Below are 57,671 nucleotides of genomic sequence, written 5' to 3'. Positions count from 1 at the left end.
TTTGATATTTTAAAAGATATCCCAAAATGGAAGATAATTTTTTGGCTTTTATTAGCTATCACTCTTACACCTATTACTGAATTAATTATATATCGCCTCATTACGAGTGTAATCGAGAGTTCACTTACTCTAACCGAACTCGGTAAAGAATTCATTCGAATTTTTGGTTATGAAAAGTATAAAGGGATTAAAGAATCTTTATGGATGATGATTGTTTCTTATTTATTTTTATTTTCTATTTTTTCATCCTATCTATATATTTTTTATCGTCACGAGAGAAAGCTTTACTATGAAACTTGTATTAAAAAAATGATAGAAGAGATTCGTTATATTGCAAATGGAAATTTCAATCATAAAGTTTCCATCGTAAATCATAATTATTTAGAAGAGTTAGCGACTGGGGTCAATCAAATTGTTGAACAATTAAAAGAGTCAATTGACGAAGAAAGACAGGCAGAACAAGCAAAAAGCGAACTAATTACAAATGTATCACATGATTTACGTACTCCCCTTACATCAATAGTTGGATACGTGAATTTAATCCATCATGATAATTATAGAGATGAAGTGGAATTACGTCATTACATACAAGTCATTTATGGTAAAGTAACACGTCTAAATGCATTAATGAATGACTTGTTTGAATACACCCGTGTTCAAAATAAAGAGTTAAGTTTATATTCTGCTCCCATTGATATTGTAGAGCTACTTGGACAATTAACTGTTCAATTCCGAATACAAGTGCAAGAAGCAAATATTGAATGCCGCCCTTCTTTCCCCTCTCAAAAACTCATGGTATTAGCTGATGGAGACAAATTAGTGCGTGTATTTGAAAATCTTATTATAAACGCTATCGCTTATGGAAACGAAGGTGGTTATATTGACCTTACCGCTTATGAAAGCAATAATATGATTACAATTGATATAACAAATTACGGACAACCTATTCCTAGTACAGATTTACCTCATATTTTTGAACGTTTTTATCGTGTTGAAAAATCACGTTCAACAAACACTGGTGGATCAGGACTCGGATTAGCAATTGCAAAAAGTATTGTCGAACTGCATAAAGGAACGATTGAAGTATATAGTGATGACAAGAAAACAACTTTCACTGTAAAACTACTACCATATAAAAATTAATACACCATAATTTTAGGTTCAATTTCTAATATGATAAGAAATTGAACCTTTTATTTTCCATCAATATCCAAATTTTAATAATCTTTTATAATTCTTTAGAAATTCTTTACCTTTTCTTTCTTCCTAATTAAGCATTCCTTTTTACAATATTATTATTGATGTCATAGTAGGAGGATCGCTTATGCAATTCTTGAAAAAATTCACAATTTTATTATTATCTTTTATTATTACTGCACTTATCGTTTTATATTTTTATCTTTATGTAAATGGTCCAATTATTCAAGCTAAATCAGCTATTTTAATAGATGCTAATTCAGGTGAAGTTATTTATAAAAAAAATGAAGAAACCCCTATACAATCAGCTACTTTGTCTAAATTAATGACAGAGTATATCGTATTGGAACAACTGAATGACGGCAAAATACAGTTAGATGAATCCGTAAAAATAAGTAACGAATTATTCCAAGCGGAAACGACTCCTATGCAAGTAACAGCAAAGGATAAAACGACGGTTCGTGATTTACTTCATGCATTGCTTTTAACAGGAAATAATCGTTCTGCACTCGCACTGGCAGAACACATTGGTGGCAATGAAGATAACTTTACAACGTTAATGAATGAAAAAGCAAAACAGCTACAGTTATCACAGCCATCTCCTTTTCTAAACTCTACTGGAGCTAATCAAGATACAAATAAACAATCGAATACAACAGCGAAAGATGCAGCTAAACTAGCAACGCATTTAGTAAAAGATTTCCCTAATGTACTGAATATGACGAAACTAACCTCTTACCAATTTACCTTCAAAAATTTTCAAGTTTTCAACACAAATAAAATGATTTATTCCCTCAATGAAAACATTAAACTCCAAGGTGTTGATGGCTTGCAAACTAGTTTTTCAACTAACGGTAATAATAGTTTTGTCGGTACTGCAAAACTAGGAGATACTAGGCTTATTTCAGTAATATTAGAATCCGATGAAGAAAACACTACTTTTATTGAAACAAAAAAATTACTTCAGTACGGTTTTGAACCTTCCTCGTACTCTGCACTCCAAGCTTTTAAAGATACTCTTACATCTTGGGCAATATTGCTACAGTTTAAAAATTTAATCATACAAACGATGATGATCTTTTTCATTATTACAATTTTAATGTTTTTACATTTACGTCAAAGAAAATCCGAGGATTTCAACTAAGAAATCTTCTTACATATAAAAACCGACTTGCGTTTACAGTACAAGTCGGTTTTTACGTCTATAATCCTCTTCCAATTAAATTCGCTGAAACGGGCTGAAGATTTAACTCTCTTGCCCATATTGATAGCTGACCTATATGATGAATTTCATGTACGATAACATGTCGTAACACTTCACCATACTTGTACTCTTTATCCGTCCATGAAACTTTTAATATTTTATTCTCTAAGTCTTCTGTCCACGATTGTAAAAATCCCTCTAAATCCTTATTATACAAATGAGATAATGCTTTCACTTTTTGAATAGATTGATTATCCTTAAATTGCGGCTCATCTACTTCTTTTCCTTTCAAATCACAAATCCAGCTATACTCAACATCTACAATATGAAATAATGTTTCTAATATACTTCCAACACCACCAACACGTTTGCGAAGTAATTCTTCCACTGTAAGTTGTTCACACCACTTAAACCAATCTTCTCTTACTTGCCAGTTATATTGAAATACAGTGTACACATTTATCTCTCCCCTACCCCAAGTATCCACTTAACAGCACCTATAATATAATGTGGCTCATCCTTTTGAATATAGTGACCGCTATGTTCTGCAATTATAAATTTATTTTTACTGGATAATTGTAATAATTCTCTTTGTAATTGTAACCATTTCAGTTGTGCAGCTTGCGAATAAAAAGCTTTTTTACCAGCAGCTAGCACGACAAGGGGAATATCGCTCATTGATTTACAATGTCTATCTGCTTCACCTAGACTAAACATAAACTCTTCATATGAACTTTCATATGCAAATTGTTTATAGTAAGCTTCTTGAAATTCTGGAGACATGATTGGCAAAAATACTTCTTTATAATTTTCTGGTGTCGAATCAACCAAAACTGTTCCCAACATATCCTCGGGATAAAAAACCGTAAATAACCGTGCATTTATACCACCAAAAGAATGCCCTACAAAAATATAAGGTGGCTTCAGTTGTAAAAGATTTAAACATGTTCTTAAATCTTTTACCATTTCAGAACTAATACGTTGCTTGGAACTCTTCCCACTTTTCCCTAATCCAGCTCGATCATATGTAAGTATCGTCCCAAATTCCGTCAGTCTTTCAGCAATATAATCCCATGCCTTTGAATAATCCCCGTAGCCTGATTCCATTATAATAACAGGCTGCCACTTCTTTCCTTGGAATACTTTCGTATACATTTTAAAATCATCAACTTGTACATATTCCTCTATACATTTAACCATCGACAATCACTTCTCTTCGGTCAAGTTCCTCAACAACATGATTAATTATTTCACTTACAGAAAAAGATCCATCCAATACGATATCTGAATTCGGTTTAACAGTATGAATTGCCTCTAAATAAGCTTTTCTCGCATGTGCCATGTAATGTTTTAAATCATTATGTATTTCACTCATAGTATCTTCTTTAAAATCTCGTAAAATTCTTCTAGCCATTGCAATATCTAAAGGTGTGTCAATAAATATAGTTACATCAATGAACTGCCCCATTTCTCTATTTAAGTATGCAAAAGGATAATCTACAATAATATAGTCTAATTTACTATCTCGTATAAGATGCTGAATATCATGAATTAATGGTGTAAGTATCCACTCGTCATAATTCGCTCCATCATCAATCCATTTACAAATATCAGCAGGACAGTTATCAAAGTTATAACTATCAAAAAATAGCGCTTTTGAATTTGTTAACTCATGAGTTAAACTTTCTGTAATAGTAGTTTTACCTCCCCCTGAAACAGCTGCAATTGTGATTACTATAGTCTTTCTATTCATAATTTCCCACCAATCCCTTTTAATTAACATAATAAAATTATAAGAAACTATTATTTTTTATTATTCCATTCATATTCTAGCATACTCATTTCCCATAAATTCCAATACGTTTCTCCTACTTTTTTTGAATCTCTTAATAAACCTTCTTTTACAAATCCTATTTTTTCATAACAAGAAATGGCCGACGTATTAAAATCATACACGCCAAGAGTTACTCTATGTAGTTTTAATTCTTCAAACGCAATATGAAGTACTGCTTTCATCATATGTTTTCCTATTGAACGCCCTCTCATTTTCGTATTACCAACTAACACTTTTCCAATTCTCGCAGACTTATTTATATCGTCTATTTGGCCAAGTGAAATATGACCAAGTACTTCTTCAGTCTTTTCATCTATTACTTTGAAAGCGAGTGTATTTGCACTTTCTATATATTTCTCTAATTGCTGTTCGTTTAAAGGATATGTAAATGCATTTCCTGACCACTGTATTAAAAATTGTTCGGAATGAATCCAATTTATTAATTGTTTGAAATCAGATCTTTTAAAGGGCACTAATTTAATCACTCTCATTCTCCTTTCGTACATCACTCTTTATAGCCTCAAACTTATTTCTATATAAAGAATATATTCTCCTTTTATACGAAATTAAAATAAAGCCATTCATCAGAATGGCTTTACAAACAAAGCATAATTATGCTTTATTTGCTACGTCAACACCATTAAAATCAAACTCTACAGTAACCGTTGTAACAGGAGGGAAAATTGCTTCAATTTTGCAAATGGAGATAATTACTGCAACAGATCCAGGAATAGCTGCAAGCTTAACTACATCACAACTTACAGACGAAACAGTACCTACATAAGTACGTCCCTCTGTATTAATTTGAACTGTGCGATTAATTAATTTCTTAAGCTCATCTCTAATTCCTTGCACACAAGAATTATCACATTTCTCATGCTTTTCTTTGTTACACTCTTCGAATATCTCCCAACAATCATCCTGTTTACATGTACACTTCTTTTTACAATTATTAAATCGAGAACCCAAAACCTCACCCCCTAATCCTTTCTATTAGTAAAGTATGTCCACTAGCTTAAAAGTGTACGAGGCAAACACATAGAAAGAAAAAAACAAACAATTGTACTAAACATTTTTTTCTTTATTAATTATAAAAACAATTCTTTAACAGTTAGCGGCTTGTTTAATGAGGGGACTTGGATTTAATTCTGCTGAATTTAAAGTTTAGATAACCTCTTTATCAAATGAATCTTTTTTTCTTTTAATAAGCCAGCTCCTTTAAGAGTTAGCTGTTTTTCCTATTACTTTACATATACATAGGCTTTGTTTGAAGTAATATAATATATTTTTTCTCTGCTGTTTTAAAATATACATTCAGAAAAACGTACTCCAAAATTAGATATTATTTATAATCAGAATGTTTTCTTCAACATGTGTTTATTGATAAATGTCATAACCAGTAATTCTCTCCACTATCTCTTGGGAATTAGCATAGTTTTTATGAATTCTATATGTAGTAGAAAGCACTCTATCATATAAAGATAAAATAATAGGTTTATAAACAAGCCATTTCTTCACTAAAACATAGAATGATAGTAATCCTATTTGAAGGGAGGTATAAAAAAATGTCCTGGAATAATGATTGCTGGAGTTCTAAGAAACAGCATTGTTGTGATGACTGGTGGAAATCTAAAGAAAAGCATTGTAATGATGATTGGTGGAAGTCTAAAGAAAAGCATCATTGTGATGATGATTGGAGTTCTAAGGAAAAGCATTGTAATGATGATTGGTGGAAGTCTAAAGAAAAGCATCATTGTGATGATGATTGGAGTTCTAAACGAAATAAGTGTCGTTGTAAATGTTTCTTTATTTGTTGTCATTGTAAAAGAAAACATTGGTAAGATTTTAATGTCAACTTAACAGAAAGAATATGTCTTTTGGGATCGATAAATACTAGAATATAATATACAAAAAGCTGACTGAATATAGTCAGCTTTTTGTATATTAACACGTAGAGATTTAGACTGGCATCTATAGTTACAAGTTGAGTGGAGTGTCGAAATATAAGCTGACTCTTATAAATCGACTTTGTAATTATTTCACATACACTTTATTTACAGTAGTAAGTTTTCCTTTTTGCTATGGTGCATTAAGTCCTGTAACACTTAATTTTGCATCAATAACAAACCCTCAACATACTCACTTAATCACTGCGACAACATAGGATTTATCATTTCACGTTTACTATGAGTTACCCATATCTTATATTTTGTGTAACTAGCCCAAACGCTAAATCCCTTGTTATTCCTAGCATCATAACATTTTATCTTTCTAGTTACACAATGCATTAACAATGAGCAACTAGAAATTAGCATCCGTGTCATTCTTCTCTGTCTATCGCATGAGCTCTTCCATGTAACTAAAAAATACACCTTAAATGAGTGGTCTTTTATGTAAGTGAATAAAAAGATTACATTATCCCTCCAAATGTAATTGTTCCTAGTAAGCCTAATAAAACAAATCCTGTCAAACAAACAAAATCAGCAAGACAAATGGAAGACTGTGATAACGGAACAAATGACCTACTTGTATTAGATCCATAATGTTTTATTTTCTCATAATTTATTTCTAACATTACGTGTAGACATGATACACATTCTTCAGTTGTTTGAATAGATTCATCTTCTAATCGCTCCAATAACCTACTATTAAGAGCAAACGGAAGAGAATACTGCTTGTCTAATTTCATATTTTGGTACATTAATTGTAAACGAGAAAACATATTATTTTTCTTTTTGTCAGACTTCACTTTACTTTTCATATTATTAAATTCATTTAATAACATCGTCAACTCATCTCTGCTGCCATATAAATCTTTAGCTATTCTTCTTTTTAGTTTGTACGAATAAATCATAGATTTAATCTCAATCATTGTATTACACTTCCTAATTAAATTTTATTTAACCCAATATGTTAAAAACAGCACTTTCAAATCCTATTAAAAATACACTTAAGTATCTTGATTTACTATCGATTAATATTACATTAACCTTACACAGTTGTAATAATTTCTTTAACACCCCTCCCGAACAAACATACGTTTCTTTCCGGTCAATTTTAATTCAGAAGTTAATTGCGTCATTTATAAAAATAACCCTGATCTATTTTGTTAATAAAAAATAAAAAAGTGGCTACCAAACTACAGAGTAATATAACAACTCCCTTTTTAGTTTGATGTCCACGGATTCTTCCAGTAGGACTAAATTTATAATTAGTATTATAGCCTTTTCTCATATTTTAGTATATTTCTCATTAGAAAAAGATTATTTTATATAGATTACTATAAGCATCCATAAAGCCAAGGCGCCAATGATAGCGAGCGCTATACGTGTAGATAGTATCCTTAATTCAAAATCAGTTTTCTTGGAGGGTTCAGGATATGCAATTATGTAAATTCCCTTTAATAATGCAAGCCATGCAATAACCGTTAGGAACCCCTGCCAGTTGAATGCCCATACATTATGTAGGATTACAGTGCCTAGCCCTAGGAAAATCGATAAAAAACCGTACATAATACCAAACCCTCTGTCTTCAACCACTAGTTTTTTCAATTCACGTAATACCGATGGGCGTACGAAAAGTATTCCCGATACGATAACCGTGATCCATCCCCAAAACAATCCTAAAAAAGTGCTAGTTTCCATTTTTAGTTCACTCCCCTCAATTATTTATATTTCAGATATTCCTACCTCTAGAACAATTTCAACACCTATATATTGGCTATATTCTGCTCTTTATTCATACAAATATGGCATATTCAATACCTATCCTTAATCATCTCATTCTTCGTCATTATCTATCCGAATCAACCGAAGTCGCTTTGTACTATTCCCGCACACTTTTTCATAACTTGGAGCTATCATGCACTGGAGCCATTATAATGATTTATTTGCCTTTTCACTAACCTCTACAATTGTCCCCTCTGTAATAAAATGATCACCTTGATACAATGTATACTCGCTTATCCCATGGAATCATCATTATTCCCTTCCGTATTAAAATAGCGTTTTTATTTCAAATAATACTCCTATTAATTTAAACGGATTTTTCAATGTTTTTACCCAAAAATTCGTGATATCGTTAATTAGTCGAGTACTTCATTACTTGATGATTATCCTTAGGAGCCTCGCAGACAATCGGTGTTTCTTTTATGTAAATAAGGATTTTGTTTAAACTTTACGATATGCAACTATATTAAAATATCTTCTAAAATTCTCATTAAACATTTATAATACTTTTAAACGGTTTAAATTCTACAATCAGTAATGGAGGCATTTTAATGGGAAACATCCCAAAAGTATCATCACACCAATCAAATCCTAATATACCCTCACAGCAAGTGAACCCTAATACACAACAAGGTAATAGAAAAAAAACAAGACGCCGTATTATAACTACTTTGGCTATTATGGTACCTATAATTTTTGTCCTTCAATATTCTCTGAATAACCAACAAGAAATGATTAAAGAAAAACAAATCACGCTGAATACGGAACAACAAAAATTATCTTCTGTAAAGAAGGATGGTCATTCCCTTAAGAATGATGTTAAAGCTTTAACAAGTAGTGAAGAAGAAATTTTAAAATTCGCAAGGAAATTGTATGGATTTTCTAAACCGAATGAAACTATATTTCAAATAACTGAATAAAATTACACTGCATTACCCAAAAGGCGATTTGAAGATAATCGCCTTTTTATATTTAATTTCTAAAGGAATCATACTACTCTCTCTTTCTATCAAATAACTATTTTGCTTAATTTGTTAAAATACAACCGCTTGTCCATTTCACTTTGCTCTGTCAGTACATTTACTATTAGTAATACAATTTTTAGAGGTGAAAAATAATGGACGAGTTTTTATCTTTTGTTGCACTTAATCCGGGTTCTATTGGACCTACACTTCCACCTGTTCAACCCTTTCAATTCCCTACTGGTCCCACAGGTTCTACAGGAGCTACTGGTTCAACTGGGCCAACTGGACCAACTGGGCCAACCGGATCAACCGGACCAACTGGGCCAACTGGACCAACTGGACCAACTGGACCAACTGGGCCAACTGGACCAACTGGACCAACTGGACCAACTGGATTTAATCTTCCCGCTGGGCCTGCATCTATTACCTTGACTTCTAACGAAACCACAGCATGTGTATCCACTCAAGGAAATAATACTTTATTTTTTTCGGGGCAAGTATTAGTAAACGGTAGTCCTACTCCAGGAGTAGTGGTCAGTTTTTCATTTAGTAACCCTTCTCTTGCTTTCATGGTTCCTCTTGCTGTCATTACCAATGCTTCAGGTAACTTTACCGCTGTATTTCTAGCCGCTAATGGGCCTGGAACAGTAACCGTTACTGCTTCACTTCTTGATTCTCCTGGAACAATGGCTAGCGTCACTATTACCATTGTGAATTGTCCGTAATGGTTTTGTTTTTAAGGACTAAGCAGTTTCTGATAAGATGAGCACTGATTTACAGTGCTCTTTTTTATCATTGGGATGTTCCTTTTAAATGAAATTTCGTAACACCCTACTAAAATAACGCTTTTATTAATCACTAATGATCTTTATATTTCTTCAGCTTGTCATCACAGGTAATTTTTATAAGTAGTTAACTTCTCAATGTAGTTTGTGTATATAATTCCATTCAAAGATGCATAATACCCACGTAACTATTTAAAAACACTTCGTTTTTATATCAAAGTTCAAAAAGGAGCTACATAACATGGATAAAAAAGATTTATTAAGTCAACAACTTGATCATGTATCATCTGATGCGCTGAATACTCCTAGTAAAGCCCAAGAGCAAATGCAAGAAACATCTCAGAAGGCACATAATTCAAATAAAAAGGGCAATACTCAATCTTTACATGTTGAAGATTTACCAAATTAAGACGTATATAGAATAACGAACAAATACTAAATTTTAAGGGGAAAAATTCTTAAGAACGAGTGAACTTAATTTTTTCCCTTTTCCTATTTACATAACACTTTAATAGGAAATACGTACACATTTTTGACACATTCCCTATCACAATCTCCTGAAAATTCGTGATAATATTAATTTGTCGAATACGCCAAATTTCGACATTGCACGACAATACTATCTCCCTTAGTGAATCCCTGTCCCCCAGGGATTTCTCCTTTTATTCATTACTTTTCGCTTCACTAAATTTTCATCCTTAACACAATTCAATCACTCCAATGAATAGACATTCCACAATCCTATTTTGATAAAAACTATAAAACAAACATACGTCGTAATAATACAAGTAGAATTTTACTACTTCAAATTTACTTCTTCTCTTTTTATAAACATGAAAAATGAGCTCCATTTACATAGAGCTCATTCCTACATTTATAATTTACTAGACTGTAGACCCTGAATATGTGGAACTACTTCTGGATTTACAAGTGATGATAAATCTCCTAATTCTTTTCCTAAGTAAGCCGCTTTGATGACGCGTCGCATTACTTTAGAATTACGTGTTTTTGGCAAATCCTCTACAACGTGGATATCCTTTGGACATAATGCTTTTCCGATATGAGAATTTACTAAACTCATTAATTCTTTCTTTAATTCTGCTGTAAATATTACACCATCTCGTAATACTACAAAGCAATGACAAACCTCACCTTTTACATCGTCAGGTACACCAATGGAAGCTGCTTCTATTACATTAATATGTTTCACAAGAATAGACTCATATTCAGCAGGCCCCATACGTTTACCAGCAATATTTAGCGTATCATCTGAACGCCCTGTAATGATATATTGTTCACCATCATAAATAACCCAGTCACCATGAACCCATTTATTTTCAAATCGTGACCAATATGTGTTCACATAACGCTCATCGTCTTCCCAGAAACTTTTCGTCATTCCAACCCAAGGTTTCTCTAAACATAATTCTCCAACTTCATCACGGATTGGTTTACCTTGATCATCAAGTACAACCGCAGCCATACCTGGTAACGATGCGTTAAAACTAATTGGTGCGATTGGTTTAATCAGAACATTACCGAAAATCCCACCAGAAATTTCAGTTCCGCCTGAATAGTTACAGATTGGCACTTTTCCTTTTCCAACTGTTTCAAACAGCCACATCCATGGATCAGGATTCCAAGGTTCTCCTGTTGATGCGAATACTTCTAAACTCTTTAAAGAATGTTTATTCACATACTCATCACCTTTTGCCATTAATGCACGGATTAACGTTGGCGAAATACCGAGATGAGTAATTTCATATTTATCAACCGTCTCCCATAAGCGATCTGCTTCTGGAAAGTCTGGAACACCTTCGTACATAACCATCGTTGCACCATTTATGAGTGAACCGAATAATAAAAATGGCCCCATCATCCAGCCCATATCAGTTACCCATAATACACGATCACCTTGTTTAATATTCATTCCAAATCCTGCATCAAAAGCTGCTTTCAAAGGAAATCCTGCATGCGTGTGTACCGTTCCTTTCGGCTTACCAGTCGTTCCTGATGTATATATGAGCATTAAAGGATCATCACTATGCATTTCTTCGGCATGTATGAATGGTTTTTCTTTTTCTAGCGTACTCCATGAAAAGTCATAATGATGCGGTGTAAAATCATTTCCTGCATGACGAACGATTACCACCTTTTCAACAGTCGGGCAATGTTCACAAGCTTTATCTACTTCATCCTTTAAAGAAACAATTTTCCCGCGGCGTGAAAATCCATCTGCGGTAATAATCATTTTTGAACCAGCTGCTTGTACGCGTGTCATAACTGCATCCGAAGCAAATCCCGAAAATATTGGTGAAATAATTGCTCCGATTTTCATTACAGCTAGCATCGCAACAACTGTTTCCGGAATCATCGGCATATAAATTGTTACACGATCGCCCTTCTCAATACCCGCTTGTTTCAAACCATTGGCAACACGGCTTACCCAATTGTCAAGCTCTTCATATGTAAATGATTTTGAAGTTCCATTTTCCCCTTCGTACTGAAGTGCTGGCTGTTTTCTTGTCACTTCATCCGCAATCCAGCGGGATAAAGCTGATTCTACAACGTTACATGTTCCACCATTATACCACTGTGCAAATGGCGTACCATTTTCTAAATCTAACACTTCTGTATAAGGTTTCATCCATTGATAGCCAACTGCTTTTTCTGCCTCTCCCCAAAACCAAGCTGTTTCCTCAATAGATTTATTATAAAAAGTTTCATAGTCTTCATATCCCAATGATTTCATCCAACCATATAAACGTGTTTTTTCCTTATACTCTTCTGTTGGAAACCAAACTGCTTGTTTCAATGTTTTCCCCTCCTTGACTTTTTGAGCAAGAAAGCCCTAAATAGGGCTTTTAAACTGGATATACAGGATGTTTACGATCCGTGAATACTTGATATTTACTCATATACATTTCGAAACGCCCTTTTAACTCTTCACGTAAATTGTTTGGATGAACAATACCATCAATCACCATCTCTGATGCTAAATGATAAATATCAATATCTTTCTTATACTCTTCACGTTTTTCAGCAATGAAGCTTGCACGCTCTTCTTCTGGTAAAGCCGCAATTTTATTTGCATATACAGCATTGACCGCTGCTTCTGGACCCATTACAGCAATAGAAGCTGTCGGTAATGCTAAGCAGCAATCTGGTTCAAATGCCGGACCTGCCATTGCATATAAACCAGCTCCATATGCTTTTCGAACAATGATAGAAATTTTCGGTACAGTTGCTTCACTCATTGCAGAAATCATTTTTGCACCGTGACGAATAATACCAGCGCGCTCTACTTTCGTACCAATCATAAATCCTGGTACATCTGCAAGGAATAATAATGGAATATGGTATGCATCGCATAAATTAATAAACTTCGCTGCTTTATCAGCTGAATCGTGGAATAAAACGCCACCTTTCATACGCGGCTGATTTGCAATAATACCTATTGGCTTACCATCAATGCGTGCTAAACCTGTAATGAGCTCTTGAGCAAATAATTTTTTCACTTCAAAGAATGAGCCGTCATCTATAATTCTGTTAATCAGATCTTTCATATTGAAAGGAGCATTTTGATTTTCTGGAATGATTTGTTCTAACGTTTTATCGAACTGTTTCGGTTCTTGAGGTGTCATCAATGGAGTCTTTTCTAAGTAGTTGCTTGGAAAATATGAAATGTATTGTCTAGCCTGTGTAATTGCATCTTCTTCTGTCTTACATAAAACGTCTCCGCATCCTGATACTGAGCAATGCATACGAGCCCCGCCCATTTCTTCTAAAGTTACCTTCTCACCGATAACCATTTCAGCCATACGTGGAGATCCTAAATACATAGATGCATTACCTTCCACCATCATAACAACGTCACAAAAAGCTGGAATATATGCACCACCAGCAGCAGAAGGACCAAATAATAAACAAATTTGCGGAACTTTACCTGATAATTTCACTTGGTTATAAAAGATTCTTCCCGCACCGCGGCGCCCTGGGAACATTTCTACTTGATCTGTAATACGCGCTCCAGCAGAGTCAACTAAATAAAATAATGGAACACGTAACTTTTCAGCCGTTTCTTGAATACGTAAAATCTTTTCAACTGTACGAGCTCCCCATGATCCGGCTTTCACAGTTGAATCATTTGCCATTACGCACGCAGTACGCCCATGTATTTTACCAGTTGCAGTTACAACACCATCAGCCGGTAACCCTGTTTGCTCACAATTTGCAAATAATGCATCTTCTACATATTCGCCATTATCAAATAGAAGAGCTAAACGATCTCGAACAAATAGTTTTCCTTTTGCTTTGTTTTGTTCATGATATTTCGGTGCTCCACCTTGTTTAATCGTTTCAACTCGTTCTTCAAAATTATTTGATTGTTGTTTTTGATCTAACACATTTACTCCCCCTTATACATCGGTTTGCGTTTTTCCTTAAATGCCTGTAATCCTTCTAATCTATCTTCCGTATGGATTACACCCTCGTACGCCTGTTTTTCCATTTGTAATCCGGTATGTAAATCTACTTGAACACCATTAGAAATTGCTTCTTTTGCTAATCGAACTGCAATAGGACCATTACTAGCAATTTGATTTGCAATTTCAATCGCTTTCTCTTCTAGTAAATCAGCTGGTACGACGAATTCTACTAAACCATATTCTTTCGCTTCTTGCGCCGAAATACGTCTTCCTGTATAAATTAATTCTTTCGCTCTACCAACACCAATTAATCTCGGTAAACGCTGCGTACCACCTGCTCCAGGTATAATTGCAAGGGTAGTCTCAGTCAGACCAAGGCTTGCATTTTCAGAAGCGATTCTAAAGTCACAGGCTAAACTCAATTCCGTACCACCACCAAGAGCAATTCCATTAATAGCTGCAATAACTGGTTGTGGTAATTGTTCCACCATTTCCATAGTAGTACGAATCATACCAACCGCATGGCGAACTTGCTCTTCATTCATACCAGCTCGTTCTTTTAAATCTGCGCCAGCACAAAACGCTTTTTCACCAGCCCCTGTTAAAATAACTACACGTGTATTTGACTCTTCACTTATTTCCGTTAATATTGTTTGCAATTCTTCTAATAACGCTAAAGATAAAGAATTTGCTTGTCTTTCACGATATAACGAAATCTTTACAACATGCGGTGTTACATAGTCAACTGAAATATTTTGTAATTGTAGCATCTTCTCACCTACTTATCGTTTTATGTTGAAGCGCTCTATACACATGACTCGGTAATTGGATATTTAACTTACTTTGAATAAATTGACTAGCTCTCCATAACTTTTCTTCGTCTATATTTGTTTGGACACCTAATTTATGGAGCATATGCACTAAATCATCAGTTGCAACATTTCCTGATGCTCCCGGTGCATATGGACATCCCCCGAGTCCACCACAAGAACTATCAAACGTTGTAATACCGTGTTCTAAAGACTTCACTACATTTGCAAGTGCCATCCCATACGTATTATGAAAATGCATTGCAAACTGCGAAGCATCATATTTCTTTAATAGATGTTCTAATACTTGTTCTACTTGTAATGGATTCGCTACACCAATCGTGTCACCGAGAGAAACTTCATAAATGCCGTATGAAAATAGTTGATTACATATTTCATCAACTGCTGTGGCACTTATATCTCCCTCATACGGACATCCAAATACAGTAGAAACATAACCTCTAACCTTTTTCCCTTCGAATATTGCCTGTTTTGTTATATCTTCAATAACAGTTAATGCTTCTTTAATTGATTTATTAATATTACTTTTATTATGTGATTCACTCGCTGATAAAAAAACATTCACCTCATCTACATTTTGCAAAAAAGCTCGTTCCAAACCATTTTGATTTGGAACAAGCGCAGCATATGTAACATTGGGATCCCTTTTTAGCTCAGAAAAGACATCATTTGCATCCGCTAAGGCAGGAACCCATTTTGGATGAACGAATGAGGAAACTTCAACGTACGACAATCCGGCTTCTGTAAGTAGTTGAATCCATTTTACTTTATCTTTTGTGCCAACAATCTTTTTTTCATTCTGTAAGCCATCACGTGGCCCTACTTCTTTAATGACAGCAAAATTAGGTAGTTTCAATTCGCTTCCCCCTCTATCTCCCTATTCAATTTCTAGTAATACATCTCCTTCATTTACAAAATCGCCTTCTTGCACATTAATTTTCATAACTGTGCCAGCTTCTTCTGAAATGATTGGAATTTCCATTTTCATAGATTCCAAAATGACGACATCCTGCTCTTCCTCTACTGTATCTCCTACTCCTACAACTATCTTCCAAACATTTCCTGCCATCGATGCATATACTTTCGTCATCATTTTTTCCCCCTTAATATTCATAAATCTTATTTTTTAACAAGCTGTTTCGTTACGAAACCCGTTGTATAAATACCACTTTTGAACACATCGTCTCCGAGCACTTGCAGTAGCATCGGTGTATTTGTTTTAATACCTTCAATTTTCAACTCTTCTAGAGCATTTTCTAATTTTGAAATTGCCTCTTCACGAGTTTCACCATGAGCAATGACTTTCGCAATCATTGGATCATAAAACGGTGTAATTGTTACATGATTCTCTAAAAAGTGATCCATACGTATATTTGATGGTAATGTTAAATCTGTAATTTTCCCAGGTGACGGGAAGAATGTTTTCGGATCTTCTGCATAAATACGTGCTTCAATGGCATGACCACTACGTTTTACATCATCCTGAGTAAATGATAGTTTCTCTCCACTTGCGATAAGAAATTGTTGTTCTACAAGATCTAACCCCGTAATTTCTTCTGTAACGGGATGCTCTACTTGTAATCTCGTATTCATTTCTAAGAAATAGAAATTTTTCTGATCATCTACAAGAAACTCAACTGTACCTGCATTTGTATACCCAAGAGCTTTAGCAGCTTGTACAGCCACTTCTCCCATTGCTTTTCGTGTACCTTCATCTAAAAAAGGTGAAGGTGCTTCTTCGATTACTTTTTGATTTCGGCGCTGTACGGAACATTCACGTTCCCATAAGTACACTGTGTTACCATGTGTATCTGCTAAAAGCTGAATTTCAATATGATGCGCGTCTGCAATATAACGCTCTAAATACATTTCTCCATTACCGAAGAAATTTTGTGCCCTTGTTTTGTTACTTTCAAATGCTTTGGTGAGCGTTTGCTCAGTTTCCATCAACTGCATTCCAATGCCTCCGCCGCCCGCGGATGCCTTAAGCATTAATGGATAACCAATTTGTTTTGCAATTTCAATTGCCTCTTCAGCAGTTTCAATATTTGTAGTAATACCTGGAACTACTGGTACATCTGCTGCTTGCATTGCTATACGTGACTCAATTTTACTTCCCATCTTCGTAATGATTTCTTCTGAAGGACCAATAAATACGATTCCTTCTTCTTTACAGCGAATCGGAAAAGATGGATTCTCTGATAATAATCCGTACCCCGGATGGATTGCTTCAACATTTGTCTTCTTAGCTATTTCAATAATTTTTTCAAGGTTTAAATAGCTTTCTTGAACTCGTGGACCACCTACTAGATAAGCTTCATTTGCCATTTTTACATGAAGGGCATTTTCATCAGCCTCAGAATAAATAGCGACGGTACGAATTCCAAGTTTTTGACAAGTTTTCATAATGCGAACTGCGATTTCCCCGCGATTGGCAATTAATATTTTTTGAAACATAGTGATTCCTCCTTTTTATCTACATCCTAAATGTCTAGCAATTACGAGACGTTGAATTTCAGAAGTTCCTTCACCAATTTCTAACAGTTTTGCATCACGAATATGTCTTTCAACTTCATATTCACGCATATAGCCATAACCGCCATGAATTTGTACTGCATGATTCGCAATACGACTAGCTGCTTCAGATGCAAATAGTTTTGCCATAGCCGCTTCTTTACCGAAAGGTTTATCGTTATCTTTTAACCAAGCTGCTTTATGTACTAAATTACGTGCTAACTCTACTTCAGTCGCCATATCCGCTAATTTAAATTGAATCGCTTGGAAATTAGAAATTGTTTTTCCAAATTGTTGACGTTCTTTCGCATATTGCAATGCACGTTCAAATGCAGATTGTGCAATACCTACTGCTAATGCTGCAATTGAAATACGTCCTCCATCAAGTGTATATAAGAATTGTTTAAATCCTTTATTAACATCACCAAGAATATTTTCTTTCGGTACACGCACACCATCAAGTACGATTTCACAAGTATTAGAAGCGCGAACACCCATCTTATCGTAAGGACTTGAGATCGTTAAACCTTCACTTGTAGTCGGTACGATAAATGCAGAAATACGTTTTCTACCATTCTCTTCAACACCGTTGATAGCGGTTACAATGATTGTATTTGCATACTCTGCGTTTGTAATCCAGCACTTTTCACCACTGATTACATACTCATCACCATCTAATACAGCTTTCGTTTGTGTGCCTCCTGCATCTGATCCAGCGTTTGGCTCCGTTAATCCGAAAGCGCCTAACGTTTTACCTGATGCCATTGGAACTAAATATTTTTGTTTTTGTTCTTCTGTACCGAAATAATAAATTGGAGAAGCACCTAATGAAATTGTTGCAGCGTAGCTTAATCCTGTACCACCACAAGCACGACCAATTTCTTCAACTGCTAGCGCGTACGATACTGTATCGCCACCTGAACCTCCATACTCTTCTGGGAATGGGATGCCTAATAATCCTAGTTCGCCCATTTTTTGAAATGTTTCATATGGAAACTCTGCAGTTTTGTCATAATACACAGCTTTCGGTGCGATTTCCTTTTCAGCAAAGTCACGTACCATTTCTTTAATCATTTGTTTTTCGCGAGTTAGAGTAAATTCCATTCCGCTACACACCCCTTATCGAATATTGAGTTTCGACAGCGTGCGAGTTTCTACTACAAACATTACTTCTTAAAAGACAAGAATATTAGTTAGACAATTGCTACAATTCTGTCATAACTTAATTTTAAAACAGATTCTGTACTAATGCACAAAAAAATTCCTACATTGTTCTACAACAACATAGGAAGTTTTATGTCGAATTATGTAATTTATTGTTTAATAATCTCTACCTTTTCCCGAATCAGAAATTTCTACTAACGCTTCAGGATATGGCTCAAAATATGTTTGTCTTAATAAATACTTTTCATCAAACCGAATGGCCCATGATTTTAAAATTGCAAGCAAACTACTAAGTGGTATTTTCTTTTCTGCATACTTTTGTATCATTTCTAAAAAATAATCTTTTTCTTGTTTTTTTAATTTCGTTTTAAAATATCCGAAAATATGTTCACATACATTTACATTCGATGTATAGCGGGGCGCGCGCAAAAATAATTCATATAAAGTCTTCTCATAATTATCAAATACAATTTCAATCGTTTCATTTTTTTGATTTGCAATAATACGCCCTAATTCTTTTTGTTTTACCTGATTATATGCCATAAATAAATATTTATTGTCCGACTGAAACGATACAAGGTCTTTCATATTTTTATTATGTTTAATCATTTTGTAATATGCGATTGTAAATAACCTTGTAAAGAAATGTTCTCTAATAATAAAATTCGACAATCTACCTTCTTCTTCAATTGGAAGGTGCGAAAATTTTTTTAATACTGCTCCGCCAAATAAGCCTGGTCCCTTTCCTTTTGCTGGCGCTTTTTCAAAACCAGAATAAATTTTCACATCACGCGTACCACAACTTGGCGAGCGATTCTTTAAAATAAATCCATCCACATCGGATATCGTTTGTAAAAATCCATTTGAAAATTGCTCCATTTTTTCAGTAACGTCTTCTCTTGTCGACGGTTGCACAAGTTTATTCACACCATTTTCTTCTACGATTCGTATCGTTTCACGAGGAATTCCCAATCCAATCTCGACTTCTGGACAAACAGGTATAAATGTAACAAATGGCTGCAAATTTCGTATTGTTACATCCGGAATCATTTCTCCATTATAACGACAAGCATCAAATTCTAAACATTTACTTACGACGATTGTAGGTTTTGCAAATTGTCGCATTTCATTACCTCCTTAGTGCTAGTCCGTATAATATAAATTGTACTAAGATTAACATTTTAAGCAAAGTTTGATTCATTTAGTTTTATAAATGCGCGCTCTATAATGATGGTTTAGACACTGTGAAACGAATAATACACACATACTTTGGAGAAATTAATACATAAGAAAGGAGGGAGCGTTATGAAGAAGAAATTATCATCTATTTTAAGTGTTTTAGCACTATCTATTATGTTTTTAGGTACATCTGCACAAGCTGAATACGTTGGAAATAATATGAATAGAGTTAATAACACTGACATTTCAACTCGAGTTAATGACAATAACTTAGACAGAGTTAATAATGATGTGAGAACTCGAAATGTAAATACGACAAATGATTTAAATGATAATCGTGATAAAAATAATAATTGGGCTTGGCTTGGTTTATTAGGACTAGCAGGATTATTAGGTCTTAGAAGAAGAGACAAAGAAACACGCTAATTTATAATGTTTTTAGTAAACAAGTACTTATTTATCAAAAATATATAATGAATATAAATCGCCTTTTTAAAGGCGATTTATTATTTGTTTAAAAGTAATATATGTACTTTACACTTCAACATATTTTTACTTATGATTAAATTCGTGGTGTTAATCCATACAGTATAAATTGAATCGTATTTTCAATTTCCGCTTCATCATCCCATTTTTCTTCAGGCAATAATAAAAATCGAGTTAATAGAAATCCTAAAACAACTGATAATGTAAGCCGTAATACGGAAGGTGGTGGCATCTCAATAATTTCCCCTTCTTCTTGAAACTTTACAATTAACTTTTTAAAATGTGAAAGCAGTTCTGTTTCTACTAATTGTTGTATTTCACTTTTTAGCTCTGGCTGAAACGGCACTTCTTGAATTAATATTTTAATCATTGGAAAGTGCTTTTTGGCAAATTCAAATCGATTATGAATGACTACTCTTAAAAGCCCTTCATACGATTCATAATCAGTTTTAAATATCTCTTTCGCAAAAGCTTGTACGAAAAATGGTGCAGCAAACTTTGTTAAAGTTGGCATTACGACCGCTAACAATAAATCTTTTTTCGTCTTATAGTAGCGGAAGATTGTTCCTTCCGCTACACCAGCACGCTTTGCAATTTCACTTGTTGAAGTTGAAGCATATCCTTTTTCTCCAAACATATCAACAGCTGCTTCTAAAATACGCATTTGACGTTCATTTCGTTTATCAGTATTAGTTGCAGCAATTAATTCCTCAAGCCAATCCTTCTTCATGTACAAAGCTCCTTTTTGTCATTATTATATTTTGCGATGTTTCTTTAAAGCAAATACATTTCCTACTGCAAATAATAGTGAAAAAAGTAGTAATACAGTAAGATCCAATGCAATTTCTGTAAATCCTTGATTTCGAATCATCACTTGCCTCATTGCATCAGCGCCGTATGTGAGTGGAAATAATTTCCCTAACATTTGGAGCCACTTATTCATAGATTCAATTGGAAACAACCCAGAAAAGAAAATTTGTGGCACAATAACAAGTGGTATAAACTGGATCATTTGAAATTCATTATTTGCGTATGCTGATAAAAACGTCCCTAATGTTAGTGCCGTTAAAGAGAGCATACATGTAATAAGTAGCGTTAGCCATATAGAACCTGCTACATATAAACCTAAAACATAGACTGAAAAACTTACAATTATAACAGATTGTATGAATGCAAAAATTCCAAAACCAATTATATACCCAACAACTATTTCCCATCGTCTAACTGGTGTGGACAATAATCGCTCTAATGTACCACTTAAACGTTCTCTTACGAAAGAAACTCCCGACAAAATGAATATAAAGAAAAATGTAAAGAATCCAATTAACACGGGACCGAGCCCATCAAACATCGTAAAGTCTTTAGAGCCATGTAAATAATTCACTTCAGGTTTCATTATCGATACATCATTCTTCTCTGTGCTCTTTTGCAATATTTGGAATACAGCACGGTTTTTCGACGAATCACTGCCTTCTAACAAAAGATTTATTTTTCCATTCTCTAAATGAATTACTGCATCGATCTTTTGTTTTTCCAACTCAGAAATCGCTTTCTCTTTGCTATATTCATAAATTGAGGCTTCTTGATTTTTCATCACTTTTACTATAGGAGCGGGCACATCCACTACAGCAATATGTGGTATATAATCTTTTTGTGTAAATACTAAAGACAATAGCCAAAGTAATAACATTGGTGCCCCAAACATCATGGCTAACGAACGTTTATCTCGAAAAAATTGACGAATAATACGAATGATTACACCATTAACTCTCACGATTCAGCCCCCTCTGCTAATAAAAAGACATCTTCAATTCGTCTTGATGATACACGTTTTTTCAATTCCTCTGGCGTTCCAACCGCAACTAAGTTCCCTTCTCTAATCAATCCTAGACGCTCACAAAACTCTGCTTCATCCATAATGTGCGTCGTTACAATAATAGTTGTTCCTTTCTTTTTAAGTTCATAAAATTTCCCCCATATTGTTTTTCTAAGCAACGGATCTATCCCCACTGTTGGCTCATCTAAAATTAATATTTCAGGTTCATGAAGAAGTGCTATCGCTAATGATAGACGCTTTTTCATCCCACCTGAAAAATGCTGTACTTGCTTTTTCATATGTTGTGATAATTGTACAAGGTCAAAAACCTCTTTGATTCTTTCCTTTTTATGCTTTCCCTTTAATCCATACATCGTTGCAATAAAATCTGCATTTTCATATGCTGATAGTTCTTCGTATAATGCATCAGCTTGAGCCATATAGCCAATTCTTTTCATCTCATTTAAATTTGGCATGTTAATGTTGTATACAAATACATTACCTTTAGTTGCTTGATTAATACCTGCAATCAATTTAATAAGCGTCGTTTTCCCTGATCCTGAAGGCCCAACTAAACCAAATATCTCTGCTTTTTCAATTTGTAATGAAAGATCGTGTAAAACTTCTTTTTTCCCAAAACTTTTCGATACATTCTGTAAAACAATTGAAGGTTTTTGCACGTATTATCCCTCTTTTCTATAAAATGAGTGAGTACTCACTTTTATTTTACTCTTGCGTCATTATATGTCAATCTTCATTGATTAGTATTTATTTTCAATCAACAATATTAAACAATGAAACAGAGTCGACATTAGAATATAATTTCTTAAAGTCGACTCTGTTTCATTTAAACTATGCATTTTACTTTATGTTTCTAAATTCATATACTTCCTAATTCTAGCAAGATCTAAAGAATATTCGATAACTAATTGCTGTAACGGTAAAATAACTGTATCGGGATATAAATGTGCATATTGTAATGTTTCTGCATATTTTTCTAATCTTTTTTCTAAGTATTTTATAATTTGCTCAGGATGGCTCACTAATAAACATTGACAATAATAATGTATTTGTTCCTCAATCGCCGTATACTCTTCAATTTCATATTCTTTATGCATGTGTACACCCCTTTAAGTTTTTTTACATAAATTCTTTATCACACTTTTCACTCGACTAATTTTTAAGTTTTTTGATTATTTACACTATAACAAACTCTTCAGGTCAAATTTTGTTACTTTATGTAACGTAGAAAATTTTTAACAAAATTGTAATGTTAACTCCTGCAAAATACATAAAGCCCCTTTACTCATTTTTGTATAAAAAAATCGTACAACTTAATTTAGCTGCACGACTACAATTTCTGGCCTATTCAAAATTCTTTGCGGAATGATACTATTTCCTAACCCTCTACTAACTACCATTGATGTATTTTGTTCTACATATAAACCCGCTGTATATTTAGGTAAAACACCTTGATTTGGCGCAACTAATCCTCCGATAAATGGCAATCTAACTTGCCCTCCATGAGCATGTCCCGATAAAACCAAATCCAATCTCTCATTCGTATATTCCTTAATAAATTCAGGCCTATGGGATAATAATACATTATATCTATCTGGCTGCATTTCAATTTTCGCTTTTTTAATTTCATCTATTATAATATTTCCTTCATCACGGTTTCCAGTAACAAACTCTGGATCATCAATACCTAGCAAGTTTATTTCTTGCTCACCCTTTCGAATGCCTACATGTTCATTCCTTAAAACATTGACATCATATTTCTTCAACTCTTTTTCTAAACTGTTATACTTTCCAGACCATTGTTCATGGTTTCCTGTCACAAAATATACAGGATACTTCTTTACCATTTCTCGTATTAATTGCATACTAACTTCTGCATCGTATGATTTACTGTCAATTAAATCACCCGTAATCGCAATAATATCTGGGTCTATGCTTTTTATTTTTTGAATTAACACATCTTGATTATCGCCAAATTGCTTATTGTGTAAGTCTGAAATTTGTAGAATTTTATACCCTTTAAAAGAGGATGGTATTTTACTAGAGGTTATTTTAACCTCAGTTATACTTATTAAATTGTTCTGTAAATATAAAAAGATTGTAAAACCTACTAATATACAAATAATCATTACGATTCTATTGATCTTCTTTTTCATATTTTCTCCTTTACATTCTCATCAAACACTTCTATATGCTAACTGAATTATATTATACTTTCTTGAAATTTATTTAAATTAATAAAATAATACAGTACATGAAATTTCATATGAGATACGTCATATATATTCGTTATATTTTTACTTTTACCTTTTTAATAATAAGAATACAAAAACGACTCTTATCACACGAAAAAAGTCGTTTTCTAACGTTATACTTTTAATACTTTCATGTTAAAAATGCGAAAACTAAAATACTATTACCTAAGAGCCTTAACTATAACCTCAGTTGCCTCTGCAATTAGTTGATTATCATAGGTAGCCTCTTTCTCATCTTTACTAGATAAAATTGCGATGATAATAGGTGCTCTATTTGGCGGCCATACGATAGCAATATCATTTCGTGTACCATAACTTCCAGCTCCTGATTTATCTCCAACTATCCAGTCAGTTGGTACGCCTGCACGAATAAGTTTGTCTCCTGTAGCATTTCCTTTCATCCACTCTGTAAGAATTTTACGTTTTTCAGCCGGAAGTGCATTTCCGACCGTAAAAGCTTTAAGATTCGTAGCAATTGCTTTCGCTGTACTAGTGTCACGAATGTCTCCTGGAATAGCTTCGTTTAATTCTGTTTCAAAGCGATCAGACATAGTAACCCGATCCCCGATGTGTCTAAGCGCTTTTTCATATCCTTTAGGTCCGCCTATTTTATGAAATAAAATGTTCCCTGCAGTATTATCACTTGAACGAACAGCAGCCTCAGCAATTTCTCCTAGTTTCATTCCAGTATCTACATGTTTCTCTGTAACAGGTGAATAATCCACTAAGTCTTCTTTCGTAAATTTTATGACTTCATTTAATGTATCAATTGAGTTTTGCTGTAGTAATACTCCTGCCGCTAAAGCCTTGTAGGTTGATGCGAAGGCAAATCTTTCGTTATGTCGATAAGAGATTGTTTGATTTGTACCAGTATCAATCGCATATACACCTAATCGAGCATCAAATTTTTTCTCAAGTTGAGAGAACTCTTTATGCGTCGCCTGATTTTTATGTTTCACTTGTCCAGCCTTTTCCTTCGCTTCAACTTGCAATGCCCCTCCTGTAAAAGTTTCTAGACTTGTAACACTTAAACCTAATATACCAACGCACATTCCTATTTTTAGCATCCTCTTGTTTTTCAAAATCATCATTCCTTTCAAATTTTCAGCACCTTTTTATACGTACACATAATAGACAATCACGGAACCAAATTTGTTCCATAAACTGAAAAAAATTTATAGCTAGTATGAGAGTTATTAACAAATAAGAGATAGTAGCTATGATCGCCGCTATCTCTTATTTCACATTTCATTTTTTTACTTATAAATGGCTTTATATAAACAGGGTCTCTTCCCTGAGAAAAGTACTCTAATTTTGCTTAGAACTATCTGTATTAGTAGCTTCACCATGTATACGTTGCTTTTTTAAATCAAAGTATACATCTAAAACTTCCTTTCCAATTATAGAATTAATTCCACTTTTATCATCATGAAGCCATGGGACTACTATAGAAAATGCTACTTCTGGATTATCATATGGAGCATATCCAACTAATGTTAAATTGTAACATTCCATACGTTCTCCTTTTGCATTTTTACCAATTGGATCATCTCCTCCATATACAGTTTGAGCTGTCCCTGTCTTTCCTGCTGGTTTATATGGAGCATTTTTGAAATGTTTCACGCCAGTTCCATCACCTTCTTGGAATACCCATCTAAACCCCTCTTTTATCCGATCAATATGTTCTGTCTTCATATCAACTCGATTTAATACGACAGGCTCTATAGAGCGTATAACTTTGCCAACCTCTTCTTCTTTTATTGATTGTTCTCGTATTTCTTGTACAATTTGAGGTTGCATTCTATAACCGCCATTCGCAATCGTTGAAATATATTGTGCCAATTGCAATGGCGTATACGTATCATACTGACCGATAGAAAAATCTAGTAAAAAACCAGGTTGACTATCTACTGTTCTCGTTTGTCCAGTTATTTCATTCGGTAAATCAATACCTGTTGGGACACCTAAACCAAATTGTTTAAAATAATAGCGCATCGTATCAAATGCTTCTTGTTTAATATCCAATGTACCATTTGGTACGTAATTAACCCCTGCGATTTGTAAAGCTGTTTGGAACATGTATACATTCGAAGATACTTGTAAAGCTCTTAAGTCATTAATATTACCAAATCCAGATACATTCCACGATTTCTTGGCTTGTGTACCTTTAAATTTCATCGGTGCATCATAAAATTGATCTCCTGGCTGTATTGCCCCTGTCTCATATCCAGTTAATAAAGTGGCACCTTTTACAGCTGACCCTAGCTCATACGATGTTGTCATGTTACCTAAAGCCAAATCCTCAATCTCTATTTTCCCTTCTTTTTCTACAATCTTTTTGCCTGCCATAGATAAAATCTGTCCATTATTTGGATTCGTCATGACGACAAAAGCTCGATCCAGAAGTGGCTCTGAACTCTTAAAAGCTCTCAAGTTTTTCTCTATACTTTCTTCCACTTTTTTTTGTAATTCCATATCAATCGTTAATGTTAAACTATTACCACTTTTTCCTTTAGAGATTATTTCTGTGCTAACAATATTTCCGGATTTATCAGTAATGTTTTTCACTTCTTCTTTTGTACCGTGTAATGCATCTTCATATCGTTGTTCAATATAGCTTTTTCCTACACGATCATTACGGTTATATCCACGTACCAAATAAGAATCTAAGTTTTCTTTCGGTAATCCTTCTTCACTGCTTGTAATATTACCTAACACGGAACGAAATAAATTACCATTTACATAATTACGTTCCCAATCAACCGTTGCATCTACTCCCGGAAACTCCTCAAGCTTTTCACTTATCCGCGCATACTCTTCATCTGTTACGTCTTTTTTGATAATTTGTGGTGTCAGTTGATAACCTGCACTCATTTTGCTTTTAATAGCTAACACCTTTAAATCTTGTTCTGTTAATTCTGCTAATTCTACTTCTGTAACGCGACTTCGTCTTAAGTCATCAATTTTTTTATCTAACTCTTTTCCCTCTATTCCCTTTTCTTTAAATTTTTCTATATCTTTTTTAGTAACCTTTGTCTCCGCGCGTTTCTTATTCAACTGCATCCAGAAATCTTTTTTATCGATTTCGGTTAACTTATTTATATCTTGTTCGGGCATTTCAAGTACTTTCGCCAAGTCTTTTGCTGTTTTTAAAATATCTTCACTCGTAATCCCCTTCACCCTTGTATACGTAATTGTGCGAAGAGATTTATTATTAACGACTGCTTTTCCTTCTCGATCTAGAATTTGTCCACGTGGAACTGGTATACTAGTTGTTTCATTTTGACTGCTTTCCACTTGGTTCTTATAAGCCTCTCCTTCAACGATTTGTACTTTTCCTAGCTGCATAATCATAGCTGAAAACAGTAGAAATATGCAAAGGAACATTATATTTAATCGAATAGATATATATGTCTGCTGCTTCTTTTCTTTTTGTTTTTTCATAAATCCTCCATATAATTCTTCCGGAACTCCTCACTAATACTTAGTAAATAAATACGTTCCCTATATATTAGAAACCACCATTCAGTTATAAATAGTGTCTTATCTTTTTTCTACATCCTTGTAAGCGTCAATTTCTTTTCGTTTAGCCGCGTAACTGATACATCTCCTTTCCTGTCTTTCTCTCTATTTTTTTGTTGCTTGCATTAGAAATGCTAAACTGTATAATGACTCATATTAAGCTTACACATAGACTTGCTAGTAACTTTTCATGCTGGTTATTCCTTTCCTCATGCTGTAATACTTAATAGACAACCTAAGTAATAAAGTTGTTCCACATTTACAAAAAAAATAATTAACTATAAGATGAAATAGGCTACATAAGGGAGGGTTATATGTTACATATAAAAAGATGGAGATTTTTTGCGGTTCTTTCTATTGTAGGTTTGATTTTACTACTTTTAGTAAAAATCAACTTCATTTCAATTACTATCGCAACTTCTTCAGCTGAAAGAGGAAAAATTTTCGATCAAAATGGTGTAATACTAGCTACAAATAAGAAAGTTAATTCTATATATTGCACTTCTAATGATGAAAAGCTATCGAATCAAGATACATCAAACACATTAGCTTTTTTCAATCAATTTTCAAACGAGTTTCAACATGACATTTCTGCAGAGGACATAAAATCACAATTACAACAATCTTGTAAAAAGCAGACTATGAATGATATACCGTTATACTCTGACATAAATGAGAGTGAACTTACATTCATAAACAAGAACAAACCCCATAATGTAATAATTAAAGATGAATGGATTCGATATTATCCAAAACACGAAATTGGTTCACAGCTAATTGGATATGTAGAAAATGACCTTAATTCTAAGTATGGACCTGTGGGAAAAAGTGGGGTTGAGCTTCAATATGAAAATGATTTAAAAGGAAAACCCGGAAAAACTCTGATTTTTAAAATGAATAATAAAAAGTTCTCATGGAACATTCAAAAAGTACAAAGAGGTAAAGATGTCCGGCTAGCTTTAGACTCGAAATTGCAGCAAAAAACAGAGGAAGCATTACGATCTCAAATTAAGAAAATACATGATGCTAAAGCTGGTTATGTCGTAGTGACTGATATAAAAACTGGCGCAATTTTAACTATGGCCAACTCGGCAGTTTTTAATCCAAATACATTACATACACATGTATCATCTAAAAATGAAAACATTAAATCACTTTCGCAAAATAAAGCAATTCAAAAATTAAAGTATGGCGAATCTTATGTAAATATGGCCTCTACTATAAAGCCACTTACTATTTTAATTGGATTAAATGAAAAGCTTTTTCAACCTGAAGATACTTATTTAGATAAGGGTACTTTTCAGTATGATAATCAAAATAACATTACGAATGCACCTGGAACGCCAACAGGTGAGATTACACCGAGGCAGGCTATCATTAATTCATCTAATACATTTATGACAGCAAAAGTAGCTCTGCCTTTATTCAACCAAAATAATGGGAATATAGAAAAAGTGGCACATATATGGACAGATTATTTAATGCAATTCGGTCTACGTTCTAAAACCGGGATTGATTTACCCTTTGAAGAAGACGGACAATATGAATTCCATCCATCTAATAAGTTTGAAAATGGAATCTCCGCTTTATTAAATGCCTCTTGGGGAGGAAATGAAGTGCATACCCCTCTTCAACTCGCTCAATATGCAGCAACTTTGGCAAGTAAAGGTGATAAATATAAACCTCAAATCGTAAGTGCTATTATGAGTCCTGACGGTAAGGAAACAAAAACGTTTAAACCAATTTTAGAAAGTTCAAATCGTTATCCTATGAAATTTTGGAGTGTCGTGCAAGGTGGAATGAGTCAAAATATAGAGGAGATTAAAAACTTGCCCTTTCATGTCGCAGGTAAAACAGGTATAACAGGCTCTCCCAACGAGCAAGAAAGAATGATAAATCATTCTCTTTTCATTGCATATGCTCCTACCGAGGATCCACAAATCGCCATTTCTGTCGTTATTCCTGGTAGTAATTCAGAAAAAAACATTGCTGCTCTCGTTACATCAGAAATTTTAGAGTCTTGGCATACACTTCAAAAAGAAAATAATAATAAAGAGGAAGGTTCATTAAAGTGAACCTTCCTCTTTTACCATATAGAATCTATATTTATTATTTTCCATTCACCATTATCATTTTTTTCGAACATGAATGAATACTTAATATCAGTTAAAACATACTCTTTTTGTACATATCCAGTGTTACCGTTAATTGTCGATATTTTTATATATCCATCATTTTGCACTTTTTCTGGAATCCAAGCTTTTACCATTTCATTAGATACTTCATATACAACCTGTGATTCTCGTTTTGGTTCAGCTAAAATTTTTGTTTTATTTCCAGTAACCGTTGCATATATAAAATGCGTTTGCTTTGGTTGGTTACTTTCTGTCAAACCACTTGGTACTTTGTATACTTTTTTTGTATCATTTGCAAATTCTCCCCCCATTGTAAGAGCGACTTGCAACTCATGAAAAATGTCTTCATCAAACTTCAATTCATCCTTCTTATAACTCTTCCCTTTAAATAGAACTTCATCATTTAATGCTCTATACAAATCATTTTCATTTTTTGAATTTGTGCTTTGATATAAATCATTCATAAATTGTTTTAATGATGGATCTTGAGCAGACTCATCTTTTGTTTTCGGCTTAATTTGAGTACTACTTTGTACCGGTGATTTATTGTCATCAAGCCAAGGTTGTTGAACAATAAAAAATAACATAGTACAAACCAAAACAACTGCAACAGGCAATGCTTTTTTACGAAATGGTCTCTTATTTTTTACAGAATCTACTTCACTATTTTGATATACCGATTGCTTTATTTTATAAATAAATTCTTCTTCATCTTTCCGATGCTCCATTGGGCCTTTTTTCAATTTACTATACCAGCCAGGATTTTTTTTACTGTTCATCACTACTACCCTCCCCTATTAGTTTTGAAACTTTGCTTCTCGCTCGGCTTAATCTAGATTTGACTGTTCCAATTGATACACCTAATGTTTCAGCCATTTCTTCATAAGATAATTCATATTTCGCGTCCAGTATTAGTATTTCACGGTGTTTTTTAGGTAATTTTAATACAACATCCCACAGTTCATTTAGTTCCTCTTGCTTAAAAAACTCTTGTTCTGCCGAGGAAGACTGCTTGTCGTCACTAAAAAATCCCACTAAAGATATCCTTTTAAAATAAGAGGATTTCAAATAGTTTATCGCTGTATTTCTTGTAATTTTTAATATCCACGTTTTAATAGATGACTCCTTTCGAAACGAATGCCAATGTTTAAAAACCTTTATAAAGACATCTTGTGTGATGTCATCTGATAAGTGTGGATCTTTCGTAATAATAAATGAATAATTCCATACATCTTGCCAATAGTCTTTAATAACATAGTCAAGCTCATCATGATTACATTTTTCAATAAACTTCTGTTCCATTTCCACACCTCAAACTTATTTGAATAAACATAAAACTGCCCTCACTTTTAATATGGTTTCAATATATAGACATGATACAAGTTTCATTTGTTCCATTGTTTATCTTTTTTTGATAGAAGAATTCTCCTGAAAAATGTAAAGGTATGCAATACATTTTATTACATACCTTTACATTCTCTTCGATGACAGACTCTATATTCAGCCCGTACTTGCAAATACTATTTCAAAAATCACTTTTGAAACAATAGAATTTGATTTAAATAATGAAAATGATAAGATATCAACTTTTTAGAACCACAATAACATAGAAAAAGCATTCTCAAGTAGGGAGAATGCTTTTTTAAAAACTTAATTGTTCTTTGTTTTGCCCAATTTATACTATTGAGTTAAGCATACATATAATATATATAGTAAAAGATTTCACCTTATAATCTAGTGTTATTTCTGAAAAACATGTTTTACTTTTTCGCCTGGAACATTACTGCCCCCTCTTCCTTTTACATCTTCAATCATCATGGTAACAATCATGTCTGGCGCATTTGCATCAAACGCTGCAAACCATCCAAGTTCTTTTCCGTCTGCTTCTTTCGACTCCTTCAGTTCTGCTGTACCGGTTTTACCAGCAAGAGTTACACCATCAACCTTAGCAATTCTCCCAGCGCCGTCAGGGTCATTAATAACTTTTATTAATGCACTCTTTACTATCTCTTGATTCTTTTTAGAGACCACGTTTTCTTTCCAATTCCCCGCTACTTTTGCTTCTTTTAACAGATGAGGCAACGGAATATTCCCTTCATTCACAATCGGTGCATATGTTAATGCTAAATGAAGTGGCGTCATTAATACTTGTCCTTGTCCATATCCCGTGTCTGCTAGTTGAATATCATTTTTTATCCCATCTTTTGCAATTGTTGAAATAGGAAATTCGTATTCGATTGGTAATTTTTCATGAAATCCGTACTTCTTAAATTCATTTACATACTGTTCTTTCCCCATTTTCAAAGCTTGTTGAGCAAAATAAATATTATCAGAGTACTTCATTGCCTTTTCAAAATCAATTGGACTAGCTTCCTTCACACGTGTTACATAATAATTTCCCCACGATGAATCTTTTGTCCACTTCAATCCTTGAATTTTAAATTCTTCTTTAGGATTTAATGTTTTCGTTTCCAAACCAATTGCACCTGTAATCGTTTTAAATACAGAACCTGGTACAAATGCTTTTGTGAAGCGATTCATCATTGGCAGTTTAGAGTCGTTATTCCATGCTTCTCTTTGGGCTTTTGACGCTCCTCTAACTGTTATATTTGGATTATAAGCAGGGCTACTTACAAGTGCGATTGTTTCACCCGTTTTAGGATTGACCGCTGCACTAGATCCTGCTTCATTTTTCATCTCATTAAAGATTTTTTCTTGAATTGCAGCATCAATTGTTAACGTAACATTTTCCCCTTCTTTTGCTTCTTTTTTTGCTACGTTTTTAATCTCTTTCCCGTTTTCATCTTCCATAAATACGCGTCCACCCTTTTCACCACGCAATTTATTCTCTAATACTTTTTCTAAACCTGTTTTACCCACTAAATCATCTGCTTGATAACCTTTTTTTTGAAGCGATTTTAACTCCTCTGCATTCACCTTTCCTATATATCCTGTTAAGTGTGCCGCTGCTTCTCCTAATGGATACGTACGAATATTTACTGGGCGAGATGAAACTCCTTCTAATTCAATATAATCATTCTGTCTGGTTCCCTCTTTTAAAATGCCAATTGGTACAAAGGAGTCTGGTTTTATCCATTTCGCTGTGAGCTTTTGTTCAACCTCTTCTGTAGACATATCAAGTAATTGTGCTACTATTTCTTTCGTTTGCGCTGCTGTTTCACCTAGTTTCTCTGGAATAATTCCAACCTCAGACGCTTTATCGTTCGTTGCAAGCCCTTTCCCATTTCGATCGTATATTTCTCCGCGTTTTCCTTGTTCTATTTGCATACGTACTTTGTAATCTTTTTTCATACCTGGGAAAATGAAGTCTGGCGTCCAATCTATTTTCCAAGATTCCTTTTCTTTCACAAGTTTTGCTTCATGGATGAATGAAACTGGTCCTACATCCGTATCCATTTTAACTTCAAAAAGAAAACGTTCTTTATCTTTCGTATTCTCTCCTTTCGTTTTAACTTTTAAATTCTTAGCTCCAATCCCCTCATAGATTTTTTGATATTTTTCTGTGAATTCTTTTTTAGAAATCGTTTTTTTGGCATGATCTGATAAATGATCATACATATTTGCAAACTTTTTATCATTCCATAAATTAACATATTCTTCAAATGCTTGTTTGGGCGGTTCGTTTTTATTACACCCTACTAACATAACTGCGAAACAAATGAAAAACAGCATCCATAATTTTTTCAATTCAATCTTCTCCCTTAGTTAAAAATGATTATTCCTTTCTTAATTTATTAAATAAAAAATGTTTCAACGCTTAATAGACAGTGTAAGTAATGACATTGTTCCATATTTACAAAAAAATTAAATTACGCTTAAGTTGCATTTGAAGAGAGAAGTTTGTAAGATTCAAAAGAAAAACCGATGAAAAGTATACCTTTCATCGGTTAACGAGATGCATACGGGAATATGATTCTAACTTTTGTTCCCTTACCTACCTCAGATTCTAGCTCAATCTTATGATTTAATTTTTCACATACTTCTTTAACAAGATATAATCCCATTCCCGTAGACTCTTTAAATTTCCTACCATTTTCTCCAGTATAAAATGGATTGAAAACACGTGGTAAATCAGCAGTAGGAATACCACCCCCATAATCTTTTATTTCCAAAATAATTGCTCGTCCTTTTGAACACGCCGATACTAATACTTTTTCTTTCTTACTTGATGAATATTTAATTGCATTTGACAGTACTTGATTGAGTATAAATCAAAACCATTTCTTATCTGTTTCTACAATAAGATTCGGCTCTACTTTTACCTCTGGATACACATAACTACGTATAAATAGATGTTTATTTTCATGAATAGCAGAATCAATCATTCCAAATAACTGCAATCTGTCCACATGAAAATCCTGTTCAAATGTTTCTAAACGAGCAACATATAAGACCATTTCTAATCCTTTTTTGATTTTTTTTGATTCTTTTCGTTTCTTCATTATTTATTTTTTCTTTAAAAGAGTTGCTCCTGCAATCCCTGGGTGTGTCATTTCGAATGGATCTAGAATTAACTCTAAGTCTTCTTGTGACAATACACCATTTTTCACACAAAGTTCTCGAACGGATTGACCTGTTGCAATTGCTTCTTTCGCAACGCGAGCTGCTGCTTCATAACCGATATGAGGGTTCACGGCTGTAATAATTCCTACACTTTTCTCAACGTACTCTTTTAAACGATCTTCATTCGCTTCAATTCCTTTTAAGCAATTATCTGTAAAGGCACGGAAACCGTTATTCATAATGCTAATAGATTGAAGTAAGTTGAAAACAAGTACTGGTTCCATAACATTTAATTCTAATTGTCCTGCTTCTGAAGCAAGGCAAATTGTATGGTCGTTACCAATTACTTGGAACGCAATTTGATTAATTACTTCTGGCATAACAGGATTTACTTTCCCTGGCATAATAGATGAACCTGGTTGACGAGCTGGTAAGATAATTTCTGCTAAACCAACACGTGGACCTGATGCCATTACGCGAAGGTCATTCGCAATTTTAGACATGTTCATCATACATACTTTAAGTGCTGCTGATACTTCTGTGTATGCATCCGTATTTTGCGTTGCATCTACTAAGTCTTCTGCACCAACAAGTGGTAGTTCACTAATTGTAGCAAGATGTTTTATAACTGCTTCAATATACTCTGGATCTGCATTTAGGCCTGTACCAACTGCAGTTGCTCCCATATTTACTTCATATAAATGTTGACGTGATTGCTTAATACGTTTCATATCACGTTCAAGTACGCGAGAGTACGCTTTAAATTCTTGTCCAAGACGAATTGGTACAGCATCTTGTAAATGTGTACGACCCATTTTAATAACATGATCGAACTGTTCTGCTTTTAATTCAAATACATCGTGCATATAACCCATCGTTTGTAATAAACCTTCTAATGCGTTTAATGTCGCGATATGAATCACCGTTGGGAATGCATCATTTGTTGATTGTGCCATATTCACATGGCTATTTGGACTAATATAATGATAGTCTCCCTTTTCCATTCCTAATAATTCAAGAGCACGATTGGCGATGACTTCATTTGCATTCATGTTCATTGAAGTACCTGCTCCGCCTTGGATTGGATCTACGATAAAATGATCATGCCATTTTCCATCAAGAATTTCTTGAGCAGCTTCTGCGATCGCGCCGCCCTTGTTCAATTCCAATCTTCCTACATCTTTATTCGCAAGCGCTGCTGCTTTTTTTACAATTGCGAATGATCTAATTAAACTTTCATGAATTTTGTACCCTGTAATCGGAAAATTTTCAACAGCGCGTAAAGTTTGAATTCCGTAATATGCCTTAATGGGTAATTCCTTTGCTCCCAAAAAATCCTTCTCCACTCGCATGTTCTTGTTTGTTATTGACATTTTAATTTCTCCCCCATATTAAATGTAAAACCTAAATAAATCATATGAAGTTATTACCAATCCTTATCAGATTTTATTGTTAAATCGTAGGCTAAAGGCTCTTCAATAATTTTTTTAATCTCTTCTAATTTATTAGTTTTTCCAAGCGTCCACATCAATTTTGCTATGATGGCTTCCGTATTCATATCTCCAGATAATATTACTTGATGTTGCGCCACTTTCCGTCCTACTTCATAGAGAAGTATGTCTTCTCCTTCTTCCAGGCATTGAGTAGTAATCACTACAGCAATCCCCATTTCAGTCAACTCTTGAATTTTCGAAAGCAAGTTCCTTCCTTCAAAAGGTAATCCACCGTTACCAAAACTTTCAATAATAATCCCTTTATACAAATATTTTAAACAATCAAATATCTCTGACTTTGTACCTGGATACAATTTCATAAGAAAAACGTCCGTACATAAATTAGTATCTATTGAAAGTTCATTATGTGAGGAAGTTGGCTTCCAATGATATTTCACTTCATCTTCATTTACCTCAGCAACATATGGATAATTCACACTTTCAAATGCATCATAACTTTTTGTTCGCATTTTTACTGCTCTCGTCCCAATAATCACCCTACTATCAAAAACAATAAACACACCGCCAACATCCTCACAGGCAAATCTAAGAGCATCAGCTACATTTTTCTTTGCATCTGTCTTTTTAAAACTAATAGGTACTTGTGAGCCTGTTAAAACAACTGGTTTTCTTAAACCTTGAAGCATATAAGATAATGCAGAAGATGTATAAGCTAACGTATCCGTTCCATGTGTAATCACAAACCCGTCATAGTCATCATAGTGATTAAAAACAGCATTAGCTATTTCTTTCCAATGCTCAGGTTGCATATTGGTACTATCAATATTCATTAAGATTTTGCAATCTATTTCTAAGTTTCGGGATGACCTCGAAAAATAATTCAATAATTCCTCAGCGGACAATCCTGGAACAAGCCCTTCATTCCCCTCCACAGATGCAATTGTCCCACCAGTTGCAAGTAATAAAATTCTCTTCATACACAACCCCTCCATAAAATAAACAACGATATATCGTTCGCGAAATGCGTATTTATACTTATCATTATAGAATTTAATTTGAATTAATCAAGTTTTCGTATTCAATACGCGTACTTTTTTTTCTGTTCTTGATTCTTTTTCTATGTTATAATTAATTTAATAAAATTAGATGGGGTATGAGACGAATGCTGGAACGTTTATCTGAATTAAGAAAAAATCAAAGATGGTCCTTACAAGAGACAGCAGATCGACTTGGGATTGCGAAAAGCACCTATGCTGGTTATGAAAATGGTTATAGATTACCTTCATTACAATCTTTATCTAAAATAGCAGATTTATTTGATACGTCTGTAGATTATATATTAGGTCGAATTGAACATTCACATCAAAACAAAGATGTAATTGATATTACAAGACTCCTAAACGATCCAGATTCAACACTTTTAATAGATGGAGAAGTACTTTCAACAGAAGAGATAATTGATTTTATTGCTTTTGTGAGAAGTAAACGAGAACTAAGTTCCAAGAGAATAGAAAATATTGAATCAACATTTGAAAATTGATTAACTAAAGAACGAAGACACTGCACTCTTTAAACTTAGAAATACTTAGATAATTAATTTGTAAACGGTTTATATAGGATTAGCTTGGGGAATATTATTAATCCGAATTCATTTTATCAACTTCATATTTATAAATTACATTTTATTATTTTACATATGAAAAATATTCTTCCCCAAAAACTTCCATGCCAAGAAAAATCGCGGAACTACACTGATTGATCTAGTACTTCTCTCCATGCAGTTCATGCTGGCAGCACGTGCACATATGTATAATCCAAATCCAATCAGAGGACATGACAAGGAAAATAGCAATGCATTCTTTCGTTTGGAAAAAGAGCGCTATGCATCAGTTCTACTTCTATCTTTTGATATAGTAGCCGACGAAGGATATGCTTCATATCTTCTCCCTGTTGATAGAATTGCAAAATGGAAATAGTATAAAATTTATATTAAGGATTAAAGGAGACAGAATAGCATGGAAATAATCGCAGCTCTTTTAGTAGGAATCGTAGCATTAGAGCATTTATTTATCATGATTCTCGAAATGTTTTTTATTAATTCAAAAGTAGCACAACGCGCTTTCAAATTGCCGAAGCATTTAGAAGGAGATCGAAACGTAGCCATTATGTTTGCAAATCAAGGTTTATATAATGGGTTCTTAGCAGCTGGCCTCATTTGGGGGCTTATACTTGGAAACAATCCCATTGGTTATATGATTCAATTATTTTTCATCATTTGTGTGGTGGTAGCAGCTATTTTCGGAGGTTTCACATCCAATAAATCAATTATCGTGAAACAAGGACTCCCCGCTATTTTAGCGCTGCTTGCCCTTTTATCTGTCATATAGAACCAAAGCTTTTCAATAAAAGAACTCATTTTTGAAAAAATCGCTATTCTTTCTGTAGATTCATAGGAAAGGATGGCGTTTTTGTATGTCTATTTCTGTATCGAAAGAATTTGAAAGTATAACAGATTTCAAACAAGAATTAGCAAAGTATATAGAGTGCTATAAGCATGAAAGAATCAAGGGAAAATTAAAAGGTATGAACCCAGCATTGTACTAGGCTCATATCCCAGAGGCTATCTAATAAACCGACTCCTCTAACTTTCGGGGGCACAGTCTAGTTGAAGTGCTAAAAGCAACGAATTTACTATTTTAAATTTAAGTGTTTAACCTTGAAGTACTTAAATTCTTTTTTCCAGATAAAGCATACATTATATCTTGATGTTTTATTGTCCTCTTATAATTATGTGGTATCGGGAATTTATTTCGGTGTTCTTTTATTATAATTAAAGTTTGAAGTTCTATGCTCAATACTTTTGCGAGGACATGATAGTTATATCCATTGTTTAACAGAGAAATTATGTCATAAAACATAGTTTTTCCACCCACTAATTTTACTAATCTATTCTTTAACTCATCCCTTTTTTCTTTAGCTTCATCAATTTCTAACAACATAGATTTTTTATTTGTTTGCTTAATATATTGATTATATAACTCTGGGAATTCTTTTTGGACTTCTTTGTTTAATACTGGTTTATATTTAATCATATAAGTAACTTGTAACAATGAGCGTTTTAACAAACTATCTTCAATGAGATACGCTACTTTATTAAATAAATGTACATATTCCTTAATATTGGAATAACTATTAAAATGAGCTAACACTCTACTTTTTATACTAAAAGCCTTGCCTACATAAATAATATTGTCATTATAATCTTTAATGAAATAAATACCACTGTCAGATTTTTTCAATTCATTATCCAGTTCTTCTAGACTCATAAAATGCAATTCACTCATACTTCTCCCTCTCCTTAGCAGTTTTAAATCGTAAAAAACAAGCAAGGTTTCTAAAAAAGTACTTAGCTGCCCTAGCATCTCTTATTTTATCTCTTGCTAAATTTCAAAAAACTGTTTCTATGTTACTCAACTATCAATATGATTATTAATAAAATTTTCGATCGTTATTATCTCGCAATTTTATCATGTAATTTCGAGATCGTTTCCTCATTTAAATTACTGTGTTTTATTGAGTAAAGGAAATATATTACTACCCCAATAGTAATCCAAATACTAAAGTACACCCATGTCCTTAACGGTAAATTTAGCATTAAAAACACACAACATACAATTGAAACGCTTGGTAATACAGGTACAAAAGGTACCATAAATCCACGTTTTAAATTTGGGTGTGATTTACGGAGGATAATAACTGATAGACAAACTAACGCAAACGTCACCAAACTACCGATATTAACTAAATTAACTAATTCTTTCAAGTCAATAAACCCAGCTATTATAGAGCTCCCTATTCCTGCCAATCCAGTTATAAAAGTGGGTGCTCCAGTTTTCTTATTAACTTTCGCAAATGATTTCGGTAACAATCCATCACGACTCATTGCAAAGAATACTCGTGTTGCCGCATACATATTGGAAAAAATAACAGCCATAAGGCCAATTACAGCACCTGCAGCAATTGCACCAGCGACTTTTCCTTGTCCTACAACTTCCATTACATAAGCCATCGCCTCAGGAACATTTAATTCTTTATACGAAACCATTCCTGTCATAACAAGACATACCATAACATAAATAATTGTACATATGATTAATGATGCGATAATACCGATGGGAAGATTACGTTTCGGATCTTTTACTTCTTCTGCTGAAGTTGCTAATATATCAAAACCCGTAAAAGCAAATAAAATAGCTGCTCCACCCGTAAAAACTCCACTTAAGCCGTATGGTGCAATTGGCACCCAGTTCATTGGTTTTACATAGAATATACCAACTGTAATAAACAACAAAATCATTCCAATTTTAATCAATACCATTATATTATTGATTCGTTTACTTTCCCTCGTACCACGGGATAACATCCATGCTAATATCAATGTAATGATTACTGCTGGTAGATTCACAATACCACCATGTGAAGGAATCGTTACTAGAGCTTTAGGTATCTCTAATCCAAATCCTTTTATTAAATTGTGGAAATAGCCTGTCCATCCAGCAGCGACAGCCGCTGTTGCCACAATATATATTAACAGTAAAGACCAACCTACTAGATGAGCAACAAACTCACCAATTGTTGCATATGAGTACGTATATACACTACCAGATGCCGGGAGCGCAGAAGAAATTTCTGCGTAACATAATGCTATAAATCCACATATAATTGCTGCAAGTACAAATGAAAAAATAACTGCTGGACCAGCATCTCTTGCTGCTACTAATCCAGTTAACACAAGAACTCCCGTTCCAATTATCGAGCCTACCCCTAACATAATTAAATCAAATGCTCCTAATGTTTTCGTTAAGGTCTTGCTTTGATTATGCTCTAACAATTGTGTAACGGATTTCTTTTTTAGTAAATTACTCATATTTTCTGTATCCCCTTTAAAATAAGGTTTGTTCTTCTCGTTAGTGTTGTATATAAATTTACTTAGTTATTAACTAGCCTCATAATATTTCTTTTACATTAAATAGATTTGAAATATTATATAAATTCGCTTCTCACTTACCAGTTAAACTAGACATTTCCATAGATTTTTGCGTACAACGTTTCATAGCTGAAATGATAGCTGTTCTTAAACCTTTTTCTTCTAGCGTTACTACAGCTTCTATCGTCGTTCCACCTGGAGAACAAACCATATCCTTCAATTCACCTGGATGTATTCCTGTTTCCAATACCATTTTTGCAGAACCTAATACAGCCTGAGCCGCAAATTTATAAGCTTGTTTTCTCGGCATACCGCCAAGTACAGCAGCATCTGCCATGGCTTCTATAAACATATACACATATGCTGGAGAAGAACCACTAATAGATGTAACAACATCCATTAGTTTTTCATTTACGACCTCCGTCTGGCCGAAAATATTAAATATGTTCAGTACCTCTTTTATATCTTTTTCTGTAACAATTTCATTAAAACATAACGCAGACATTCCTTCTCCAACAAGTACCGGTGTATTAGGCATTACTCTAACAACTTTTAACTTTCTACCAAATTCATTCTCAGTGCTCTTAATACTTTTTCCTGCAGCAATAGTTACAACGATTACATCATTTTTTATTTGATCTTTTATTTGGTTAATTACCGATGAGTATAAATCTGGTTTGATTGATAAAATTAAAATGTCAGCACTGTTAGCGACTTCATTGTTGTTAGTAGTTATAGTTATGCCATATTCATTACTAGCATTTTTTAAATTAATGACATTTAAATCTGAACAAATTATTTGATCTGGAGAAACTATATTTTTTTTAATCATCCCACCTATCATAGCAATACCCATGTTTCCACATCCGATGAATCCTATTTGTTTATTCATAATAATTTGCTCTTGCTCCTTCTACTCTAAATTTTATTGATTTTGAAATTATTATTCTAAATAAGGGCTATTACAATTACTAGGTTTATCAATAGAATTTAAAAATTCTCCTTCCTATATAGAGCTTACATATACCTCTAATAATTACTTATTTTCAAAAATCCCTTCTATGTTGCACTGCTTTCGCTTGCACTTCAAACTCCCTCCTATTCAACCTAGTAAAGGATATATAGCGATTCCTCTTTTTTTCCTAACGTTAAATAAAGCACCAATAGTAACTGTTGTTATCTACTTTATAGCGCAAAAGAAATGCATAGGATAAAGAGAAACTTTAATCAGTGGGGGTTTTGTTCATCCCCCACTGATTATTAGTTGAACCAATCGGGCTTTTACGGGCAGTCGATCCCCCACCTAACTTCTTTGCTTTCGCTAAATTTTGAGGTGGGGGTCTTACTGCCCGCCAAATAGCGGGATAAAATCATTTCTTTAATCTATAATAAGAAGGACATAAAAAAACAAAAAGTTACAAAAATTTTCGTAACTTTTTGTTTTTGTGTAAATATAAGGTCAATTGAGACGTCTCACCGTTTTAAACTTGATGCTCCATAATCTTGTATAGTTACATTTATATGATATTTAATCGGTACCTTACTAAATGTTTGATCCCAATCTTTTTTGACTTTCTCCCATGTTCTCGGGTGCTTAATTCTTAATTGGTTTCCAAAACCCGCAATATCGACTTGATATTCTTTTTGTATTTTTTTTGTAACATGATGTACTAAGTGCTTTACTTCTTTTTCAATAGCTTTTTCTTCTCTTTTTAAAAATTCATTTTCAAAATCCTTTCCTGATTGCATCCAATTTTCAGACAAACGCCCTTCTGATTCAATGTTTACATCAAAGGAAATATTATTTCCTTTAACATGTGGTATGATTTTGCTTTTTATTGACTTTATTTCGTATATAATGAGTTTCTTTGATTCTTTATCAAAAGTTTTTACCACACCACCATTCCTTTTTCCGTTTATCCATACTACGCCTTCCAATTCCTGCTCATTTAAAAAGCCCATCAACTTTTTTGTTTTCCCTTTAATTACAGCAGCTCCTGCAAATTTTGTTTCCCCATTTATCGAGATTACATTTTGCAAAAGAAAACTGGCCCCTGACCGCATCTTTCCTTCCAATTTAGCGAGCGATACAGGAGGTAAAATCCTTGTTGTTCTATTTCTATTATCTGCAATTCCAGACAAACGAAATGCTGGGATTTCTCCTTTTTTGTTTGATTCCAGTACCTCCTTCGCTAGACCCTTGCTAATTAAGATCATACAGCTAAGCCGAACTTCATTGTCACGGAGATACTGTTCAAGTAATTGTTCTAAACTGTATGTACGTACAAGACTATCACTAATAACAATGTTTTTTAAATGTGGGCTGAACATTGTGCTCTCTCTTTTCAATGAAAACTCACGCACAATTTGATGAATGGAATCACCGGTCTCAGAAACATTTATATAACGTTTTTGCTGTCCGTTCCCTTTACTTTGTGCTTGCGAACTAACAATTTGATAAGTAGCTGTTATAAGATTTCTTTTAGGATAACCTCCTTCCTCATCCTCTTTCTCAATTGTTGAATCCTTCCCTTTATCTAGTGCTATACCTGCAGTTAAACTCAACTCTTCTACTTCTTTGCTGCTCCAACACCCTGTTAAAAATAGAAGCAAAAGCGTCCCTAACAAAGCCAAATAGAAGCGCATATAATTAAATTTATTTTTCACACTACTCCTCCTTTTAATCGCGTAATAATAAGAAGAAGCAGTGGCAGTAAACCAAATAAAAATAATGCAACATTACCAAGCATATCCCCCAATTTAAGCAAGTCATTTATATTTTTCGAAGTCATAGCAATGATGTAAATGATTGGAATCAAAGCAAAAATAAACGGATGAATACTCTTTTTAAAGAGTTGCGCTAATCCTAATGCAGCTGCATAGTAACTAATCGTATAGGTAGCAAATATTTGCATAATCCATATTACAAGCAGTAAAGATTCAAAACGTTCAAATATCAAACCAGAAATTTCAAAACTGCGCATAAGGTCAATTGTCGGCCATGTTCTTGTTACAACCCCATCAATTGATAATGCACCAATGACCATTACAACAGTTATTACATAAAAGATTAACGGAATAGAAATTCCAACTAAAATAGCTTTTACTGCTTTCTTTCGTTGTTCCATAAATACCAAAAGAATTAACATAATTTCAGGACCTGTATATGCGAGAGACGTTGTTTTTATCCCATCTAACACTGGTTTAATTCCCAAACCTAATACGGGACGGAGATTATCTATCTCAAATATTCCGATACTCATAAAGGAAATGATTAAAAAAATAAAAACAGTAATAGGAAATATTATTTCAAACATCCGTGCAATTGAATTAATACCGCCCATAATCAAATAGAGACCTATCCACATAAAAGGCATAACAATAGCCCATGTGGGGGTTCCTTCTAGCAAAAAAAAGCTTATTACTTCTGCCATTGAACGAATTTGAAATGCTGAAGTTGTAAGAAAATACCCTATAATAAGAAAACTAAGCAATCTGCCTATCCATTTCCCTACAATATCTTGACTGTATTGGTAAAATGTTTTTTCTGGAAACTGCTGACTTAATTTGACCATAATTACTCCTGAAACCATTGCGAGTATCCCACCTAATATCACACTTAACCATACATCTGGTGTTTTCACTTTTTCCACAGATGCTCTGGGCAAAGTGAGAATTCCTGTCCCAAGTATGTAATTTACAATAATAACAACTGCTTGTGAAGTTGTTATTCGGTCTTTAGGTATAGTAATCACTGAAGGCCACTTCCTTTCGTCATCAGCTACCTTTTGCGGATAGTTTTTTTGGTATGCATTATTTTCGGTCGACGTCTCATTATTTTTAATGGCATGCGAACCATAAAATCTTTCCAGTCACTGAATCGATATGGAACAGCAGGGCTAGTATAAGGAACGCCAAAACTTTTCAGTTTCACTAAATGACTGCAAAGTAAAAGAAAGAAGAGAATAACTCCATACAATCCAAATATCGCAGCACAAAACATAGCTACAAAACGAAGAATGCGTAACGTAATTCCCACACTATATTGCGGAATAGTAAAAGAAGAAATAGCTGTTACCGCAACAACGATAACCATTATTGGACTAACAATTCCTGCTTCTACGGCAGCCTGACCAATTATTAAACCGCCCACAATTCCCATTGCCGGTCCAATCGGTTTAGGCAGACGTAAACCTGCTTCTCGTAAAACTTCGATAGCTACTTCCATAATTAACGCTTCTATTAAAGCGGGAAAAGGAACTCCTTCTCGCGATCCGATAATAGAAATAGCGAGCTTAGTGGGAATTAATCCTGGATGAAATGAAATGAAAGAAATATACAGTGCTGGAGCAAATAATGAAACAAAAGCTGTCATGAAGCGTAATAAGCGGAGAAGTGTACCAGGAAGCCACCTTTCATAATAATCTTCTGGTGATTGCAGTAGCATACTAAATGTAACTGGAGCAATTAAAACAAATGGTGTTCCATCTAACAAAATAGCTACTCGACCTTCCATCAAAGCACTAATAACACGATCAGGTCGTTCTGTATTTTGAATCTGCGGAAAAGGACTTAGATAATTATCTTCAATGAGTTGCTCTATATAACCAGATTCGAGTACACTGTCTATGTCAATTTTCTGAATTCTGTTTTTTATTTCATCCACCAATTCTGTACTAGCAAGATCGTTAATAAATGCGACAACTAGCTCTTTCTTTGCACGTTCTCCTACTGGTAGCTTTACTAATGATAAATTATCATCTGCACAATGCCTTCGCAAAAGTGAGGTATTATCACTTAATACTTCAGTAAAACCCACCCGTGGACCTCTGACTAATGCCTCCGATACTGGTTCTTCAATGTTTCGTTTATTTGCTTTTGTTGTACCAAGAATAAACACATCTGCTAAGCCATCAATTAAAAGAGCTGTCGAACCTATCAATACTTTGGGTATTAAATCTTTTATGTAATGGACTTCTGCTATTTCACTAATTGTAAGAACTTTATTTTTAATATATTCTTTTGAAACAGTCCCCTCCACATAAGAAGATTCATTTTTATATTCATCAGAAAAATCATCCATTAGTAATTTCATAATATGTTTGTCAATTATCTCTTTATCTGATAGACCATCAACAAAAATGATCCCAGCCTGAATGTCTGTGCGTCCAATATTAAACTTCCGAAAGCGAACATCAGAATTATGTCCGATTTGTTGCTTTATAAGTTCTAAGTTAGAGGCAAAATCATTTGTGAAATGAACGATTGCATTTTGAGAAGGTTTATGCTCTTGTTTCGTTTTACTTTGAATATTATTTTTTTTCACTTGTTTGTCTCTTGACTTCCACCAACTCATACTTCCCACTCTTTCTCTGACATACGAACCCAATGAAAAAATCTTGAGATAGTATACGGAATTAAAAACAAGATAAAAGCTTGTACAAAGACTTTCCAATCTGGAAGATAAGAAGTAATTATGTTCCACATTTTTATCACCCAATTTATATACTCTGCTAGGATTGAGATTTCTAAAAAACGATATGTACTTAATAAAAAATAACTATAAGATTAAAGAGCAGAAAAGCGAGACATTATGCTTATTGAGTACCAATAACCTAGTTAGTATAAAAACATTTCTGACCTAAAATACCATTTCCAATTATAATTTGTTAGATATTATCTCCTTTTCCCTTATTTATATGCCCACATTTTAATTTCAAATAATATAAGGATCAATGATATTTCCTCTTAAAGAAAAAAAGACGCTAGAAGATAGCATCTTTTTTTCAACTCAACTTACTATGTATTTATATTTTATTGTGGAAATACTCGTTTTTTTAAATGAATATTAATGTTTTAAAAAATAAAAAATACATATTCTTTTGTTCTAAGTTCATACACTTCTACCAAATCGATACGGAATTTTCTGATTTTAAATTCAATATGAAATAAAGGAAAATCCTCTCTTAGAAAAACTATATAAAACAAATAACATGAAAACAACTATCAATCTATTAATTGAAAGTAATAATGAGCAAGAGTTTATCATCTTAATTCCAAGTGTATTCGTTTTGCTTCAAAATAAAGAACTTGAATAAATTTTTTCGTATCAATACGAGCAGGTAATGTTGGTTCATTATTCAATTCTGTCATCTTTCTCCTTACGGTAGTAAAATCAAAAAATCTAGAAGCATAATTTTCGAACTTCGGGTTTAAAAAATCAGTAAGTCCAAGGGATGCTAAATGGTTTAATGATTGATAAATTGCTCTCCGAATCCGTTGTTTGGAAGCTTCTATGAACCTTTTTAATTCGGTATCTTCAGCTGAATCCCCAAGTTTTTTTTGAGCTAAATTCATAAAAATCTCTTTTAGTGAGGGAAAACCTTGTTCCAACGTGTTATCTTGTTCATATTTATATAAATAATCTAGCATATCCATTAAATCTTTACTTCCACTTTCACTGGCTATTCCTAATTCAGACAAAAGAAAATGAATGGAATTTTGAAAATGATTAAAAGTATTTAAATGTTTTTCATTACGGTATTTTTCTTGCACACTTGAATTACTATCCAATTTTAGTACCGTATTAAGCGATTCTTGAATGTTTTTTATCGATTTTTCCAAACGAATTCGTTCAATGACTTTCCGAACAACTGTTAATACTTCAATCCGGTTAATCGGCTTAATAATATAGTATTCAACGCCAAGCGAATAAGCTTCAGCAATTAATTCTTTTGATTCTACTTGAGAGACCATGATGATTTTCCCTTTAAACGAAGGTTTTATTTGACGAATTGTTTTTATTCCATCTTGAATCGGCATTAACAAATCGATAAATAAAATGTCTATATTTTTAAGGATTACCATTTGTTGCTCTAAAGATAAACCATCCTCAGCTTCTCCTATAACCTCCCCAAGATCTTCATCCTCGATAATTTGAGCCAACATTGAGCGAACCGCTTTTTCATCATCTACTATATAAAAATACATAGAATCACCCTTTCGAAATTATATGATCAATCCTTAATCTAATTATAAAAATTGATCCTTTTCCTCCGGTTCTGTCCTCAAGCGTAACATCACCTTCAAGTTGTTCGACCATTTCTTTAACATACGATAATCCGATACCTGTCGATGGATTGCCTAAATCATCATATTTAGAAGTAAACCCAGGCTCAAAAATTGAATCTTTATATTTTGAAGAAATACCGGGACCATTATCGCCTATTCGAAATTCAACAAAATGGTGGTCTTTATTAATGTCAATTGTGATGGTTCCCATACCTTGGATAGCTTCTACAGCGTTTGTAACGATATTATTTATAATAGATAAGATTGTGTAAATATGATAATGAGGATGCACACCATCAATTTTATACACAAATTGGATGTCTTTCTCTAGCAACCGTGCATATTTCGTATTTGCCCGTATAATGATATTTACTAGTTCATGTACAGACATATAATCTGTAAAACTTTCATCAGAAATTAGCTTTGAAAGTCCCGCAAAAATACGTTGGTTATCCTTTTTAACGTCATGGACCTCACCAGCAATTTGTAATGCCTGTTGCCTTAAATCCCCAAACTGAAAATCCATCTGTTTGTGCTCAAAAGAGTCTAAAGTTTTATATAAATCATAGGATTTTTTTGTTATATTCTCAGCATCTTGTAATGTTTTTTTTAAATGAACAGCATCTTCATATAAATTAGAGATGAGCATGAGCATGTGTTCATTTTGTTTCTTTATGTGTCTCTCCCTTGATTGCGCTTCATACAATTTCATCATATTGAAAAAGCTTAGAACTATAAAACTATGGGAACATGCGATAACAATGATCTCATTTATTGCCTCGGATGTGATCGATGTTTTTAATACGAAATATTGAATCATTAATTCCACACAGTCTGACAGTATTTCAATCATGCAACCAATAAAACCAATCATTAGTGGTTGATTATAAAAACGTTTGATTTTTGCTAAATGAAAGAGATACGAATAAGTAAAATAAAAGAAAAAACTAGGATAGTGAGTATGAAAAGCGGCTAGCCAATCCATATTTTCCTTTATAATGACATCCATTGAGATACGAAATACTACCACGACTATCGCTGTTAAAAAACCCGGTAAAAATGCTGGAACTCGTCGAAACAATAACAAAAAAAAGAAAAATGTTGGTGCACCAAAGCTCATTCTAAATGTTTCATTTAAAGGAAATGACTTTATCTCACCTACTAAGGGTACTGTAAGTATCATTAAAATGAGAATATAGATGTCTTTTTTTACTAAATTACTAAGATTCAAAATAATCACTTCTCACTTTCGCCTAACAGTCAGTATACAAACCTATTTGCATTAATACAATACTTACTCTATTTTTTTCAAAAACTGATAAATAAGATATAAACGAAAGCATTATAGATTGTGAGTATTCATTACACTCTTCTACTTTAGAAAGATACTTTATAACTTAAAAATGTTCAGACACAATATAAGGTCTGAACACTTTTGGACTCGCTCTAACACCAAAATATCTGTGCTCCTTTTTAAAATATACTTAAATCCCATTCTTTTGCAATATGTTCTAACAACATAATTCCTGGTAAACTATTCCCATACTCATCAATGGCTGGTCCGTAAATACCAATACCACATCCATCTTGGAACGATAAATCCTTCCTAGATTTTGAGGGAACAAGTGTCATAATTCCGCCGGATACCCCACTCTTAGCTGGTAATCCAATGAAAGCAGCAAATTTTCCAGAAGCATTGTACATTCCACAAGTAAGCATTAAAGCTTTTGTTAACCTAGCTACTTCTTTAGGGAGCACTTGTTCTTTGCGAATAGGATGATATCCATCATGTGCCAGTATAAGCCCTATTAAGGCAATATCTTCTGTATTTATTTCAATCGAACATTGTTTTAGGTAAACCTCTAGTGTCTCCTCCACATCTGATTCTAGAAAACCGTTCTCCTTTAAATAGTATGCTAATGCTCTATTACGATGAGCCGTTTCCCATTCTGATTGAAATACTATTTCATTAATAGCGGGACGCTTCTCTATCATTTTTTCAATTAATACGTATATAGATTCTAATTTTTCTTGCACCGATGTCCCTGGCAAAAGTGAAGCTATCGTAATCGCTCCAGCATTAATCATAGGATTAAAAGGTTTTCCTGGTTTGTGTATCTCTAAACGAATAATTGAATTAAAGGCATCTCCAGTTGGCTCTACGTCAACTCGTTCTAATACATAAGAAATACCGCGACTTAAACAAGCGGCTATAAAACCGATTACTTTTGATATACTTTGTAATGTGAAAGGTATCTCCCAATCTCCTGACTTTATCATTGTTCCATCTGGCTTTACTATACAAATACCTAACTGCGATACATTTATTTCCCCCAGAGCTGGAATATAACTGGCGCTTCGTCCCTTAGCTGCATACGTTCGATAATGAGCTACCCATTGATCTAAGCAAACTTTTTCTTGACCCTCAACTTGAACGCTAGAATCCTTTATCATGTAATCATATTCCCCCGTACTATTAACTTTATATAGAATGATTTTTTCTTTACTATAATCAATAATATTTGCACTAGAACCAAGAAAAATATTCAGACATATTGCAGTCTGAATATCCTTCTTATTACACACTTTTCTTTTTTGAAGTTTTCTCATAACTATCCCAACATTCAATATTTTCAAGCCCTTTAATGTTTTCTTTATAAAAAATAGGATCTTTACCAGCTTTTTTCTGGTTTATATAATCTTGTAACGCCGCAAATGCTACTTTTGAAAGTAAGGTAATAGCAATTAAATTAATAATAACCATAAAGCCCATAAATAAGTCCGCTAAATCCCATACAATTTGAATCTTTGCAACAGAACCAAATACAATCATAGCCAACACACTTATTCTGTATATCATTAACCACACTTTACTTGTATGTAAAAAGCGAATATTTGTTTCACCATAATAATAGTTGCCAATTAACGCACCAAATCCAAATAAAAAAACAAAGATAGCAAGACAACCGGATGCCCAAGAACCGATGTGTTCACTTAATGCTGCTTGTGTAAGTGCAATACCATTTAACCCCGGTTGTTTATATGCATCAGACAGCAAAATAATAAAGGCAGTGCTAGTACAAATGATCAGTGTATCCGTTAATACACCAAATGCTTGAATCAGTCCTTGTTTCACTGGATGACTTGTTGTTGCTGTTGCGGCAACGTTTGGTGCACTTCCCATACCAGCTTCATTTGAAAATAAACCACGTTTAACTCCATTCATAAGTGCTGCACCAATTGAACCGCCTGCTATTTGTTTAAAACCAAATGCGTTTTGAACAATAAGAGAAAGCACTTCCGGCATTTTTGATATGTTGGTAACTACAACAAATAATGCAACTCCAATGTATAATACCGCTAAAAATACCACCTTGTATTCAGCCATTTTTGCAATACGTTGTACACCACCAAAGATAATTGCAGCGAAAGCAATGGCCATGATTATCCCAACTGTTAGACGATCTGTACCAAATGAGTTTTGAAAAGCAATTGTAACTGTATTTGATTGTACTGAATTGAATACAAGACCAAAAGTAATTGTGATTAAAATAGAGAATAATACTCCCATCCAACGTTTATTTAACCCTTTTTCCATATAATAGGATGGACCACCGCGGAAACCAGTTTTATCTTTTACTTTATATATTTGTGCTAATGTGCTTTCGACAAAACTGGATGCCGAGCTAATAATAGAAATAATCCACATCCAAAATACAGCTCCAGGACCACCTAATGCAATTGCAATCGCAATTCCTGTGATATTCCCTGTTCCAACGCGGGCTGCCATACCAATACAAAACGCTTGAAAAGGAGAGATTTGATCTTTAGAACCACTTTTCCCCTCCATTAATACACGGACCATCTCTTTTAACATTCGAAACTGTACAAAATTCAATTTAAATGTAAAATAAATTCCGCAAATAACAAGCATAATAATTAACAATTTAGACCATAAAAAATCATTTGTTGATCCGACTAACTCTACAAAAAACCTTTCCATATCATCACTCCATGTCAAAATTTATCTATCATAATCTATATAAAATCACCTATATTCCCTGGCATAAATACCTCATTCATATTCAAATACAACAAGGATAAAAATTTTCTATATGAATCGGATTGACCTGTTTAAGCAAACATCACAACATGTAACCGTAAAACTGAAATTTTGAAGTACTTAACGCTTATACAAACGGATGCTCTACCCCTTTCTGTAAAACTAATATTTTTATCCACTAACATTGTTGTACTATTATGTTTGTTTCGTTTACCGGTGATTTAAATCATAATAATCAATAGTGATTAAGTGGTTTTTTGTTAATTTTCTCAAGAACATGGAAATATCTCCTTTCTCACTACTAATCTCAAAAATAGGCTAGGTAAAAACTTCACGAAAAATCTATAAAGCGCTTTCACTCTTCAACTAAGAGAACCTTGTCTTTAATTTATAATTAAAAGTACAGAATGTTACGAAAAAATACAGGTTTTTATAAAAACAAAAAAATATTTTAAGTTTTTTTATCTAAAAAACACTGAGATTTTGTGAATTTTATACAGTATCCAAACGTCGCAGATTCGATTCTACCTAATCTTTGACAAGCCTCTATTTTCTTCATAAAAACATGCATACTTTTTCTCTTTTAGAACTTCATATAAAGTATTTGAAATCAAGAATCAATGAAATATTGTAAGAATATTAAAAAAATAAAACATTTAATTTATTTATGGTATCATACAAAAAACATTTGTTTTATCAGTTAATCCCCCTAGTGGAATTCATCTATATTGCACATATTTACAACATTAAAGACACTAATTTTTTTGGAGGGATGAAACATTACAAAACTCTTATTTAGGACCTTATGACATCCTCTTTTCTAACAATATTGAGTTATCCCCAAAAACGTATATTTACTAACATAGATTACAGGTGGTGTATTGTGAAAGAAATAGTATTCGTTCAAAATAAAAAAAGACTCCTTATGAAATTCGAATTTTTAAAAAAGGATTTAGTACTTACCATTTCACTGATACTAGCAATTGTAAGCTGCTTAATACATTCACCAAAGATCGAATATATTAACTTTGAAGTGTTAATTAGCTTATCTAATCTAATGGTGGCCATTAAGGCCTTTGAACAGCTAAAGATATTAGATAAACTTGCCGTTGCGATTTTAAATACATGCAATAACAGCAGGTCAATATCTATTATTCTAATTTTGTTATGCTTTATTTGCTCCATGTTTGTAACAAATGATGTTGCTCTCCTCACTTTTGTACCAATAACACTTGTCATTAGTAAAAAAACACAAATGAACATGATGGATACAATCATCCTGCAGACAATTGCGGCAAACATCGGTAGTAGCTTGATGCCTATGGGAAACCCACAAAATTTATACCTATATTCTTACTATGGAATTAAGCTCATCCCATTTTTAGGTTCAATCCTGCTTTTAGCTGTACTTGGAATTAGTTTGTTATTTATATTTACTCAAAAACTTCAAAAAACAGATTTGAAAATAGAACTACCTGTTATTACCGTGAAAAATCGAAAAAAAGCTACCGTCTGGATTTTGATACTTATCACTATCATTGCATCTATTTTTGGTGTTATTAATTATTACATTGCGCTAATAGTCACATTGATGGCAGCATTTACGTTAGATAGAAACTTACTATTTAAGATCGATTACTTTCTTCTAATAACCTTTGTCTGTTTTTTTATTTTTATCGGAAACATTTCCCATTCGGATGCGCTGGAGACATTTGCTCGCGCTAATTTAAGAGGAGATACTTCAGTCTTCTTTAGTTCCATATTTTTGAGTCAATTGATTAGCAATTTTCCTACTTCAATTCTTCTATCAAACTTTACTTCTGATTGGAAAGCTTTATTACTAGGAGTAAATATTGGAGGGCTCGGAACCATTATCGCATCTTTAGCCAGTGTAATCTCCTATAAACTATTCATTCAGGCCAATGTTAAAGAGAGTAAGGCGTATTTAATTAAATTTAGCATTTACAATTTTTCATTTTTAATCATACTTACATGTATACAATACTTTATCTTTAAATTTCTATAATTTTAAAAAAGCGATTACTACTAGAATAATAAAACCAAAAATTTCTCAACATTAAATTGAGAAATTTTTGGTTTTAAAGTACATAGTACTTACAATTAGCATTATATGCAAGATCCACCACTTGCATCAATTAACTCACCAGTTATCCAACGACTATCTGATGATGAAAGAAAACCTCACCTTCAGGTAAAGTCAACTTAAACTAAAGTCACTTCATATATTTTACTTAAAATTCCATCAATACCTACCTTTGAACAGTTAGTTTAAAATGCCCTGCCTCTATTCAAAGATATTTCAGCAGTGCCTGTATTCTTTATCTTTAATATTTTTGTTTCTTAGCCATGAGTATACTTAGAAAACCTCTAAAAACTAGTTAATAATCTTTTAGAATCTAACTTTCCTATAATACTCTTTGCTATTTCTTCAATATTTTCATTTAGAAAGAAATGACTACCTTCAAAAGAATGAAAAGTACACGTTTTACTTGTATATTTCTTCCATTTTATTACTTGATCGTATGTAGTAAATTCATCATCTTTCCCATTAAATATAAGAAAATCAATATCACATGGTTGTATATTATTATCATGAATATATGTCTCGACAATCTTAAAATCTGCTCTTAAAATAGGGAGAAAAATCTCCATTAATTCTTCTGATTGAAGTACCCCAGATGGTGTACCTCCCATTGCAATAACTTCTCTTCACTAATGCACTCATAACAAGAATTGAATAATATAGCATTAATACTTCTGCACCTACTATCTATTTTATTTATTGGACATTTATAATTCAAAAAATTACACATTATTCACAATTAGGATACATACCCAAAATATGATTTGAACATGTTATTATATTTTAAGATAATATAAAATCAGTTTTTCTATAAGAGAACTTAATCTTTATGTAGTACGAAATTGTTAGTAATACAGTATATATTTTAATTTAGTTATAAAAGCGTTTAAAGACCACCTATTTCGATAAGTGATCTTTCTTTGTGATTCTGCATTTGTGCACTACTGTAGAAATATATCGTAGATACGCTTTGTTTGCTAAATTTTTAGTTCTTTCCATTTACTAAAAAACATAGCTTCATACAATTAATATTATATTCGTTAAATTGCAAACTATTATTTTGTCTTCTGTACAGGCAAACTACTAAAAATCAATTCAGCAACTTTTACATATCCTTTTGAGTTTGGATGAATGAAATCCGTAGACCAAAGCGTATTGTCATTAACTAAATGATGATTCCAAAAGTCAACATGATGAAGCTTATACTCTCTACTCAGTGAAAGTATAACTTCATTTGCCTCTAATAATTGTTCTTTTAATACTTGTTTTTTTTCAGAAGGAAATGGAAGCCTAACAGTAAAATCTGGAAGGTTTGCTATCATAATATCAGCACCTGTTTTACTTAATGTATCTATCATAAATTCCATATCGTTCTTATATGCATCATGATTCCAACGTCCTTTTAGAACATCATTTGCACCTGCAATGAGACTAACCAACTCTGGATTAAAAGTTAATGCCTTTTCCAATTGCTGTGAGCGAATTTCTTTAGTTACTAACCCACGCTTTGCAAAATTAGCATATTCTATATCGTTTACACACAGTTGAACAAAATGATCTACCCAGCTTTTTAATGCAATTCCCTCAACTTCATCCCCTATCCCCTCTGTAAAACTATCACCAATTGCTACAAATCGCTTCCACATATGTATTCCCCCTTTATTATTAACCATATCTATACTATACAATAGCTCACACCGTAATTGTTATTTCTAAGTGGTTTTCAATTTCAATTATATTCCACTTTACTATATTTACATTTAGAATCCAAATATGACCGATTCCTAAGTATACTTAGGAATCGGTCATATTCATATATTTACTAAAGAAATAAAATCTCTCCAGGAATTATATTTTTTTCAAAAAATTTGTTGTTCTTTGTTTTGCCCAGTTGATACATTTCTTTTCGATTAAATAATACGAAACTATAGAAAAAAGTAGTGTCATTGCAATGCACAAAGTAAGAAGGAAAAAGATAGGTATCTTTGTATACAAAAGTTTAAATAGTACCATCATGATTGGAAAATGACACAAATAGATACTGTATGAAATTTCTCCTAAATATACAAATACACTCTTATTTAAAAATGCTTTTACTTTTAGGTTACTCATAGCCATTATAATAAATATACTAACCCCCATTACGACACCCCAATCTTTTAATAAGAAAGTAGTATCATTACGGGAAAGACCATAAATTAAAATGGAATATAAATATAGAATAATCCCTAATGCAATAAGAAATCCTTTTTTAAATTTTTTCATATTCCTATATGAGTAGATAAGTTTTTCCTGATACTTAAAAAGTAACATTCCAACCATAAACATAGATGTAAAATGCAGTGTGTCAGCATAACCATTATAAAATCCTTCAGCTTTCCCAATATGCAACATATTAAGAAAAACACTAATTAAAGAAAAGCTCAAAGCAAATAGTATCGTTTTCTTCCAATTCAGTTTATAGAAAAGAAGGAATAACAAAGGAAATACAATAGATATACGCATTTCTTGAGTCAATGACCAAATAACTGGATTATAATTTTCCGTAAAAAAGTTATTAAGAAGCACAAAGTGGTTTAGAATATCTAATTTTGTTATAGACCCTTGCCATCTATCATAGAACCAATCCCGTAGCCCTACCACTTCATACGGCGAAAATAAAATAAATAAAGCAAAGGTAACGATTATCCAAAAATAATAAGGAATATAGATTCTTACAAATCTCTTAATTAAATATCCCCAATAATTTGTTTTTGAATGATAAAGTGCCATAGATAACACAAAACCACTTAGTACATAAAAAACGATTACAGCTTCTCCGCCCGCCCATAAAAACCTAAGCGGGGAAAATTTAATAGAATTAGGTAACGATGGTAGCATTAAACAAAAATGTCCAAATACCACTGTAAGTGCCGCTAACCCTCGTATGGAATCTAATTCTTTTATTCTCTTACTCATAAAATGTTCTCCTTGTAAATTATAAATTTTGCTGTTAATAAAGGCCACTATACTAGTGTAGTGAGAGAATCGTACATATTGTTTATTTAAATTCCTAATATAAGCGGTATAAACTCAATCTATGCATCTATTTTCTAGCCTCCATTTCTTTATATAATTAATTTAAAATAAAATAATTAATACAAAGAAAAGATTTTATTAAATTTTTATAAAACTTAATATCAGAAATAAGTTACCAAATATTTTTTGATTGTCACATGATGGAATAATGAATGGTTTTTCATCATGTAACTTTATTAAACGAATCCCGCACCAAAATCCTTTGAATCGAAATATTCATAATAAACGCCATCCTTTCTGTATATTTCTACATGGTCTGGCCCCATTTGGTGAGACAAAGAAAAAACACCTAGATAACATGTTTCCTATAAGCTATAGGTGACATATT

General features: G+C 33.2%; 51 protein-coding genes and 6 pseudogenes (1 of these 57 running past the window's edge). 13 read left to right on the top strand and 44 right to left on the bottom strand.

Annotated features, from left to right (window positions below; translation table 11 throughout):
* Positions 1 to 1,143: the 3' portion of a sensor histidine kinase gene (locus tag JDS81_RS19085; protein ID WP_001243283.1), read on the top strand. Its footprint begins 15 nt before the window's first position; 1,143 of the gene's 1,158 nt are visible here — the last part of the coding sequence; its start codon lies off the left edge, out of view; its stop codon occupies positions 1,141 to 1,143.
* Positions 1,144 to 1,324: 181 nt separating this feature from the next.
* Positions 1,325 to 2,341, top strand: coding sequence for a D-alanyl-D-alanine carboxypeptidase family protein (locus tag JDS81_RS19080; protein ID WP_001160070.1), 1,017 nt, complete (start codon positions 1,325 to 1,327; stop codon positions 2,339 to 2,341).
* A 58-nt stretch (positions 2,342 to 2,399) separates the two neighbouring features.
* On the opposite strand, the gene JDS81_RS19075 is transcribed toward JDS81_RS19080, so the two are convergent.
* The 5 genes from JDS81_RS19075 to JDS81_RS19055 form a co-directional block, all read right to left on the bottom strand.
* Complete coding sequence (locus JDS81_RS19075) at positions 2,400 to 2,858, bottom strand: DinB family protein (protein WP_097952801.1); 459 nt, start codon at positions 2,856 to 2,858, stop codon at positions 2,400 to 2,402.
* Between the two features lie 2 nt (positions 2,859 to 2,860).
* Positions 2,861 to 3,601 (bottom strand): alpha/beta fold hydrolase, encoded by a 741-nt coding sequence (locus JDS81_RS19070; RefSeq protein WP_000237666.1) that lies wholly within the window; start codon positions 3,599 to 3,601, stop codon positions 2,861 to 2,863.
* A complete protein-coding gene (locus JDS81_RS19065; RefSeq protein ID WP_001080626.1) occupies positions 3,594 to 4,154 on the bottom strand; it encodes a nucleoside/nucleotide kinase family protein in 561 nt (186 codons plus the stop codon). Before JDS81_RS19065 ends, JDS81_RS19070 begins: the two co-directional genes overlap by 8 nt.
* A gap of 50 nt (positions 4,155 to 4,204) precedes the next feature.
* Positions 4,205 to 4,744 carry a GNAT family N-acetyltransferase gene (locus JDS81_RS19060; protein WP_073990635.1) on the bottom strand — a complete coding sequence of 180 codons (540 nt, stop codon included), beginning with the start codon at positions 4,742 to 4,744 and terminating at the stop codon, positions 4,205 to 4,207.
* A 103-nt stretch (positions 4,745 to 4,847) separates the two neighbouring features.
* Positions 4,848 to 5,204, bottom strand: coding sequence for a hypothetical protein (locus JDS81_RS19055; RefSeq protein ID WP_097952803.1), 357 nt, complete (start codon positions 5,202 to 5,204; stop codon positions 4,848 to 4,850).
* A gap of 609 nt (positions 5,205 to 5,813) precedes the next feature.
* Here JDS81_RS19055 and JDS81_RS19050 point away from each other — a divergent pair.
* Positions 5,814 to 6,095, top strand: a complete 282-nt coding sequence (locus JDS81_RS19050) for a hypothetical protein (protein WP_179864496.1) — start codon at positions 5,814 to 5,816, stop codon at positions 6,093 to 6,095.
* 550 nt (positions 6,096 to 6,645) lie between these two features.
* On the opposite strand, the gene JDS81_RS19045 is transcribed toward JDS81_RS19050, so the two are convergent.
* Both JDS81_RS19045 and JDS81_RS19040 read right to left on the bottom strand, forming a co-directional pair.
* Positions 6,646 to 7,107: a homoserine dehydrogenase gene (locus JDS81_RS19045; protein ID WP_097952809.1), complete on the bottom strand. Its 462-nt coding sequence runs from the start codon at positions 7,105 to 7,107 to the stop codon at positions 6,646 to 6,648.
* A 391-nt stretch (positions 7,108 to 7,498) separates the two neighbouring features.
* Complete coding sequence (locus JDS81_RS19040; RefSeq protein WP_000450239.1) at positions 7,499 to 7,879, bottom strand: hypothetical protein; 381 nt, start codon at positions 7,877 to 7,879, stop codon at positions 7,499 to 7,501.
* Between the two features lie 635 nt (positions 7,880 to 8,514).
* On the opposite strand from JDS81_RS19040, the gene JDS81_RS19035 reads away from it, so the two are divergent.
* Positions 8,515 to 8,883, top strand: a complete 369-nt coding sequence (locus JDS81_RS19035) for an FtsB family cell division protein (protein WP_000526884.1) — start codon at positions 8,515 to 8,517, stop codon at positions 8,881 to 8,883.
* A 197-nt stretch (positions 8,884 to 9,080) separates the two neighbouring features.
* A pseudogene (locus JDS81_RS31105) lies at positions 9,081 to 9,137 on the top strand (exosporium leader peptide-containing protein); the annotation flags it as partial.
* 17 nt (positions 9,138 to 9,154) lie between these two features.
* On the opposite strand, the gene JDS81_RS30845 reads toward JDS81_RS31105, so the two are convergent.
* Positions 9,155 to 9,376 carry a hypothetical protein gene (locus JDS81_RS30845; protein ID WP_252199175.1) on the bottom strand — a complete coding sequence of 74 codons (222 nt, stop codon included), beginning with the start codon at positions 9,374 to 9,376 and terminating at the stop codon, positions 9,155 to 9,157.
* Positions 9,377 to 9,391: 15 nt separating this feature from the next.
* Positions 9,392 to 9,637, bottom strand: coding sequence for a hypothetical protein (locus tag JDS81_RS30470; protein WP_000237381.1), 246 nt, complete (start codon positions 9,635 to 9,637; stop codon positions 9,392 to 9,394).
* 317 nt (positions 9,638 to 9,954) lie between these two features.
* On the opposite strand from JDS81_RS30470, the gene JDS81_RS19025 reads away from it, so the two are divergent.
* Positions 9,955 to 10,122: a hypothetical protein gene (locus JDS81_RS19025; RefSeq protein ID WP_000358199.1), complete on the top strand. Its 168-nt coding sequence runs from the start codon at positions 9,955 to 9,957 to the stop codon at positions 10,120 to 10,122.
* Positions 10,123 to 10,587: 465 nt separating this feature from the next.
* Here the strand turns inward: JDS81_RS19025 and JDS81_RS19020 are convergent, their stop codons facing one another.
* The 8 genes from JDS81_RS19020 to JDS81_RS18985 form a co-directional block, all read right to left on the bottom strand.
* Positions 10,588 to 12,528 carry an AMP-binding protein gene (locus tag JDS81_RS19020; RefSeq protein WP_097952813.1) on the bottom strand — a complete coding sequence of 647 codons (1,941 nt, stop codon included), beginning with the start codon at positions 12,526 to 12,528 and terminating at the stop codon, positions 10,588 to 10,590.
* Positions 12,529 to 12,577: 49 nt separating this feature from the next.
* The gene (locus JDS81_RS19015; protein WP_000886736.1) at positions 12,578 to 14,119 is read right to left on the bottom strand and encodes an acyl-CoA carboxylase subunit beta; all 1,542 of its coding nucleotides are present in this window, start codon (positions 14,117 to 14,119) and stop codon (positions 12,578 to 12,580) included.
* Between the two features lie 2 nt (positions 14,120 to 14,121).
* On the bottom strand, positions 14,122 to 14,910 hold the full coding sequence (locus tag JDS81_RS19010; protein ID WP_000939822.1) for an enoyl-CoA hydratase: 789 nt from the start codon (positions 14,908 to 14,910) through the stop codon (positions 14,122 to 14,124).
* Positions 14,911 to 14,914: 4 nt separating this feature from the next.
* Positions 14,915 to 15,826, bottom strand: a complete 912-nt coding sequence (mvaB, locus tag JDS81_RS19005) for a hydroxymethylglutaryl-CoA lyase (RefSeq protein WP_000775420.1) — start codon at positions 15,824 to 15,826, stop codon at positions 14,915 to 14,917.
* A 21-nt stretch (positions 15,827 to 15,847) separates the two neighbouring features.
* On the bottom strand, positions 15,848 to 16,063 hold the full coding sequence (locus JDS81_RS19000; RefSeq protein ID WP_001987345.1) for an acetyl-CoA carboxylase biotin carboxyl carrier protein subunit: 216 nt from the start codon (positions 16,061 to 16,063) through the stop codon (positions 15,848 to 15,850).
* A 26-nt stretch (positions 16,064 to 16,089) separates the two neighbouring features.
* On the bottom strand, positions 16,090 to 17,427 hold the full coding sequence (locus JDS81_RS18995) for an acetyl-CoA carboxylase biotin carboxylase subunit (RefSeq protein ID WP_097952815.1): 1,338 nt from the start codon (positions 17,425 to 17,427) through the stop codon (positions 16,090 to 16,092).
* 15 nt (positions 17,428 to 17,442) lie between these two features.
* On the bottom strand, positions 17,443 to 18,588 hold the full coding sequence (locus JDS81_RS18990) for an acyl-CoA dehydrogenase (RefSeq protein ID WP_000397277.1): 1,146 nt from the start codon (positions 18,586 to 18,588) through the stop codon (positions 17,443 to 17,445).
* Between the two features lie 216 nt (positions 18,589 to 18,804).
* Complete coding sequence (locus tag JDS81_RS18985) at positions 18,805 to 19,773, bottom strand: YbgA family protein (RefSeq protein ID WP_097952817.1); 969 nt, start codon at positions 19,771 to 19,773, stop codon at positions 18,805 to 18,807.
* Positions 19,774 to 19,953: 180 nt separating this feature from the next.
* Between JDS81_RS18985 and JDS81_RS18980 the strand changes: the two genes are divergently transcribed.
* Positions 19,954 to 20,253, top strand: a complete 300-nt coding sequence (locus JDS81_RS18980) for a WGxxGxxG family protein (RefSeq protein WP_097952819.1) — start codon at positions 19,954 to 19,956, stop codon at positions 20,251 to 20,253.
* Between the two features lie 136 nt (positions 20,254 to 20,389).
* Here JDS81_RS18980 and JDS81_RS18975 read toward each other — a convergent pair whose 3' ends face one another.
* The 7 genes from JDS81_RS18975 to JDS81_RS18945 all read right to left on the bottom strand — a co-directional run bounded on the left by JDS81_RS18975 (position 20,390) and on the right by JDS81_RS18945 (position 27,849).
* Positions 20,390 to 21,043 (bottom strand): TetR/AcrR family transcriptional regulator, encoded by a 654-nt coding sequence (locus JDS81_RS18975; protein ID WP_097952822.1) that lies wholly within the window; start codon positions 21,041 to 21,043, stop codon positions 20,390 to 20,392.
* A 24-nt stretch (positions 21,044 to 21,067) separates the two neighbouring features.
* Positions 21,068 to 22,087 carry an ABC transporter permease gene (locus JDS81_RS18970; RefSeq protein ID WP_097952824.1) on the bottom strand — a complete coding sequence of 340 codons (1,020 nt, stop codon included), beginning with the start codon at positions 22,085 to 22,087 and terminating at the stop codon, positions 21,068 to 21,070.
* Positions 22,084 to 22,809 (bottom strand): ABC transporter ATP-binding protein, encoded by a 726-nt coding sequence (locus JDS81_RS18965; RefSeq protein WP_097952826.1) that lies wholly within the window; start codon positions 22,807 to 22,809, stop codon positions 22,084 to 22,086. The genes JDS81_RS18970 and JDS81_RS18965 overlap by 4 nt, the downstream gene beginning before the upstream one ends.
* 186 nt (positions 22,810 to 22,995) lie before the next feature.
* Complete coding sequence (locus tag JDS81_RS18960; RefSeq protein WP_000548627.1) at positions 22,996 to 23,247, bottom strand: hypothetical protein; 252 nt, start codon at positions 23,245 to 23,247, stop codon at positions 22,996 to 22,998.
* A gap of 216 nt (positions 23,248 to 23,463) precedes the next feature.
* Positions 23,464 to 24,306, bottom strand: coding sequence for a metallophosphoesterase (locus JDS81_RS18955; protein ID WP_097952828.1), 843 nt, complete (start codon positions 24,304 to 24,306; stop codon positions 23,464 to 23,466).
* A 260-nt stretch (positions 24,307 to 24,566) separates the two neighbouring features.
* On the bottom strand, positions 24,567 to 25,493 hold the full coding sequence (gene bla / locus JDS81_RS18950) for a class A beta-lactamase Bla1 (RefSeq protein ID WP_142312530.1): 927 nt from the start codon (positions 25,491 to 25,493) through the stop codon (positions 24,567 to 24,569).
* Positions 25,494 to 25,713: 220 nt separating this feature from the next.
* On the bottom strand, positions 25,714 to 27,849 hold the full coding sequence (locus JDS81_RS18945) for a peptidoglycan D,D-transpeptidase FtsI family protein (protein ID WP_097952832.1): 2,136 nt from the start codon (positions 27,847 to 27,849) through the stop codon (positions 25,714 to 25,716).
* 392 nt (positions 27,850 to 28,241) lie between these two features.
* On the opposite strand from JDS81_RS18945, the gene JDS81_RS18940 reads away from it, so the two are divergent.
* Positions 28,242 to 30,002 carry a peptidoglycan D,D-transpeptidase FtsI family protein gene (locus tag JDS81_RS18940; RefSeq protein ID WP_097952834.1) on the top strand — a complete coding sequence of 587 codons (1,761 nt, stop codon included), beginning with the start codon at positions 28,242 to 28,244 and terminating at the stop codon, positions 30,000 to 30,002.
* Positions 30,003 to 30,013: 11 nt separating this feature from the next.
* On the opposite strand, the gene JDS81_RS18935 is transcribed toward JDS81_RS18940, so the two are convergent.
* The 6 genes and pseudogenes from JDS81_RS18935 to ansA form a co-directional block, all read right to left on the bottom strand.
* Positions 30,014 to 30,841, bottom strand: coding sequence for an SH3 domain-containing protein (locus JDS81_RS18935; protein ID WP_097952836.1), 828 nt, complete (start codon positions 30,839 to 30,841; stop codon positions 30,014 to 30,016).
* Complete coding sequence (locus tag JDS81_RS18930) at positions 30,831 to 31,364, bottom strand: RNA polymerase sigma factor (protein WP_000435492.1); 534 nt, start codon at positions 31,362 to 31,364, stop codon at positions 30,831 to 30,833. The genes JDS81_RS18935 and JDS81_RS18930 overlap by 11 nt, the downstream gene beginning before the upstream one ends.
* A gap of 438 nt (positions 31,365 to 31,802) precedes the next feature.
* Complete coding sequence (locus tag JDS81_RS18925; protein WP_097952838.1) at positions 31,803 to 33,770, bottom strand: penicillin-binding transpeptidase domain-containing protein; 1,968 nt, start codon at positions 33,768 to 33,770, stop codon at positions 31,803 to 31,805.
* 200 nt (positions 33,771 to 33,970) lie between these two features.
* Positions 33,971 to 34,513: pseudogene (locus tag JDS81_RS18920) on the bottom strand (ATP-binding protein); the annotation flags it as partial.
* 15 nt (positions 34,514 to 34,528) lie between these two features.
* Positions 34,529 to 35,959, bottom strand: coding sequence for an aspartate ammonia-lyase (gene aspA, locus JDS81_RS18915; RefSeq protein WP_199688609.1), 1,431 nt, complete (start codon positions 35,957 to 35,959; stop codon positions 34,529 to 34,531).
* Positions 35,960 to 36,012: 53 nt separating this feature from the next.
* Positions 36,013 to 37,017, bottom strand: a complete 1,005-nt coding sequence (gene ansA / locus JDS81_RS18910) for an asparaginase (RefSeq protein WP_087968744.1) — start codon at positions 37,015 to 37,017, stop codon at positions 36,013 to 36,015.
* Positions 37,018 to 37,202: 185 nt separating this feature from the next.
* Here ansA and ansR point away from each other — a divergent pair, with 185 nt between their 5' ends.
* The 4 genes and pseudogenes from ansR to JDS81_RS18895 all read left to right on the top strand — a co-directional run.
* Positions 37,203 to 37,580 carry an HTH-type transcriptional regulator AnsR gene (gene ansR / locus JDS81_RS18905; protein ID WP_000893561.1) on the top strand — a complete coding sequence of 126 codons (378 nt, stop codon included), beginning with the start codon at positions 37,203 to 37,205 and terminating at the stop codon, positions 37,578 to 37,580.
* Between the two features lie 187 nt (positions 37,581 to 37,767).
* Positions 37,768 to 38,016: pseudogene (locus JDS81_RS30955) on the top strand (nitroreductase family protein); the annotation flags it as partial.
* A gap of 39 nt (positions 38,017 to 38,055) precedes the next feature.
* Positions 38,056 to 38,427 (top strand): DUF1304 domain-containing protein, encoded by a 372-nt coding sequence (locus JDS81_RS18900; RefSeq protein ID WP_000402496.1) that lies wholly within the window; start codon positions 38,056 to 38,058, stop codon positions 38,425 to 38,427.
* 103 nt (positions 38,428 to 38,530) lie between these two features.
* A pseudogene (locus JDS81_RS18895) lies at positions 38,531 to 38,644 on the top strand (IS3 family transposase); the annotation flags it as partial.
* Between the two features lie 98 nt (positions 38,645 to 38,742).
* Here JDS81_RS18895 and JDS81_RS18890 read toward each other — a convergent pair.
* From JDS81_RS18890 to JDS81_RS18845, 10 genes are all read right to left on the bottom strand, one after another.
* Positions 38,743 to 39,384, bottom strand: a complete 642-nt coding sequence (locus tag JDS81_RS18890) for a GIY-YIG nuclease family protein (protein ID WP_001292182.1) — start codon at positions 39,382 to 39,384, stop codon at positions 38,743 to 38,745.
* 167 nt (positions 39,385 to 39,551) lie between these two features.
* On the bottom strand, positions 39,552 to 40,967 hold the full coding sequence (locus JDS81_RS18885; protein WP_000067438.1) for an amino acid permease: 1,416 nt from the start codon (positions 40,965 to 40,967) through the stop codon (positions 39,552 to 39,554).
* 133 nt (positions 40,968 to 41,100) lie between these two features.
* Positions 41,101 to 41,919 carry a pyrroline-5-carboxylate reductase gene (proC, locus tag JDS81_RS18880; RefSeq protein WP_097955050.1) on the bottom strand — a complete coding sequence of 273 codons (819 nt, stop codon included), beginning with the start codon at positions 41,917 to 41,919 and terminating at the stop codon, positions 41,101 to 41,103.
* Positions 41,920 to 42,500: 581 nt separating this feature from the next.
* Positions 42,501 to 43,694, bottom strand: coding sequence for a Ger(x)C family spore germination protein (locus tag JDS81_RS18875; RefSeq protein ID WP_097955052.1), 1,194 nt, complete (start codon positions 43,692 to 43,694; stop codon positions 42,501 to 42,503).
* A complete protein-coding gene (locus tag JDS81_RS18870) occupies positions 43,691 to 44,782 on the bottom strand; it encodes a spore germination protein (protein ID WP_000628607.1) in 1,092 nt (363 codons plus the stop codon). Before JDS81_RS18870 ends, JDS81_RS18875 begins: the two co-directional genes overlap by 4 nt.
* Positions 44,783 to 44,808: 26 nt before the next feature.
* On the bottom strand, positions 44,809 to 46,383 hold the full coding sequence (locus JDS81_RS18865) for a spore germination protein (protein WP_142316357.1): 1,575 nt from the start codon (positions 46,381 to 46,383) through the stop codon (positions 44,809 to 44,811).
* A gap of 689 nt (positions 46,384 to 47,072) precedes the next feature.
* Positions 47,073 to 48,017 (bottom strand): response regulator, encoded by a 945-nt coding sequence (locus JDS81_RS18860; RefSeq protein WP_097955055.1) that lies wholly within the window; start codon positions 48,015 to 48,017, stop codon positions 47,073 to 47,075.
* Positions 48,018 to 48,021: 4 nt separating this feature from the next.
* A complete protein-coding gene (locus JDS81_RS18855) occupies positions 48,022 to 49,338 on the bottom strand; it encodes a sensor histidine kinase (protein WP_097955057.1) in 1,317 nt (438 codons plus the stop codon).
* 233 nt (positions 49,339 to 49,571) lie between these two features.
* Positions 49,572 to 50,552 carry a glutaminase GlsA gene (gene glsA, locus JDS81_RS18850; RefSeq protein ID WP_000588653.1) on the bottom strand — a complete coding sequence of 327 codons (981 nt, stop codon included), beginning with the start codon at positions 50,550 to 50,552 and terminating at the stop codon, positions 49,572 to 49,574.
* Between the two features lie 124 nt (positions 50,553 to 50,676).
* Complete coding sequence (locus JDS81_RS18845) at positions 50,677 to 52,101, bottom strand: alanine/glycine:cation symporter family protein (protein WP_000439287.1); 1,425 nt, start codon at positions 52,099 to 52,101, stop codon at positions 50,677 to 50,679.
* A gap of 943 nt (positions 52,102 to 53,044) precedes the next feature.
* On the opposite strand from JDS81_RS18845, the gene JDS81_RS18840 reads away from it, so the two are divergent.
* The gene (locus tag JDS81_RS18840) at positions 53,045 to 54,187 is read left to right on the top strand and encodes an anion transporter (RefSeq protein ID WP_097955058.1); all 1,143 of its coding nucleotides are present in this window, start codon (positions 53,045 to 53,047) and stop codon (positions 54,185 to 54,187) included.
* Between the two features lie 101 nt (positions 54,188 to 54,288).
* Here the strand turns inward: JDS81_RS18840 and JDS81_RS30950 are convergent.
* The 4 genes and pseudogenes from JDS81_RS30950 to JDS81_RS18825 form a co-directional block, all read right to left on the bottom strand.
* Positions 54,289 to 54,363: pseudogene (locus tag JDS81_RS30950) on the bottom strand (short-chain dehydrogenase); the annotation flags it as partial.
* Positions 54,364 to 54,549: 186 nt separating this feature from the next.
* A pseudogene (locus JDS81_RS18835) lies at positions 54,550 to 54,891 on the bottom strand (thioesterase II family protein); the annotation flags it as partial.
* A 429-nt stretch (positions 54,892 to 55,320) separates the two neighbouring features.
* Positions 55,321 to 55,938 (bottom strand): SGNH/GDSL hydrolase family protein, encoded by a 618-nt coding sequence (locus tag JDS81_RS18830; RefSeq protein ID WP_141499556.1) that lies wholly within the window; start codon positions 55,936 to 55,938, stop codon positions 55,321 to 55,323.
* A 175-nt stretch (positions 55,939 to 56,113) separates the two neighbouring features.
* Positions 56,114 to 57,223 carry an acyltransferase family protein gene (locus JDS81_RS18825; protein WP_097955061.1) on the bottom strand — a complete coding sequence of 370 codons (1,110 nt, stop codon included), beginning with the start codon at positions 57,221 to 57,223 and terminating at the stop codon, positions 56,114 to 56,116.
* Positions 57,224 to 57,671 lie beyond the last annotated feature (448 nt).

Source organism: Bacillus cereus group sp. N31 (genome assembly GCF_016483245.1).
GTDB lineage: Bacteria > Bacillota > Bacilli > Bacillales > Bacillaceae_G > Bacillus_A > Bacillus_A toyonensis.
Note: the sequence above shows the minus strand (reverse complement) of the source record. Positions and strands in the feature narration are given on the sequence as shown.

Bases quoted from the DNA above. Each gene is read 5' to 3' on its own strand.
- JDS81_RS19080 (WP_001160070.1), top strand. From the start codon at position 1,325: ATGCAATTCTTGAAAAAATTCACAATTTTATTATTATCTTTTATTATT.
- JDS81_RS19070 (WP_000237666.1), bottom strand. From the start codon at position 3,601: ATGGTTAAATGTATAGAGGAATATGTACAAGTTGATGATTTTAAAATG.
- JDS81_RS19065 (WP_001080626.1), bottom strand. From the start codon at position 4,154: ATGAATAGAAAGACTATAGTAATCACAATTGCAGCTGTTTCAGGGGGA.
- JDS81_RS19050 (WP_179864496.1), top strand. From the start codon at position 5,814: ATGATTGCTGGAGTTCTAAGAAACAGCATTGTTGTGATGACTGGTGGA.
- JDS81_RS19045 (WP_097952809.1), bottom strand. From the start codon at position 7,107: ATGATTGAGATTAAATCTATGATTTATTCGTACAAACTAAAAAGAAGA.
- JDS81_RS19040 (WP_000450239.1), bottom strand. From the start codon at position 7,879: ATGGAAACTAGCACTTTTTTAGGATTGTTTTGGGGATGGATCACGGTT.
- JDS81_RS19035 (WP_000526884.1), top strand. From the start codon at position 8,515: ATGGGAAACATCCCAAAAGTATCATCACACCAATCAAATCCTAATATA.
- JDS81_RS30470 (WP_000237381.1), bottom strand. From the start codon at position 9,637: ATGGTAATAGTGACGCTAGCCATTGTTCCAGGAGAATCAAGAAGTGAA.
- JDS81_RS19025 (WP_000358199.1), top strand. From the start codon at position 9,955: ATGGATAAAAAAGATTTATTAAGTCAACAACTTGATCATGTATCATCT.
- JDS81_RS19010 (WP_000939822.1), bottom strand. From the start codon at position 14,910: ATGCTACAATTACAAAATATTTCAGTTGACTATGTAACACCGCATGTT.
- JDS81_RS19000 (WP_001987345.1), bottom strand. From the start codon at position 16,063: ATGATGACGAAAGTATATGCATCGATGGCAGGAAATGTTTGGAAGATA.
- JDS81_RS18995 (WP_097952815.1), bottom strand. From the start codon at position 17,427: ATGTTTCAAAAAATATTAATTGCCAATCGCGGGGAAATCGCAGTTCGC.
- JDS81_RS18990 (WP_000397277.1), bottom strand. From the start codon at position 18,588: ATGGAATTTACTCTAACTCGCGAAAAACAAATGATTAAAGAAATGGTA.
- JDS81_RS18985 (WP_097952817.1), bottom strand. From the start codon at position 19,773: ATGCGACAATTTGCAAAACCTACAATCGTCGTAAGTAAATGTTTAGAA.
- JDS81_RS18980 (WP_097952819.1), top strand. From the start codon at position 19,954: ATGAAGAAGAAATTATCATCTATTTTAAGTGTTTTAGCACTATCTATT.
- JDS81_RS18975 (WP_097952822.1), bottom strand. From the start codon at position 21,043: ATGAAGAAGGATTGGCTTGAGGAATTAATTGCTGCAACTAATACTGAT.
- JDS81_RS18960 (WP_000548627.1), bottom strand. From the start codon at position 23,247: ATGCATAAAGAATATGAAATTGAAGAGTATACGGCGATTGAGGAACAA.
- JDS81_RS18955 (WP_097952828.1), bottom strand. From the start codon at position 24,306: ATGAAAAAGAAGATCAATAGAATCGTAATGATTATTTGTATATTAGTA.
- bla (WP_142312530.1), bottom strand. From the start codon at position 25,493: ATGATTTTGAAAAACAAGAGGATGCTAAAAATAGGAATGTGCGTTGGT.
- JDS81_RS18945 (WP_097952832.1), bottom strand. From the start codon at position 27,849: ATGAAAAAACAAAAAGAAAAGAAGCAGCAGACATATATATCTATTCGA.
- JDS81_RS18940 (WP_097952834.1), top strand. From the start codon at position 28,242: ATGTTACATATAAAAAGATGGAGATTTTTTGCGGTTCTTTCTATTGTA.
- JDS81_RS18935 (WP_097952836.1), bottom strand. From the start codon at position 30,841: ATGAACAGTAAAAAAAATCCTGGCTGGTATAGTAAATTGAAAAAAGGC.
- JDS81_RS18930 (WP_000435492.1), bottom strand. From the start codon at position 31,364: ATGGAACAGAAGTTTATTGAAAAATGTAATCATGATGAGCTTGACTAT.
- aspA (WP_199688609.1), bottom strand. From the start codon at position 35,959: ATGTCAATAACAAACAAGAACATGCGAGTGGAGAAGGATTTTTTGGGA.
- ansA (WP_087968744.1), bottom strand. From the start codon at position 37,017: ATGAAGAGAATTTTATTACTTGCAACTGGTGGGACAATTGCATCTGTG.
- ansR (WP_000893561.1), top strand. From the start codon at position 37,203: ATGCTGGAACGTTTATCTGAATTAAGAAAAAATCAAAGATGGTCCTTA.
- JDS81_RS18900 (WP_000402496.1), top strand. From the start codon at position 38,056: ATGGAAATAATCGCAGCTCTTTTAGTAGGAATCGTAGCATTAGAGCAT.
- JDS81_RS18890 (WP_001292182.1), bottom strand. From the start codon at position 39,384: ATGAGTGAATTGCATTTTATGAGTCTAGAAGAACTGGATAATGAATTG.
- JDS81_RS18885 (WP_000067438.1), bottom strand. From the start codon at position 40,967: ATGAGTAATTTACTAAAAAAGAAATCCGTTACACAATTGTTAGAGCAT.
- proC (WP_097955050.1), bottom strand. From the start codon at position 41,919: ATGAATAAACAAATAGGATTCATCGGATGTGGAAACATGGGTATTGCT.
- JDS81_RS18865 (WP_142316357.1), bottom strand. From the start codon at position 46,383: ATGAGTTGGTGGAAGTCAAGAGACAAACAAGTGAAAAAAAATAATATT.
- JDS81_RS18860 (WP_097955055.1), bottom strand. From the start codon at position 48,017: ATGTATTTTTATATAGTAGATGATGAAAAAGCGGTTCGCTCAATGTTG.
- glsA (WP_000588653.1), bottom strand. From the start codon at position 50,552: ATGATAAAGGATTCTAGCGTTCAAGTTGAGGGTCAAGAAAAAGTTTGC.
- JDS81_RS18845 (WP_000439287.1), bottom strand. From the start codon at position 52,101: ATGGAAAGGTTTTTTGTAGAGTTAGTCGGATCAACAAATGATTTTTTA.
- JDS81_RS18830 (WP_141499556.1), bottom strand. From the start codon at position 55,938: ATGGTTAATAATAAAGGGGGAATACATATGTGGAAGCGATTTGTAGCA.
- JDS81_RS18825 (WP_097955061.1), bottom strand. From the start codon at position 57,223: ATGAGTAAGAGAATAAAAGAATTAGATTCCATACGAGGGTTAGCGGCA.